Genomic DNA, 42,747 nt, shown 5'->3' on the forward strand with positions numbered 1-42,747 from the left:
AAGATCCTTTCGGGGGGGTACGTTGCTGTTGCCTCTGGAAGAGCGGTTTGATAGTTTGCCACGGGGCGTTCGTCAGATCAGAGCTGCAGGGCATGGTTCAGGCAGTCTTGGGGCGGTTAGCACCCAACAAGACGCTGGCGATTGAGCGTGTCTTTAGGCGGTTCGGAAAGGAAACCTCAAGTGGAAAAAAAGAAGCGCATCGTTCCAATACTCAGAGTAATCCTGCCCATCGCGGCACTCATCAGTGCCCTTGTAATTCCCCCCCTGGACCTGGTGCCGCCCTTGATAGCGCCCTTGCCGGACACGGTTCAGGAGCAGGTCGAAAGCGCTATTGGTTATGGGCTGGATGGCATCGTCGTGTATGTCGATCAAGCGGGAAAGCCACCGGCATTTTATGCTGCCGGCTGGAAGAATAAATGGACCCGCGAGCCGGCCGATCCCCACGCATTGTTCAGAATTGGCAGTATCAGCAAGCTGTACATCGCTGCCGCCGTCGCCAAATTGGTTCATCAGGGGCGGTTATTCCTGGATGCAACCCTCGCCGAGTATCTGCCGGAGCTTTCCGGAAGGATCGAATATGCGGATCAGATTACCCTGAAAATGATGGTGCAGCACCGCAGCGGCATTCCGAATTTCACGGATGATGAAGCGTGGGATTGGTTCACTTCGCATACAGACATCGACCAGGCCCTGGCCTTGGTCCTGGATGAACCGGCAGATTTTAAACCTGGCGCACGGACCCGGTATTCCAACACGAACTATCTGTTGATCGGTCGCATCCTGGACAAAGTGCTGGGATACAGCCATCATCAATATATCCGGGAAGAAATACTGGCTCCGCTAGGTCTGACGAATACCTATAGTTTGCTCAGCGAGGTAGATGACGAAGATGTGGTCAGCGGCTACTGGTATGGATATGACGATGATCTAAAGCAACTTGACTTTACAATTCCCGGGGGATCGATGATCGCTACTGCGGAGGATGTGGGGATTTTTTTGCGCGCCCTGAATGATGGCTCGCTGTTCAATGAAGAAGAGCGGGCGATTTACTCCTCAATTTACGAGTATGAACATACCGGCTGGCTGCCTGGATACTATAGCATTGCACGCTATCACAAGGACATTGATGCTGTGGTCGTTCAGTTTGTGAATACGACCGGCGGAGAAACCTGGGGGTTAGCAAATGTGGTTGGCGGAAAGGCCACGGGGATATCGAATATAATTTATAATCGTATTATTCGAATTTTGCACAAACAATGAATTGAGTTAAAAATGCCACCTGATGCTCCGGGTGATTTGAGGCTCTTGATAGGGCCGACCGACAGGGCATTTACTTCATCCGGCGGCCGGGATAAGGTCCGCCGCTGGCCCGGTCATTTTCTTGTGGGACTTCTGCTACTTGCCACTGCCACCGTCATGGCCGCCACCGCGATCCGGAATTCCGGCCGGTATTCCAGGCCGAGCGGCGTTCCCCTTGCGGTCCGAATAAGCTTATACATTTCGCGGTTTTTCCGGACACGGCCCTTCCGGGCGGCCCATGGCTTGTTGGTCGCATCGGCTGTATGGGGAGGACTACAGGTTTGTGGTCACAGAGTAAGAGCGAAGAACGTTGCCCGGTTCAAAGTTGACCGAAACGTTGATGAAAATCATGCTTTATGTAGTCCTGGGATTCATTGTCGTCGTGGCGGCTGCAGTCCTCTATGGAGAGATGCATTGGAAATCCGGCACGAAGAAGTTGCGAGACCGCTTAGAAGCGGGCAGATGTGCCGTCACGCATAAGGTTTTCGACCAGAGCGAACTCGAAGGCTTGCCCGCTCCTGTTCGGCGCTATTTTCTTGCCGTCCTGGAAGATGGTCAGCCGGTTGTGACAGCCGTCAGCATGGAGCACACCGGAACCTTCAATATGAGTGAGTCGGCGGAGCAGTGGAAATCCTTCACCTCCAACCAGCGTGTGATTCTCCGTCGCCCCGGTTTTGACTGGGACGGCCGCATCGCGATAATGCCCGGCGTACATGTCCGGGTGCATGATGCCTACGTCGCAGGCGAAGGCATCCTCCATGCCGCTGTGCTCGGGGTGGCGCCGGTGGCCGATTCCCGTGGTTCGGGAGAGATTGCGCGCGGAGAGTTGATGCGGTTCCTAGCCGAAGCGGCCTGGTACCCGACAGCCCTTCTGCCGGGTCAGGGCATCCGCTGGGAGGCCGTGGACGACCAGTCCGCCCGCGCAACGCTGAAGGACGGCGACCTCTCCGTCACGCTACTGTTTCGCTTTGGCAGAGACGGGCTGATCGACACCGTGCACGCCGAGGCGCGCGGCCGGATGGTGAGCGGCACGGTGGCGCCCACGCCCTGGCAAGGCCGGTTCTGGAATTACGCGGCTCGAGAGGGTATGCGCGTCCCCCTGGATGGAGAGGTTGCCTGGCTCCTACCGGAGGGGCCAATGCCCTATTGGCGTGGGCACATCACCGAACTCCGCTATGAGTTCGCTCGATGAGAGCAGCCAGTCAAACCAGACACTGCCTGACAACCAGTTGCACCCGACTGCCTGTAGCGTCCGCTCGTACTTCGCTGCCGCTTTCGGCAGCAGGTTGAGCGCGGCCTTTGTAGGGTAAGACACATTTTGGGGTCTGCGATCATGCGATTCAACATAACGATGCTTGTTTTCACTCATTTTGTCATGCCCACCGCTTTTCTCGTGAACTTTGCCCAAAGCCGAACAGAAAGTCAATTAGAATTGCTCCTCTCCACCCTGGTTGTGGTTTCGTACGTAGTGTTTATGTTCATCGTTGGACGATGGGACTGGTTCGGGTACAGGTTGCGGTATATATTATTAATTGTTCTTTGCATCGTGGTTTTCACGACGTGGCACCATGCGATTGAACAACAATGGTGGCGTGGGATCGGAAAGGGTCACTGGGTGGAAAATATCACCCGGCTGGGGCTCTTTCTGACATTTGCCGTTCTGATCGGCAAGGCGGTTCGCGGCTTTCGGTCGCCGGCCAACGCCATCGATGTTTCGTTCCCGTTGCACAATGGTACGTATTACGTCGCGCATGGTGGCAATGACGCGACCATCAACTACCACCACAACCACACGGCCCAACGGTTCGCATTGGATATTGTCAAATTGAACAGATTCGGCACGCGCGCGTCTGGCATCTATCCGAAATTGCTCGCCCGGTATTCTATCTTCAATGATCCGGTTTTAAGCCCGGTCGAGGGGATTGTAGTACGGTCCGTTGACGGATTGCCCGACTTCACGCCTCCCGAAAAGGACACCAGAGCGCGAGCGGGAAATCATGTTGTGATTCAACCCGTTGGCACGGACGTTTACATCTTGCTGGCACACCTGAAGAGGAACAGTGTTCTGGTGCGCGAGGGCGACCCTGTCGAACCGGGACAACCTCTTGGTCGAATTGGCAATTCCGGCAATACCACAGAGCCACACCTGCACATTCATTGTGCAACGATTGACGGCGATGATTTTACCGGTGGGGGCACGGGAATACCGCTACGGTTTGGCGGACGATTCCTTACACGAAATAGTATTGTGCGCACAAGGGTGGATTAAACGCGACCTAAGGATGCCTGCGTGCTCCCTTCAGAGGTCTTAGTCGCCCTTCGCCGCTTAGCTCAACCGTTAGACGGCTTTCCAACCTCTTTTCCTTCCCTCTCACAGGCCTATGATTCTTCGCCGCGTCATTGAGAATGTCCGCGAGCAGAGCTGGACCGCCATCGCGATCGACTTCGTGATCGTGGTCGTGGGTGTATTTCTCGGGATCCAGGTGTCGAACTGGAACACCGCGCAGGCGGAGAAGGCCCGCGAGCGCCTGCTGCTGGGCGAGCTCCGCGCCGAACTCGTCGAGTCCGTGCGCCAGTTGACCATCAAGCAGAACGCGTACGATCAGGTCGGCCGATCCGGTGCGGATGCCCTCGCCTTCCTGGAGGCGGGCGAGAGATGCCGCGAGGATTGTTGGGGCACGGTCGTCGATTTTTTCCATGCCTCGCAGTGGCAGCAGGTCCCCGTCAGCCGCTCGACATACGACGAGATGCGCCGCAACGGCTGGCCGCGCAACCGCGCCATCGTCGATGCCATCGAGGACTACCTCCGCCAGGCCGACCAGTTGGTGGCTCCTCTGGAGCGTCCGCCCGCATACCGCTCCCTCGTCCGGGGACTGGTTCCGTTGGCCGCCCAAACGGCGTACTGGACCCATTGCTTCGAGTTGACCGACGGCGAGGAACTCTACCTCGACGACTGCCCTGCGGGCGTCGCCCCGCAGATGGCCGCAGCCGCGGTGGAGGCCATCGTGGCGCATCCCGAGATCCATGCTGCACTGACGGAGTGGGCGGGGTTTGCGCGTGCGCTCAGTGTCAGCATCACCCCCCTGATCGGCGCGGCCGAGCATGCGATCGCGCTGATCGATGCCGAACTTCAAGGCTGACCTTAATTCGTTTTTGCGTCATGCGGGCCTATGCACCTGCGAAATCGGCTCGGACCAGGAGCCGCCTAACCTCCGCGGCAGCCGACCGCGGGCGTGTCGGCCTTGCTTGGGTCGGGCGTTTGTGTTTCATTGCCTTGCGTAAACATTGTGCTGCTCGCCCATTGCGGCCGATCGCCCCTCTGTTATGGGCCTTTGCCACGTCGCCCCTCTGAGAGGCTTTATCTTAGAATCCGGAGAAGCGGATTGCGTACGTCCACGACCGTTCTTGTCGGTGCATGCCGTTGCTTTGCAGATGCGATGGGCCGATTCCGGACACGAACGAAGTGACTGACGAAGTAAAAGGGTCGTGTAAGAGCGTACAAGCCACACAACGGACAAAGACGACGCGCCGACTTCGTCGCTACACTTGTGCCTTATTGCTCCTTGCTTGTCTCGCCGCCAATCTCCAGGCTCAGCCGGTGGTGCGGCGCGGCGAGATGACCGTGGCCTTCGACGCCTCGCAGGCGCGCTTCGAAGACCTCGCCACGGGGCATTCGTCAGGTCAGAGCTGCAGGGCATGGGTCAGGCAGTCTTGGGGCGGTTAGCACCCGGCAAGACGCCGGGGAGCGCTTCGTGTTTTTCTAACACATTAGAATTCCCCCACCGCTTCTGAGCCTTGCGCCGCCGAGCTTGCACGTGCGTGAACGCCGGAAGGCCGCTTACTCCGCCGAGGGATGCATGCGCATGTAGTCTACGGCGAGATGCGAGAGGGCGCGGACGCCCGTGACGAGCGCGCGCTCGTCCACCTTGAAGAGCGGCGAATGGTTCGGGGCGTACTCGGAGAGGGGCGCGCCGGGGGCGCGGATGCCGAGGAAGAAGAACAGCCCCGGGACCTCGCGGGCATAGTACGAGAAGTCCTCGGCTCCCATCTGACGCGGCGCTTCGAGCACGTTCGCGTCGCCGGCCACGCGGCGGAGGGTGGCGTCCATCTCTCGGGCGAGGTCGGGATCGTTGTACGTGACGGGATAGCCGATGCGGATGTTGACCTCGGCGGTCGCGCCCGCGCTCTCGGCGATCTTTTCGGCGGTGCGCCGGATGCGGCGGTGGAGGTCCTTTTGCATCTCCGTGTCGAAGGCGCGGATGGTGCCGGTCATCTCCACCTCGTCCGGGATGATGTTGCCGCGCACGCCGCCGTGGATGCTCCCGACGGTGACGATGGCCGGGGCGACGGTGACGTCGAGTTGCCGGCTCGGGATGGTCTGAAGCGCCGTCACGATCTGCGCGGCGGTGACGATGGGGTCGATGCCGCCCCACGGATACGCGCCGTGCGTCTGCCGCCCCTTCACCTTGATGTGCAGCCCGTCCGAACTCGCCATCTCCCCGCCGGGGCGGTAGGCGATCTGCCCGGCTTCCCAGGCGGGCACCACGTGGAGGCCGAAGGCCACCTCCGGGCGCGGGTCGTCGAAGGCGCCTTCCTTGAGCATCAGCGCCGCGCCGCCCTCCTCACCGGCGGGGGCGCCCTCTTCGGCGGGCTGAAAGAGGAACACCACCGTGCCGGGCAGGTCGTCTTTCACGTCGGCGAGCACCTGCGCCACCCCCATGAGGATGGCCGTGTGGTTGTCGTGCCCGCACGCGTGCATCACCCCGACTTCCTGCCCGTTGTACTCGGTGCGCACCGTCGAGGCGAAGGGCACGTCCACGCGTTCGGTGACGGGCAGCGCGTCCATGTCTGCCCGGAGCGCGACCACCGGCCCCGGCTTGCCGCCCCGGAGCACGCCCACGACGCCGGTGTGGGCCACCTCGGTGCGCACCTCCAGACCCAGGCTCCGCAGGTGCTCGGCCACGAGCGCGGCGGTGCGATACTCGCGGTTCGAGAGCTCCGGATGCGCGTGGATGTCGCGACGCCACGCGATCACCTGCGCCTCGACGGCCTTCGCCTTCCGGTCGAGGGCCTGCGTGAGCGGATCCGGCGTCTGCGCCCGCGCCGGCGGGGCGGCAAAAACGTACGCGACGAGCAACAACGTGAAAGCGGAGAAAAGCGGGGCAGGTTTCATGGCGAGAACAGGGGTTTGAAAAGACTTCCGGAGGGAGAACGTGATCATCCCGCCTGCGATCATCCCGCCTGCGGCGGAAGACCGTGCGCGGGTTTGTCCGTGCCGGGTAAGATAAAACAAAAGACGCTGCCTTTGCCCGCGTCCGCGACTTCGGCCCGGATGCGCCCGGCGTGCCCCTCCACGATCCGCTTCAGCGCCCTTCCGATGTCCCGCCCCGACGCCTCAAACGCTTCAACCGCTCTGCCCGAGGACCTCCGGGCGCCTCGAACCGCGTTTCCGCATCGTGAGCGCAGCCTCGCGGGTTCGGCGCTCGTTACGGGCGGTGCGGGGTCGCCGGGGTATCGAAAGCCGGGTGCGCCGGGGCCGGGAGGTACGTTTGGGCACGGACGGCCGCCGGATCCGCCGGGAGACGACCCTGAAGCAGAAGCGGGAACGAGCCGAGCGGACGGCTACGTGGAGCGTCCCATGACGTTGCGATGAGGCCTGCCCGGGCCGTCGTTTGAGCGGCTCATTCCTCGACGGCGAGCCGACGGATGATGTGATAGCCGAAGGGCGTCTCCACGGGCTCCTTCGTGATCTCTCCGACCGCGAGGGAGTCGATGGCCTCGTCGAAGGCGGGGACCATCTGTCCCTTGAACCACTTGCCGAGGTTGCCGCCGTTGGGGCCGCTCGGGCCGTCGGAGTACTGTGCGGCGAAGATGGCAAACTGATCCGGCTTCTCCTGAAGCTGCGCGATGAGTTCTTTCGCGCGGGCGTACGCTTCTTCCTTCGTCCGGGTGACCTCGGGCGCGGCGCGCATGGCTCCCTGATAGGCGATCAGGATGTGCGCCCCGGCGCGCTGTTCGAGCTTGATCCGCCGCACGAAGGCATAGCCGATGCCGTCGAAGGCCACCGGGCCGCCGACCTCACCGTAGTCGAGCTTTTTGAGCGTCTCCAGCAGTCCCGGAGGCGCGGGGTCGCCTTCCTTCACGCCGCCGAGGAAGATCGGGCCGTCGCCGAAGTCGTTGTACTTTGCGGCATACTCGTCGAAGTTTTCCGCCGTGACCTCTGCCTTGAGGGTCTGTGCGAGCGAGTCGGCCTCGGCTTGTTCGCGCGTCACGGTCGGCGGCACGCGAGGCGAACCCTTGTATCCGATGAGAAAAGCTTCCGCCCCATAGAAGGGCGCCTTCATGGGGTCGCGGCGGATGACGTGATAGCCGAAGGGGGTCTCCACCGGCGTCTCGGTGATCGCGCCCACTTCGAGGCTGTCCACGGCCTGATCGAAGGCCGGCGCCATCTGCCCCTTCGACCACGTGCCGAGGCTTCCGCCCTGCGGCCCCGACGGGCCGTCGGACTCCGTGCGCGCGAGTTCTTCAAACTGCGAGGGATCTTGTTTGAGCCGCGCGATCAGCTCCTCGGCTTTCGCGCGCGCCTCCTCCTTCGTCCGCGTCACGTCGGGGTTGGCGCGCATGGCCCCGGCGTAGGCCACCAGGATGTGCGAGCCGGCATAATCGCCGTCGGCGGTGAAAAGTTGTCCGGGCGCCCCTTCTTCCGAAGCGGTTTCATTATTGCCACTGCAACCGGCGAAGAGGAACAGGCCGGCAACGATCCAAGAAACGATTCTCATCCGAAATGATGTCTGGGGAGCATCTCCCATGAAACAGGTGTGAATCTCCCGAACGAAGCGCCGTCGGACGCGGTTTCTCAAAAGCCGATCCCGACACGATCTTCACAAAGCCGCGCCGTTTACAACACGACCGAATCCTTGAACTCGGGGATGTCGATGTTGTGGTATCCGTGCCGTTCGAGGGCGGTTTTGAAGGCGTTCTGCCGCTCCGGCGCGCCGTGGACGAGGAAGATGCGCCGGAGCCGGTCGCGGTCGAGCATGCCGATGAAGTGAAGCAATCCCGGTTCGTCGGCGTGGGCGGAGAGGCTGTTCATCACCACCACCTCGGCCCGGAGGACGTGCTCCTCGCCGAAGATGCGAACCACCGGCTGCCGGTCGACGATGCGTTTGCACAACGTGTTTTCGGCGCAATAGCCGACGATCATCACCGTGTTCCGGCGGTCTCCGATGTTGTTTTTCAGGTGATGGAGGATGCGCCCGGCCTCGCACATGCCCGAGGCCGAGATGATCACCATGGGCACCCGTTGCCCGTTGAGCGCCTTCGACTGCTCGACGTCGCGGATGTACGTCAGGCGGGAGAAGCCGAAGGGGTTCGGATCGGAGAGCAGGTATTCCCTGAGCTTGCGGTTGTAACACTCGGGGTGGGCCAGATACACGCTCGTGGCATTGACGGCAAGGGGGCTGTCCACGTAGACGGGGATGGCGGGCAGGCGGTGCTCGTTCCAGAGCTGATCGAGGGCGTAGACGATCTCCTGCGTGCGTCCGACGGCGAAGGCGGGGATGATCACCTTGCCCCCGCGCCGGCTCGTGCGCCCGATGACCTCCGCCAGGCGCTGCTTCGTCTTCCCGGCGGCCTCGTGCACCTTTCCGCCGTAGGTCGACTCGGAGATGAGGTAGTCGCAGTCGTCCATCTTTTGCGGATCGCGGAGGATGGGCCGCCCCGGGTTGCCCACGTCGCCGGTGAAGCCGAGCCGGAGGGTCTTGCCCCGCTCCTTGATGGTGAGCACCATCGTCGCCGAGCCGAGGATGTGCCCGGCGTCCCGGTACACCACGCGCACCCCCTCGACCGGCGAGAAGGGCAGCCCGTACGAGACGCCGACGAACTGATCGAGCACGCCCTCGGCGTCGTCCACCGTATAGAGCGGCTCGACGGGCGGCTTGCCCCGCTTCCGGTGAATCTTGTTGACGTAGGCGACGTCCTTCTCCTGGATGTATGCGCTGTCGAGCAGCATCAGGCCGCACAGGCTGACGGTGGCGTGTGTGGCGAAGATGCGCCCGCGAAAGCCCTCTTTCCAGAGCTTCGGAAGCAGGCCCGAATGGTCGATGTGGGCGTGCGAGAGCAGCACGGCGTCGATCTCCCTGGGATCGAACGGGAAGTGGCGGTTGAGGTGATCGGCCTCGGCGCGCCGCCCCTGATAGAGGCCGCAGTCGAGCAGGAGCTTCTTTCCGTTTTCGAGTTCGAGGAGGTGCTTCGAGCCGGTCACCGTGCGGGCGGCTCCGCAAAAGGTCAGTCTCATCTGGCGCGCGGGCGTCGTTTCGGAACATGCGAAGCCCGAACTTCGCCACTGCGCCCGTCAAATACAACGGGGAAGACCGGCGCGCTGTCGCCTTCGGACGGGCCGGATCACGTTCCGGGCGACTCCGCGGGGTTGAACGGCTTTTCGGGGGGCGGACGCGCCTGCGCTCATGTCGTCCGGGGGGAAAGACCGTGCGCGGGTTTGCCTTCTCGGGGTAAGAGGAAAAAAAAGGCGCTGCCCTTGCCCGCGCCTTCGGATTCGACCCAGATGCGCCCGCCGTGCACCTCCACGATCCGCTTCACGAGCGCCAGTCCGATGCCCGTGCCTTCCTGATGCCTGGACAACCGCTCGAAGAGACCGAAGATCTTTTCATGATATTGCAGGTCGATGCCGATGCCGTTGTCGCGCACGCAGGAGATCACCTCCGCGCCTTTCTGCCAGGCTTCGATCTCGATGCGCGGCTCGGGCTGATCCCCCATGAACTTGATCGCATTCTCCACGAGATTCTGATACACCTCGCGCAGCCGCACGCGGTCGCCCTGGACGACGGGCATGTCCGGCGCGATGCGCACGTCGACGCCGGCCTCCTCGATCCGCCCCGCGAGCAGTTCGACGGCTTCGCCGGCCACGTCCGTCAGGGGGACGGGCTCCGGCTCGCTGGCGATGCGCCCGATGCGCGAGAGTTCGAGCAGTTCGCTGAGCAGTCGCTGCATGGTGAGCGCTGCGTCCCGGATGCGCTTGATGTCCTTGCGCGCCCGCTCGACGCGTCCTTCGGCGACGTCCTGTTCGAGCAGACCGATGAAGCCCTGAATGGTGAAGAGCGGGCTCTTGAGGTCATGCGACACGGTGTATGTGAAGCGTTCGAGCTCGGCGTTCTTCGCCTCGAGCTCGGCGATGAGGCGTTCCTGCATCGCCACGGCCTCCCGCCGCTCGTGAACCATGGCGGCGACGATGAGCGTCGAGAGCGTGGTCACGGCCAGGAATGCCTGAATGGCCAGCACCTGTTCGCGCACCGACTGCCCGGCGACGACGAAGGGGCTCCGGCCCAGGTTTGCATTCAAGACCACCATGAAGGCCGTCACCAGCAGCGCCGCCGTCACCACGCGGAGGTCGAAGCGAAGCACGGCCCACAGGAGGATCGGGTAAACAATGTACGGGAAGTCGAGCATCGAGGCCGCGGGAGCCGGTTCGGACCCGAAGACGAGTTGTCCCACGACGACCAGGGCGGCGAAGAGGGCCACCCCTTCCATCACACGCGCGGGAACGGCCCGGTGAAAGCCTCGCTGAACGGCGCTCGCCCACGACAGAATCACCGGCACCATGATCAGCACGCCGAGGGCATCCGCCAGCCACCAGGCCTGAAGGATGAACGAGAAAGGGAACCGAAACCCCTGCACCGAAAGCACCGTCGCGCCGACGAGCGCGCCGAGTCCCGTGCCGATGAGCATCCCGAAGACCGTCAACGCGAGCACGTCCCGGACCGAGCGCAGCGCGGGCGGCGACCCGAGGTATTGACGCAGCAACCACGCGCCCACCGTCCCTTCCAGGCTGTTCCCTATGCCGAACATCAGTCCCTGCCAGACGCTGTGCCCCAGCACCACGGCCTCGCTGACCACGTTGGCGATGATCGCCAGAAACAGCAGACCCGCCCATTGGCGAGGCGAGGTCAGCAGCAAAGCCGCCATGAGCAGACCACTGCCGGGCCAGAACGTCGAGATCCCTTCGGGCGGAAAGTCGAGCGCATCTCCCAGCAGCAGCGCTCCGAGATAGACGATTCCAAAGAGAAAAACCCAGACGGTGTCGGGTAATCCGGTTGCGCCGTGGCGCAATGTGAAAGGCTCTTTCATGAATGGCAGGGGACCCGGGGAGACCGCCTTATGATACTTCATACGCGAGGCGACCGCAACCGCCGGAAGGGCGTAGGCGCCCTGTCTTCCTGACTATTCCGGGAGACGAATCACGAGCTCGTCCGGAAGGTCGTTTCGCTGCGGGCTCGGGTTGATGAGTGCGCCGGGCAACGGCAGGTCGAAAGCCGTAACGAAAGGCGCGATGGCGGAGAACCAGAACTCCTGTTGAAACTCGAAAAAGTCCTCGTCGAAGCCCTGCCGTGCTCCCCGGTGTCCGAGGATGTCGAGGTAGAAAATGCGCGGCCATCCGGGGAACCGCTCCTGTGCTTCCTTGAGGAGCGCGAAGGCGGCACGCGCCGCCTGCACGAAGTCTTCCTCCGGCTGCACAACGTGATACAGCGACACGGTGTTGTCGAAGTTCATCGCGATGCCGGGCGCATCGGGCTTGTTGTAGGCGGGAATGAGAGGCGGTTCCATGTTCACGGTCCTTTAGGGGGGCGTCAGGGTTCGTTGCGGCGGGCGAAGGCGAGCACGAGGCGCAAGTGGGTCAGGAGGGCGGGGATGAGTTCGAGGCGGGCGAGGCGAGCGGCGGGCATCTCCGGCAGGCGCGGCGGACTGATGCGGCCCATCCACAGGCCCATCTTGTCGGTCAGGGCATACTCGCCGGGGAAGCGTCCGGGGGGCAGGTGGGTGGTATAGAACGCGAGTTTGCGCCGCAGACGCTCCCGCACGAGATCGTCCGCATCGAGGAGCGCGGCGTCTTTTTCCGTGAGCATCGCCCCGCCGGCCAGGTAGTCACGATAGACGAAGGGCAACTCGAGCAACGTCGCGGCGACGACCTGCGCTTCCGGCTTGTCCCGCAGGCCCACCTCCGCCGCGCGGGCCGTCGCCGTGGCGACGAGGCACAACGTCTCCTCCGCCGTCAGCTCCGGGTCCGCCCCTTCCATGCCGGCGAGCGCCCGCCCGGCCAGCTCCTGCGTGACCGTCAGCGCGCCCAGCACGGCAAAAGCGACGAACCGCGCCGCGCGCTCGGATTGCGGGGTCTGCTCCGTCTCTGCCATCGACGCTTCCATGTGTGATTCCCATTCAGACGGCGATGATACCGGCGAACCGGAGCCGGGTTGCCGCGCGCCCTTTTCTTTCCGTGAAAACTGCAATAACCATGGATCCGCCGGAAGGAGGCAGGCCGACCCCGGAAATTCCCCGCGCGGGATTACGGATCGGGCGGAGTCGTCGATACCTCGGGAAACGGCTCGTTTTTCACGGTAGTGCCCGGTTCGATGAAAACCACCTCTCGCCCTTCCCGACCGCGTCCTCCTGCTCCGAGGACCACGCCCGCGCGCGCCCTCCCGGCGTCGCGACGCACGTACGACCGGGAGAGCCTCGTAGCCTTTCTCGACGCTCTGGAAGCCGAACGGGTGGACCTCCACGAGGGCTTCCCCGAGGCCATCGCCTCGATCCTCCGGGTCGCACAGGCCCTTCACCACGTCGCTCGGACGCTCCACCTCGACGCGGTGACGGAAGCCGTGGAGGCCCTCGAAAAAGCCGCCTCCGATTCGCCCGACGCCTTCAAGGCGCGGCTCGACGACCTCCTCGGCGTCCTCAGCCGCTCCATTGCGGAGGCGACCGGCCCGAAGGCGCGCATCCTCGTCATCGACCCGGACCCGGACACGGCGGCCATGCTCGAGGTGATCCTCTCGACGCCGAACCGCGAGGTGTTTCTGGCGGGCTCGGCCCGGGAAGCCGAACGGCTGCTGGCCCGGGAAGCCTTTGCGCTCATCATCCTCGAACTCGTCCTGCCGGACATGGACGGGCGCAACCTGCTCGTCCGCCTCCGCGCCCACGCCGTCACGGCGCTCACGCCCGTCATCGTGGTCTCCTCCTTCGCGCAGGCGCAGGTGAAGACGGAGTGTTATGCGCTCGGCGCGGACGCCTTCTTCGAGAAACCGTTCGACGCCGCCGCCTTCTCGGCGCAAGTCTCCGCGCACCTCCAGCGGCGCATCCTCCGCGATACGACCGACCCGTTGACCGGCCTCCCGGACGGCCTCGCGCTCGAAGAAGCCTTCGAACGGGCGCGCGCCTTTTACGACCTCTCCGAGACGCCCTTCTGCGTCGCCGTCCTCGACTTCGACGATTTCAAAGCCGTCAATGCCGTTTATGGCCCCCTCACCGGCGACGACGTGCTTCAGAAGGCGACGACGCTCATCGCGAAGTGCCTCCGCGCCTTCGACCTGTTCGGACGATGGGAAGGCGACCGCTTCTGTATCCTCTTCCCGAATACGACCCTCGACGAGGCCGCCGAGATCCTCGACCGCGCTTCACAGGCCGTCCGGTACGAGCCTTTCCGGGCGCACAACGGGCAGACGTTTCACGTCTCCTTCTCCGCCGGACTCGTCTCACTCAAATCCGACGACGCGCGTCTCGAAGACGTCCTCGAGCGGGCGCAGCAATGCGTGCGGCGGGCCAAGGCAAACGGCGCGCGCGGGCGGGTGATCACCGAGGCGCAGGCCGTGACGCCCGAAAAACCGCGCGTCCTCGTGGCCGAGCACGACGAGGACGTGGCGGCCATCCTCGCGTTCCGGCTCCGTCGGGACGGCTTCGAGGTCGTCCGGTTCGACGACGGGAAGCGCCTCGTCGCCTTCGCCGAGCGTCACCGCGCCGCGCTCATCATCCTCGCCGCGAAGTTGCCGGGTCTGGACGGCTTCGAGGCGCTCGAGCGTCTGCGCGCCATGCCCGCTCATGCCCGCACCCCCGTCCTCATGCTCACGAGCATGGGCCGCGAGCGCGACATCGTGCGGGGCTTCGAACTCGGCGCAGACGACTACCTGCTCAAGCCCTTTTCGCCCGTCGAACTGAGCGCGCGCGTCCGGCGCCTCGTCGAGCGACACACGCCCGATGCTCTTCCCGCCTGAACGTCCGCCGCGCCGAAGCTCCGCCATGCCGTCTCTCGACCCGACCGCCTTCTTCGACGTCTCCTTCGACGACCCCGTGTTCCGCTTCGCGCTGCTCATGCTCGAAGCGCTGATCGTGCTCGCGTTCGTCTTCACGGCGGTCGCCGTCGGGCTGCGCGTGGCCAACGATCGGAGAGAGGCCCGAAGGAAACGGCTCGACGCCCTCTGGCGGCCGCTCCTGCTCGAAGTGCTCGCCGGGGACCGGCCCGTGGCGGACCTGTGCGCGCGCGTCCCGCGCCGGAGCCGATTCTATTTCTGCGCCTTCCTCTATCGTTTTGCTCGGAAGGTGCGCGGACCGGAGCGTGAGCCGTTGCGCGCGGCGGCGCGTCCGTTCCTTCCGGAGTTGAGGGAGGGTCTGCGCAAAGCCGCTCCGGAGGCGCGGGCGCGGCGGCTGCAGATCCTCGGGCTCCTCGGCTTCCCCGATTACGTCGAAGACCTCGTCTCGGCCCTCGACGACCCCTCGCCGCTCGTGGCGATGGTCGCCTTCCGCAACCTGGCGCGGCGGGAGCACCCCGCCTTCGCGCCGCTCCTTCTGGAGAAGCTTCCGCGCTTCGAAGACTTCAGCCACGACGCACTCGCGGCGTTGCTGGCCGGGGTCGGTTTCGAGGCGGCGGTCCCGCTCCGGCGCGCCCTCGCCGACGCCGGACGTCCGGCGTGGGTGCGAGCCGTGGCGGCGAAGGCGCTCGGGCGGCTCGGCGACGTCGCGGCGGCGGACCTCGCGGAGGACCTTCTCGAGGCGTGCCGGGACTCGGCCCTGACCCTCGCTGCACTCGAATTGATCGGGCGCGTGGGGGAAGAGCGCCATCGCGCCGCCGTGGAAGCCTGCCTCCGATCGCCGCAGGAGGAGGTGCGCCTGCACGCCGTCCGGGCACTCGGCTCGCTCGGTGGCGCGGGGGTGCGGGCGGCCCTCCGGCGCGCCCTCGACGACCCCTCGCCGTGGGTGGCCCTGGCGGCGGCGGAGCGCCTCAAGCAGATCGGGGCCGCCGACCTCCTCCGCGCCCTCGCCGCCTCCACGCATCCACGCACCGCCCTCTTCCAACAGGTGCTCACCGACAACAGCCTGGCTGCCTGAAGCATGAACACCGTCTTCTGGACGTTCCTCGCGGTCTTCCACGCCGTCGTCTTCACCTACTTCGTGGTGCTCAACACGTATTACCTCGTGATGAGCATCTTTGCCTTCCGCGCCCTTCGCCGGTACACGCGCCGCCTCACCTCCATCGACGTCGACGACCTCGTCGCCACGGCGGGCGCGCCGCCCGTGACGCTGATCGTGCCCGCCTATAATGAGGCGGAGACCATCGTCGCCTCGACCCGCTCGTTCCTCACGCTCCGCTATCCCGACTACGAGATCCTCATCGTCAACGACGGTTCGAAGGACGACACGCTGGAGGTGCTCCGCGAGGCTTACGACCTCATTCCGGCCCCGCGTTTCCCGCTGGCGCACCTCGAGACGGCGCCCGTGCGAGGGGCCTATCACAGCCGAACGCATCCGAACCTGTGGGTGCTCGACAAGGAGAACGGCAAGCGCGCCGACGCCATCAACGCGGGCATCAACCACTGCCGCACGCCGCTGCTGTGCATCGTCGATGCCGACGGGCTGCTCGAGCCCGACGCGCTCATCCGCGTGGCGCGTCCGTTCCTCGAAGATGAGCACACGGTGGCTTCCGGCGGCATCATCCGCATCGTCAACGGCTGCCGCGTCGAAGACGGCCTCGTGCGCGAAGCGCGCCTGCCCCGCAACCCGATCGCGCGCTTTCAGGTGCTCGAATACCTGCGGTCGTTCCTGGCCGGGCGCGTGGGCTGGGATGCGCTGAAGATCATGTTCCTCGTCTCCGGCGCGTTCGGGCTTTTCCGGCGCTCGCTCGTCGTCGAGGTGGGCGGGTTGGCGCCGGACAGCCTCGGCGAAGACCTCGAATTGACCGTGCGGCTCCACCGTCATTGCCGCGAGCGCGGCATCCCGTACGAGATCCACTTCGTCCCGGATCCCGTGGCGTGGACCGAAGCGCCGGAGACGCTGAAGGTGCTCGGACGGCAGCGCGACCGCTGGCAGCGCGGACTCATCGACACCATGATCCGGCACGTCCGGATGCTCTTCAATCCCCGGTACGGACGCATCGGACTCGTCGCCTATCCCTACTTTTTCTTCCTCGAAATGATCGGGCCGATCATCGAGTTCACGGGCTATCTCGTCTTCCTCACCGTCCTTGCGCTCGGCATCGCCTCGCTCCCGTTCGCGCTCCTGTTCCTCTTCGTCGCCGTGATGCTCGGCAGCGTGCTCTCGATCGCGGCGGTGGGCCTCGAAGAGCTCACCTTCCGCCGGTACACCCGCACCCGCGACCTCCTCCGGCTCTTCTGGCTGGCGTTTGCCGAAAACCTGGGCTACCGGCAGATCCTGACGTACTACCGGCTGCGCGGCACGATTTCGTATTTCCGCGGCCTCGACGGCTGGGGAGACATGGAACGCAAAGGCTTCGAAGAACCGTGACGCCCATGAACCGACGCCTCGCCCTCCTTTTGTGCGCCGCCCTCGCGGCCCCCGTCGCCGCCGCGCCGCGCGCCTCCGCCGACTCGACCGGCACGCCGCCGCGCGCGTGGGCTTTCTCGACCTTCGTCCAGTACGAATCGCTGAGTGAGGGACGCCCGGCCTGGCAAAGCCTGCACGCCTATGCCCGGCGGCGCTTCACGCGGGGCGCGCTCGTCGTCGAGGCGTTGAGCGCCCGCCGCTTCGACGCCCGGGACGAGGCGCTCGTCGCCGACGGATGGCTCGACCTGTGGCCCGGCGGCTATGCGAACGCGCGTCTGCAACTGGCTCCGACGCCTCGCTTCCTCCCGGCCGTCGAGGGGTACGCCGAGGTCTATCAGGGCGTGGGGCGATGGGAACTCGCGGCAAGCTTTCGGCAGCGCGCCTTCGCCGAAGAGCACGTCCGCACGTTCGGCTTCGCCGCCGCACTTTACGTGGGGGACTGGTACCTCCGCGCACGCGCCGCATGGACGCCGAGCCGGGGACGGGTCGGATGGGCGCAGACCGTCTCGGCTCGGCGGTACGGGGCGTCCCCGGAGACGTTCGTCGAGGTGCGGGGGGGGCGGGGACGCAGCGTGGAGGTCGTCGACGCGGGGCCCGTGCTCGTGTTCACGCAGACCTGGTTCGTCGCCGTCCGGGCGCAACGGTTCTTCGGCCCCACCTTCGGCCTCTCCGTCGCCGCCGCCTACAGCGACGACGACTTCTTCACCCGCCGCACCTTCGCGCTTGGCCTTCTGTCCCGGTGGTGAACCGGTCGGCGTCGCGCAGGGGCCGCGTCATAGCGGCGCGATGGACAGGAGGCGCACCGGCGCGCCCCACTGATAGATCGTCATCACGTCTTCCGGGCGCGCCTCGAACCGAACGCGCAGCCCGTCTTTTTGAAAGGCTTCTTCGAGATTGATCGGGAGATATTTCGCACCGTCGTCGGCGACGATGCCGAAAAAGCCGCCTTCGAGGTCGATGTGCTGGATGGTTCCGGTCATGGTCACCGTCTGCTTCGTTTCGTCCGGTTCCTCGTCTGGGATCGCGCCTCCGCACGCTGTCACGATCAGGAGCGCGGCCGAGGCGAGCCACGGGCCGAGGCGGCGGGTGCGTCCCGGACGTGCAGACGTCAAAGAGGGCCGTCGGGTTGCGCGAGGCGCGGCAGGCAGCCGCGTATGGGCCGGACGAGGCATGGGTCAGGTGCTCTTCGGGGCATCCTCGCCGCCGATGGACTCGCGCATGTGCGTATCCGCCTGAATGTTGCGGAGGTTGTAATAATCCATCACGCCGAGGTTGCCCTTCCGGAAGGCTTCGGCGATGGCTTTCGGCACCTCGGCCTCGGCGGCCACCACCTTGGCCCGCTGCTCCTCGACGGAGGCGCGCATCTCCTGCTCACGCGCGACGGCGGTGGCGCGGCGCTCTTCGGCCTTGGCGCGCGCGATCTTGAGGTCGGCCTCGGCCTGATCCGTCTGAAGCTTCGCGCCAATGTTTTCGCCCACGTCCACGTCGGCGATGTCGATGGAGAGGATCTCGAAGGCCGTGCCGGAGTCGAGGCCTTTCGAGAGCACGACCTTCGAGATCGAGTCCGGGTTTTCGAGCACCTCCTTGTGGGAGTTCGCCGAGCCGATGGTAGTCACGATGCCCTCGCCCACGCGCGCCAGGATGGTCTCCTCACCCGCGCCCCCGACGAGCCGCTCGATGTTCGCCCGAACGGTCACGCGGGCCAGCGCGCGCACCTGAATGCCGTCCTTCGCCATGGCCGTCACCGGCGGCGTCTCGATCACTTTCGGATTGACCGAGACCTGCACGGCCTCGAACACGTCGCGCCCGGCCAGGTCGATGGCGGCGGCCCGCTCGAAGTTCAGGTCGATGTTCGCCTTGTCCGCCGAGATGAGGGCGCGTATGACGTTCTCGACGTGCCCCCCGGCCAGATAGTGCGCCTCCAGTTCCGGCGTGCCTACATAGATTCCCGCTTTGTGCGCCGTGATCAGGGGACGGACGATCAGGTGCGGCGGCACTTTCCGCAGCCGCATCCCCACGAGGTCGCGCAAAAGCTTAAGCCGCACCCCCGAGAAGTACGCCGTAACCCAAAGACCCAGGGGGACGAAATACATGAAAATCATCAGGCCGAGCACGATCAGGACGATCACGAGCAGCCCGGTGGCGCCGATCAAGGTTTCCATGGATTTGGCCGTATGTGTGCGTATTCAAAAGTGGGCGGCTCATTGAGCGCTGCCCTTGCGATAGTTTCCGCTCTGCCCGCCCGTCTTGGCCAGCAGGTGAATGTCCGTGATGAGGATGGCCTTCGAGACCGACTTGCACATATCATAGATGGTCAGCGCCGCCACGGAGACGGCGGTCAGCGCTTCCATCTCCACACCCGTCGGCCCGACGCTTTTCGTATAGGCCCGCACGTCCACGGCGAGCGCGGTTTCGTTCAGCGAAAGCTCCACGTCCACGCCGCGCAACAGCACGTCGTGGCACAGGGGAATGAGCTTGCTCGTCTGCTTGGCGCCCATGATTCCGGCGATCTGCGCCAGCGTCAGCACGTCGCCTTTGCGGATCTTGTTCTCGGCCACCAGACGAAAGGCTTCTTCGCCCAGAATCACGCGCCCGACGGCTACCGCCGTGCGCACCGTGGATTGCTTGTCCGCCACGTCCACCATCTGCACGCCGCCCTGCGGATCGACGTGCGTCAGCGCCGGTACATCACTCATGGTTGAAAAAGGGATTGAGGGTTCGACATCACAGCCATCTCTCGGGGGGAACGTCTGAAGATAGGCGCATGTTGCGCGAAGGGCAAGCCGCCGCCGACGTTCGTGCGCCCGAACGTCGGTGCGCGAAGGAGGGGCCGGCGTTCCGGACGAAGTGCTTATCCGCCGATCAGGATCATGGGGCGGTTTTTGGACTGCGCCAGCTCGTGCATGCCCGCGTGTGCGGCCTTCTTCCGGAGCACGGCGGCGCGGATGATCTCGCCGAGCGCCTCGTCCGACGCGCCGGCGCGGAGGGCGTCGCGGAGGCTGACCTCGGCGCGTCCGAACAGGCACACTTTCAGATGCCCGTCGGCGGTCAGACGCAGCCGGTTGCACGAGGCGCAGAAGTCCTCGCTCATGGACGTGATGAAGCCGACCCGCCCGCGAAAACCGGGCACGCGGTATGTTTTCGACGTGTCGTTCGGCCCGTCGGCCAGGCGCTCCAGCTTCGGAAAACGCGCCTCGATCCGCTCGATCATCTCGCGATAGGGCATGAAGCGCCCGTCGTTCCACCCGTTGCCGTCGAAGGGCATGTATTCGATGAAGCGCACTTCGAGGGGCCGGCGCTCGGTCATCGCCGCGAAGTCTGCCAGCTCATCGTCGTTGAAGCCGCGCATGACCACGCAGTTGATCTTCACCGGATCATAGCCCGCCGCCTCCGCCGCGTCGATGGCGCGCAGGACGACGTCGAAGCCGTCTCGCCTCGTGATGAACGCGAACCGTTCCGGGCGGAGCGTGTCGAGGCTGATGTTGAGGAGGGTGACCCCGGCGGCGCGGAGACGCGGGAGCTTCTTCGAAAGGAGCAGGCCGTTCGTCGTGAGCGCGAGGGTCTTCAGCCCGGGCAGCGCGCCGAGCCCCTCCACGAGGTCCTCGACGCCCTTGCGCACGAGCGGCTCGCCGCCGGTCAGCCGGATCTTCTCGACGCCCGCCTCGACGAACAGCCGCGCCAGGTGGAGGATCTCTTCGAACGTGAGGATCTCGTCGCGCGGGCGAAGCGGCACGCCCTCCTCCGGCATACAGTACCGGCAGCGCAGATTGCACCGCTCCGTCAGCGCGATGCGGAGGTACGTGTGGCGGCGGCCAAAGGTATCGGTGAGCAGATCCGGCATGACGTCCTTTTAAGAGCAAGCGGCGCGGTTGTTCTGTCCCGAACGGGAAGTTTGCGCCAAAACGCGACGGTCACTCTCGGGCGTAGATCTTCTTTCCCCCGAGATACGTCGCCACGACCTCCGTTTCGAGGATCTCGGGGGCGGGGACGGTCATGATGTCTTTCGAGAGGATGACGAAGTCGGCCCGTTTGCCGGGTTCGAGCGAGCCGAGCGAGGCTTCCTGAAACGCGGCGTACGCGGCGTCGCGGGTGAAGGCGCGGAGCGTCTCCTCGCGCGTGAGGCGCTGTTCGGGCTGCCATCCGCCCTCGGGCCACCCCTCGGCGTCCTGACGCGTGACGGCGGCATAGAAGCCGAGCAGCGGATCGACGCGCTCGACCGGGAAGTCGGAGCCAAAGGCAAGCACGGCGCCCTGATCGAGGAAGGTGCGCCACGCATACGCGCCCCGGACGCGCTCCGGTCCGAGGCGATCCTCGGCCCAGTACATGTCGCTCGTGGCGTGCGTCGGCTGCATGGAAGCGATGACGCCGAGCGTGACGAAGCGCGGGAAGTCCTCCGGCGCGACGACCTGCGCGTGCTCGATGCGGTGGCGTTCGTCCGGCGCGACGCCCGCCGCCTCATAGCCGTCGAGCGTGACGCGGTTGCCCCGGTCGCCGATGGCATGCGTGTTCACCTGATAGCCGCACGCGAGCGCGGCGCGCACGTCTTCGGTGAACGCCTCGGGCGTGTGCATGAGCAACCCCCGATTGCCGGGATCGTCCGAATAGTCTTCGAGGAGCGCCGCGCCCCGGCTGCCGAGTGCGCCGTCCATGTAAAACTTGACCGCGCGCACCGTGAGCTTGCCGCCGTAGTCGAGGAGGGGATCGTTGCAGAAGGCGTCGAACGTTTCGCCGCGTCCGCCGACCATGGCGTAGACGCGGAGGTCGAAGCGGTCCTCGTCGATGGCGCGCCGGTAGCGTTCGACGGTGGCGCGGTCGACGCCGGCTTCGTGGACGCTCGTCAGTCCGAAGCGCTTCGTCTCGTCGATGGCGCGGCGGAGGGCCTCGTCGAGCTGTTCGTCCGTCAGCGGCGGCACGTGCCGCCCCACGATGCCCATCGCGGCATCGACGAAGACGCCGGTGGGTTCGCCGCGCGCGTCCCGGCGGATGGAGCCGCCTTCGGGGTCGGGCATCTCGCGCAGCCGCTCCAGCCCCACCGCCCGGAGCGCCGCCGTGTTCGCCCACGCCGCGTGCCCGTCGATGCGTCGGAGCCACACCGGACGCTCGGGGAACACGTCGTCGAGGTCGTACCGCGTGGGAAAGTCTTTCTCCGGCCAGTCGTTCTGATCCCACCCGCGCCCGGTCAGCCATGCGTCTTCCGGCAGCGTTTCTTCGAACGCCTTGAGCCGCTCGATCACCTCCTCCTTCGACGTCGTGCCCACCAGGTCGGCCTGCATCATGCTCACGCCGAGGCCCATCAGGTGCGCGTGCGCGTCGATCAGGCCGGGCACGACCGCGCGTCCCTCCGCGTCGAGGCGCCCGGCGTCGGGATGCGCCGCCAGCACCTCCTCCTCCGCACCCACCATCACGATGCGCCCGTCCTTCACCGCCATGGCCTCCGCCGTGGGCTGCGCCGGGTTGGCCGTATAGATGCGGGCGTTGTGAAGGACGAGGGTGTTTTCCTCCTTCGGCGCGGAATCACACGCCGAAAGCGCCGCGACCATCACGAGACTCATCAGGATCGCGGGACAGACAGACAGATTCATGGGGTTGCTCTCGAAAAGTGGGGGGAAGGGGGAATATACGGCGCGGGGCGGTTCGGCGGCGGGTCAATCCTTCGGCTCCTCGGCCCGCTTCTCCACCCACAGCGTCACCGGCCCTTCGTTGACGAGATGCACGTTCATCATCGCGCCGAAGACGCCGGTGGGCACGGGCTTGCCGAGGTGGTCGGCGAGGAGGCGGGTGAAAAGCTCGTAGAGCGGCTCCGCCTTTTCGGGCAGCGCCGAGGCGACGAACGAGGGCCGGTTGCCCTTGCGCGCGTCGCCGTAGAGGGTGAATTGAGAGACGACGAGCGCCTCGCCGCCGACCTCGCGCACGGAGCGATTCATGCGGCCCTCGTCGTCGGGAAAGATGCGGAGGCCGGCGCACTTTTTGGCGAGCCACGCCGCTTCTTTCTCCGTATCCGTGCGGTGCACCCCGAGGAGGATCAGCAGCCCTCGCCCGATGCGGCCGACGACCGCGCCGTCCACTTCCACAAATGCTTCGCTGACGCGCTGAACCAGAGCCACCATCTCGCGCTCCTGTCGTTTTCGTTAAGGGGGGAACCGTTCACTCCTCGCCGAGACGGGCGCGAAGATACGCGGCCAGCTCTCGAAGCGCCCGCCCCCGATGGCTGACGGCGTTCTTCTCCGTCGGGCTGAGTTCGGCAAAGGTGCGTGTTTCGCCCTCGGGCACGAAGAGCGCGTCGTAGCCGAAGCCGCCCGCGCCGCGCGCTTCTTCGAGGATGCGTCCCGGGCATACCCCTTCGAAAAAGCGCACCGCGCCGTCTTCGGCGAAGGCGACCACGGTCCGAAAACGCGCCGAGCGGTCGGAAGCGCCGGACAGTTCGCGGAGGAGCTTCGCGCGGTTGGCGGCGTCGTCGGCGTCGGGGCCGGCGAAGCGCGCCGAGTGGACGCCGGGCCGCCCGTCGAGGGCCGTCACTTCGAGGCCGGTGTCGTCGGCGAGGGCGGGCAGACCGGTGTGCCGGTGGAGCGCGAGCGCCTTCTTCCGGGCGTTGCCCTCCAGCGTCGGCGCGTCCTCGATCACCTCCGGCGCGTCTTCGAACGCCGCCGCCGTGCGCAGCGTCACCGGCAATCCCGCCAGCAAGGCCCGCAACTCGCGCACCTTGCCGGGGTTGCGCGTGGCCAGCACGATTTCCTGCAATTCTTTCATGGACTTGCGGTGAGCTTCGGTTCGACGTCGGAGCCATAAAAAACGGCTCTGCCGTAACAATTCCGCACGCGCCGCCGTAGTCGTCCGTGAATTTTAAACATAAACCTTTTCATTAGCCCTGAGGGAGGGTCGCTATGAAAAAGCTCACTCGCGCGCCATCGGGCGCGGCGCTATTCCTGTTCCTTTTCGCTGCTTTCGTGCTCGTTTCAACACCATCCGCCCAGGCGCAAAACGCCTTCGACAATCGGAGCGAAACGTGGTGGAACAACCTCGAAAAGCAAGTTGCGCAGTCGCTCGATTCCCCCATCGAACAGATCCGGGACGAGTCGCTCCAGAACGTCATCTTCTTCTCGACGAACTACGGCGATCGCGTCGATTTTACGTATGCCGTGGACAAAATCTATGATATTTACGAGCATGCGCCGCTCGAAGCGCGCCGTACGCTGGCGCTCGTGGCGCTCCATGCCATCGGCAACGAGTACGCCATGCAGCGCCTGAGCAGAGCCGTTGAGACGGAATCCTCCATGCGCATTCAGAAACTGGCTCAGGCCGTTCTCGCCGACTTTTACGGGAAGCGCACCATCTAAGCGTCAGGCCCGCTGTTTTTCTCATCCGGAGCGGTCCCTTCTGGCGGGCGCACCGTCGTCCCCCGGGCTGCTCCGGTTGAGGAAGACCGGGAAACCTTCACGAAGGCACATTGTTTTTCGCAATGTGCCTTATTATATTATAAGGCTGTTTCAATAACCCAGTAGCACACAGGAGGGATTCGTCTTGCCGGTAGGAATCAAAGTTCGGGACAACGAGTCGATCGACCGCGCTCTGCGACGTTTCAAGCGCGCCGTCAACCGCAGCCGCGTGCTGCGCATTTACCGCGCGAACATGGCCTACACGAAGCCGTCGGAAGAGCGGCGTCTGGCCCGTGAGAAAGCGGCTCGCAACTCTCGGAAACGCTCGCGATACTAAAGCACGTTCCGGATCTCCGGAAGCTTCGGAACGCGCGACCTGCTCCGGCAGGTGTGCGCACATAGATTTGCGTTTCTCGCAAAGGCGATCTCTGCCCGGAGGTCGCCTTTTTGTGTGATCCCGCTCCACGAGCGGAGCGCGCTCCGGCGGCATGCGACGCGGCGACCTCTCACGAACCATGAGGCGCCGAAAAATAGGTCCTACATAACCGCATACTTGCGCATTCATTTCATAGATATTATAATTTGGGCGACGCTCGTTTGTGGTTTGCGAGACGCGGGATAGGGCTATTGAAGGGGGAAAGCCGACAACTAATCCCTGAGTGGCAGGAAGATTCAGATTCTTTTTGCGAGAATCGTTGTTTGGGGCGTTCTCATAGATTACGTATGGTCGTCGTCAATAGTTCGGAAGAGCCTCGTTTGTGAAATCGTGTGCGCGTCGTGTGTTTGCCGCGCGTATATTTATTCTGATTGCTCCTTTCTACGCGCTTGACTCGCAGCGCTTCCTCTGTTCTAGGGATCGAATCCATCATCCCGGGCAGACAGGGTTCTCGGCCCCATGATTTTTTTGGTACACCTGTATGAATTACTCTTTTTTCCCTCCCGGTCTCTTCCGGATCTCGACGCGTGCCTTCCGTTCCTCTGTTCGGATGCTTTGTCTCGTCCTTTCCCTTGCTGCTCTTCATCCCGCGGCAGCGCAGTTCACCGACGTTTCTTCGACGGCGGGCATTACCCTGGTGCATAGTCATACGGCCAATGCTCCCGACTACAGCATCGGAACGGGCGCGGCCTGGTTCGATTACGACAACGACGGCGACCTCGATTTGTACGTGACGATGCGGCAGGGCGCCAACGTGCTCTATGAAAACGATGGCCGCGGCGGCTTCGTCGACGTGGCCCCTGCCGTCGGGGCGGAGGACGCCGCGCACGACGGCGCGGGGGTCGCCGTGGCCGACTTCGACAACGACGGCGACCTCGACCTCTTCCTGGCCAACTCGCTCGAAGACGTCCTGCTCCGCAACGAACTCATCGAGTCCGGAACCGCCGTGTTCACGGACATCACCGTCGGCTCCGGCATCGTGGGCGATGAACGGGGCTCCTCGGCTTCCTGGGGCGATTATGACGGCGACGGCTTCCTCGACCTCTACGTCGCGCATCACGAGCCGATGAGCGTCAGTGTCGGAAATACCCAGGACCACCTCTACCACAACAACGGCGACGGAACCTTCACCAACGTCTCCTATCTGCTCGCCGGCGACGCCGACGGCAGCGGCGCCGACGACACGAAAGGCTACGGCTTCATCGCGGCGTGGACCGACTATGACGACGACGGCGACCTCGATCTCTACCTGATGAACGACTGTCCCTTCTATCCGGAAGGCAACAAACTCTGGCGAAACGACGGCGGCCTCGACCCCGAAAATTGGCTTTTCACCGAGGTCAGCGCCGACCTCGGAGCCGACCAGTGCGCAAACGCCATGGGTATCGCCGTGGGAGACTACAACCGCGACGGACGCTGGGACTATTATTTCACCAACATCGGGAGCGCCTATCTCCTTCGAAACGACGGCGGCTTCCTCACCGACGCGACTGCCGAGGCGGGCGTCTTCGAAGATCTCGAACCCGGCACCGGGAAGGTCCGCATCACGTGGGGCGCGATCTTCTTTGATTATGACCTCGATACATGGCAAGACCTGGTCGTAGCCGCCGGCGTCATCTCCAAGAGCAGCGAGACCGATCCCCAGCCGAACATTCTCTATCACAACGACGGCAACGGGGTGACGTTCACGAACGTCTCTGTCGGCAGCGGCATCGAGGACGAGCGACGAAGCCGCACCATCGTGATGGGCGATTATGATGGCGACGGCGACCCGGACCTGTTTTACGTCAACTATGGAGAGCCCGTCGTCCTCGTGCGCAATGATATCGACAACGGCAACCACTGGCTCATCCTCGATCTGGAGGGTGTGGCCGGCAACCGGGACGGCGTGGGGGCCCGCATCCGCGTGCGCACGCCCGACGGCGTAGATCAGTACTGGGAGATGCGGAGCGGCTCCAGCCTCGGCGGCGGCGACGACCTGGCCGCCTATTTCGGCCTGGGCGCAAATGCCTCCGTGGACGAGATCGAGATCCGATGGCCCTCCGGCATCGTGCAGACGCTCACCGGCGTGGCCGCCGACCAGCGCATGACCGTCGTCGAGAGCGGGCTCCGCGTGGTCATGATTCCACAGGCCGTGCCCCTCGAAATACCGGCGGAGGGCGGCTCCTTCACCTATACCCTCGTGCTCGAAAACCACACCGACATGACGCAGACCTTCGATGCGTGGGTAAACCTGACCGGTCCCGGCGGCGTCAACATTACGCGCGGCCCCGTGCCCGTCACGCTCGATCCCGGCGCGACGACGAGCAAGGATCTTTCTCAGACTGTGCCCGCAAGCGCTGCGGCGGGCGCCTACACGATGACCGGCTATGCCGGCGCTTTCCCCATTGCCGAGCAGTCCGACGCCTTCTCCTTCACGAAGGCGGAAGCGGCGGCCGCGACCCAACCCCCAGGCGCGTGGACGTCAACCTTCGAGGCCGCCTTCGGCAAAACGGCGGGCGCGCGCCTTCCGGCGCCCTCTACGATGACCCTCGAGCCCAATTTCCCCAACCCCTTCAACCCGGTCACGCGGATCCCGTTCAGCTTGCCCGAAGCCATGCGCGTTCGCCTGAGGGTCTACGACGCGCTCGGGCGCGCGGTGGCGGTCCTCGTCGATGAGGAGCGTGCGGCGGGTCGTCATGCCGTCGTATGGGATGCCGCCGGGCGCCCCACCGGCTCGTACTTCTTCCGCCTTGAAGCCGGAGGAAACACGTTTGTGCGGGCGGCGCTGTTGATGAAGTGAACGCGGGGTCAGCTTTCCTGCCGCCCGATCCGCATGTGGAGTTCGATCTCTTCGCCTTCGCGGATCACCCCGAAGCGCACGCGGTCGCCGGGGCGAAAATCATAGAGGCGCGCCACGAAGTCCGTCTGATTGTCCACCGCTTCGCCCTCGACCGAGACGATGACGTCGTACGGCTGGAAGCCTGCCTTTTCCGCAGGAGAGCCGGGATCGACGTCGTCCACGATCACGCCGTGCGCTACCGGCAGCGAGAGCGCGCGGGCAATGCGCGGGTTGACGTTCACGCCCACGAGGCCGGTATAGTATGACCGGTCCACGAAGCCTTTCTCTTTCAATTCTTCCACCACGCGCCGCACCTTGCCCGCCGGCACGGCGAAGCCGATTCCTACGGATCCGCCCGTCTGGCTATAGATGGCCGTGTTGACGCCGATGACCTCGCCGAGCGCATTGACGAGCGGTCCGCCCGAGTTGCCCCGGTTGATGGCCGCGTCGGTCTGGATCATGTCCCGATAGAGGCGGCCTTCCTGCGGCTGGAGGTCCCGCCCGACGGCGCTGACGACGCCGACGGTGACCGTCGGGTCGGCGGCTTCGAAGAGGCCGAAAGGATTGCCGAGGGCGATGACCCATTCGCCCACGAGCGGGCGCTCTCCCTCGGCGAAGCTGAGGTACGGCAGGGGGGTCTCCGGCTCGACCTTGAGCAGCGCGATGTCGGTGGCCGGGTCCGAGCCGATGAGCCGGGCCTCCCGCACGTCTCCGTCGGGGAAGGCGACGGAGATCTGTGTGGCGTGGCCGGCCACGTGATCGTTCGTGACGATGTAGCCGTCGGCGGAGATGACGAAGCCGGAGCCGAGGCTCTGCACCTGCCGCTGCATCACGCGCGAGCGGCGGCGTCCGAAAAAGAACTCATAGAAGGGGTCGGCGAAGGGGTCGGCCACGCGCACCCGCTCTACGGCCGTCACGTTGACGCTGACGACCGCCGGGGCGACCACCTCGACGGCCCGCGTGATGGCCGTCCGCCGGGAGCGCTCGAGCGTGTCGCCGGGCGCCTCCGCCTCCGGCGCGACCGTCACCCGCTGCGGCGGGGGCGCCTCCGCCTGCTGCGACCGGGCCCGCGGCTCACATCCGAAGAGAACGCTCGATAAAGCCAGAAGAAGGAAGAGACGGTTCATAAGCGCAGAGGTTTGGTATCGGGCCGGAGGCTGCCGCGCTCCCTCGACCTGCGCCCGTCATACGGGAGCGGCCGACAGGGGTTTCTGCACCCGGCATCGCCTCCATGCGCCTCCGCCTCGCGCGCCGCCGATTTCGTGGCGACGCCCGCTAAAGGACGTGTTCGCTCCGTCGATACTTGCGATACCTGCCGTCCCACTCTCTGTATTGACCGATTGATCCCATCATGAAACGACTGTTCTTGTTGACGCTGCCTCTGATCGCGCTGAGCCTCTACGGCGTCGGTTGCGATGCCTTCAAGCCCGACGAAACGGCCCCCACCGGCGGCGTCGTGACGCTCATCGGACAAGTGCTCAACGACCAGACCAACAACCCGGTCCCCGGCGCCTTCGTGACCGTCAAGCCCCAGAACTTGCTCGTCGAGGCGGACGAAGAGGGACGGTATCGCATCGACGTGGAAATCGACAGCACGATGGACGTGCAGGTTTTTGCCGAGAAGGAGGGCTTCGCCGAGCAGTCCGTCACCGTGCTGGCGCTGGCCGGACGAGAAGTGGACGTGCCCACGCTCCGCATCGTGCAACTCCTCGAAGACGAGCCCATCTCGGGACTTGCTTCGAACATTCTTCTGCTCCAGCAATCCGCCTCGAGCATCGGCGTCAAGGAGAGCGGTTCGCAGGAGGTGGCGAAAATCACGTTCCAGGTGGCCGACTCTCTCGGGCGGCCCGTCATCCTCGACAATACGACGCTCGTGCATTTCTCGCTCGGCGTTCAACCGGGCGGAGGCGAGTTCATTTTTCCGGAAAATGCCCCGACGGACAACAACGGTCTGGCGACGGTCAACCTTTCGAGCGGCACCAAGGCGGGCATCGTGCAGATCGTCGCTGAGGCGAACGTGGACGGGCGCACGATCCGCTCGCTCCCGGTGGCGGTGGCCATCCACGGCGGGTTGCCCGATCAGGACCACTTCAGCATCGGTCCCGCCCGCTTCAACTTCCCCGGCCTGAACACCTTCGGCCTGACCAACACCATCAGCGTGATCGTCGGCGACAAGTACAGCAATCCCGTCAAGCCCGGCACCTCGGTCTCGTTCTCCACCACCCACGGCATCATCGAAGGCGCTGCACAGACCGACGACACCGGGCGCGGGAGCGTCGCTCTGATCTCCGCCAATCCGGTTCCCCCCGACGGCATTGCGCTCATCACGGCGGTGACGGCGGACGAGAACCAGCAGGACGTCATCGGGCAGACGCCGGTCATCTTCTCCGGCGTGCCGGTGATTACGGTCTCTCCGGCCGAGGCAAAACTCGACCAGACCTATACCCTCACCGTTGCCGATCAGAACGGCAACCCGCTCGCGGAAGGCACCGTCATCAGCGTCAAGGCCGAAGGCACCAAGGTGAAAGCCGTCGGCAACACGAGCGTCATCCTCGACGACTCGGCGTTCCTTGGCGGCAATGCGTATGAGAACGTCTTGCGAGGCCCCGGCATCACCGAGTTCACCTTCGTCGTCGTTCCCGACCTCACGCTCGACGAGGAAGGTTCGCCTGAAGTCGAGTCGGTCACGATCAAGATCTCCGGTCCCAACGGAACGCTCGAGATCGTCCTGACCTCCGCCGGCGAAGCCTCGGCGCGGACCGAAGGCGCGACCATCGAGCGCCTCGGCCATGGCGTCATCCGGGCGCGCGCGACCGACTATTAGGCCCTTCGCACATTTTTGCGCCGGAAAGAGCCGGTTCGACCTCGGGGTCGGGCCGGCTCTTTTCCTGGGCCATGGCTTCCTCCGGTTGGGTCCGGGGCGCCTGCCGCGCGTCGGAACGACGGGGAACCCGGAGACCGGGTGTGCGTGAGTCTGCGCTTCCGTATCTTCGGCTTTCTTCCCGGTTTTCTCGTCTCCGCATGCCTTTTCGGATCCTTTTTGCCTTCGTGCTCGCGCTGTCTGTGGCGGGGTTTGCCCGGGCGCAGAACGGCCGCGTCCCTTCCGCTCCGGTGCCGGAGATGACGGACGGCGGCGCGGTGCGGATGCCGGCGTGGCGCCGGCGCGCGCTTCTGCGCAAAGACAGCCTGTGGGCCGAGGCGCTGCGCATCCATTTCAACGCCCTCGTGATGGACGGCCACGTGGACACGCCGTCGCTCATGCTCCGGGGCTATGACTTCGGCAAGCGGCATCGGAGCTTCGAGGGGCACGTGGATCTGCCGCGTATGTTCGAGGGCGGGCTGGACGCGCCTTTCTTCTCGATCTACGTGCCGGCGGCGCTCGGCGAGGGGAAGCGCGCCACGGACCGCGCCCGCGCGCTCATCGCCGAGGTCAAGCGGCAGGCGGCAGCCCATGCCGACAGCGTGGCGATGGCCTATTCGGCGGCGGACGTGCGGCGCATCACGCGCAGCGGAAGGAAAGCCCTGCTCCTCGGTCTCGAAGGCGGGCACGCGCTCGCCGGATCGACGGACGTGCTCCGCGAACTCTACGAGGCCGGCATCCGGTACGTCACGCTCACCCACGTGAACACGAACGGGTGGGCCGACGCCTCGCAGACGCCGTCAAGATGGGACGGGCTCAACGACCTCGGGCGGCGGATGGTCCGCGCCATGAATCGCCTGGGCGTCCTCGTCGACCTCTCCCACGCCTCCGACGCCGCGTTTTACGATGCCCTGGCCGTCTCCGAAGCGCCGGTCATTCTCTCGCACTCCTCGACGCGGGCGCTCACCGACGTGGTGCGCAACGTGGACGACGACATGCTCCGGGCGCTGGCCGCCCACGGCGGTGTGGTCATGATCAACTTTTACGAGCCGATGGTCAACCGGAGCCTCACGCCCGACGTGATGGACGAGGTCTACCGGCGGCTCGGCGGGCGGACGGGGGATCTCCGGCGGCTCTGGGCCACCGTCTTTGCCGTGCGGCAGGAGCGCGGCCTCCCGCCTGCCGGCCTCGACGACGTCCTCGCCCACATCGACCATGCCGTGCGTGTGGCCGGCATCGACCACGTCGCGCTCGGCTCCGACTTCGACGGCGCCCGTATGCCTGCCGGTCTCGACGACGTGACGCGCCTGCCGTGGATCACCTATGCCCTGCTCCGGCGAGGATATTCGGAGGAAGAGGTTTACAAGCTTCTTGGCGGAAACACGCTGCGCGCGCTCGAGGCGGCCGAACGTGTGGCAAAATTACCCCCCTGAGCCTCCTTGTTTTTTTTGATGAAAATAATTGTGATTAATTAATTTATGGTGTGTATTAAGGATTCTTTATCCACCATTTCTTCGCCCATATCCCTTTTATGAGGCTGTAAATTGCCCTTGCAAATTCACTCAAAAAATTAAACCTTTGCGCCAGGAGAGGGCTCCGACGTCTCCCCGGGATTCCTCTCGGCGCATGTCCCCTTAATCAGCATTCGGCGGCCCTGCCAGGCCTGACTGTCGATTAAAGCTACCACGCTTACACCCGTGCCGGTGTGGTGCCCGGGTGTTTGTTACCTTAACGTTAACTCATGTTAAGCCATTCGCGGAGGACTTCATGAAGCATTCTGTCACCAAGCGACTATTCGGCTTCGTCCTGGCGGCCTTCCTGACCGGAAGCGCCTTTGCTCAGGGCGTAACTACGGCGTCGATGCGCGGCGTCGTGACCGACCCCAACGGCGCCACCCTGCCCGGCGCCAACGTCGTGGCGGTTCACCTGCCCTCGGGTTCCGAGTACGGCACGGCCACCAACGTCGACGGCGCCTACAACCTGCGCAACATGCGCGTGGGCGGTCCTTATCGCGTGACCGTCACGTTCGTCGGTTTCGAGGACTACGTTCGGGAAGGCATCATGCTGAGCCTGGGCGAGACCTATCGGCTCGACGTCACCCTCCAGGAGAACGCCGTTGAACTGGCGGAGATCGAAGTCGTCGCCGGCGGCATTTTCGATTCCGAACGCACGGGCGTGGCCACCACCATCGACGAGACCAAGCTGGAGATCATGCCGACCATTGGTCGGGACCTGGCCGACTTCACGCGTCTGACGCCTCAGGCCTACGTCGAGAATGACGACGATGACGGGCCGGCCATCTCCATTGCCGGACAGAACAACCGCTTCAACTCGATCTTCATCGACGGCGCGGTCAACAACGACGTCTTCGGCCTTTCGGCCCAGGGCACCAACGGCGGGCAGACCGGCTCGACGCCGATCTCCATCGACGCCATCGAGGAGTTCCAGATCGCCATCTCGCCCTTCGACGTGACGCAGAGCGGCTTCACCGGCGGCGCGATCAACGCCATCACGCGCAGCGGCACGAACAACTTCGAAGGCTCGGTTTACTACTTCCTTCGCAACCAGAACCTCGTGGGCAAGACGCCGCCGGCGCTTCTCGGCCCGGGCGATCCCCGCGAGAAGCTGCCCGAGTTCAGCAACAACCGCTACGGCTTCCGCTTCGGCGGCCCGATCATCAAGAACAAGCTGTTCTTCTTCACCAACGTCGAGATCCTGCGTTCCGAGACCCCGGCGCCTTTCGACGTCTCCTATGTGGGAGACTCGGGCGGTCGGCTGGGCGATCTGCGGCAGGCCCTGATCGACATCGCAGGCTATGACCCCGGCGACTTCGGCGACAAGGCCTCCAAGCTCGACGACGACAAGATCCTCGTCAAGCTCGACTGGAACATCAGCCGCAACCACAAGCTGAGCGCGCGGCACAGCTACGCGAAGGCCGACAACATCGACGCTTTCCAGAGCAACACGAACAACATCAACTTCTCCAATAACTCGGAGGTCTTCCCGAACCGCACGAACTCGAGCGCCCTCGAACTCAACAGCACCTTCGGGAACAACTATGCCAACAAGCTGATCCTCGGCTATACGCGCGTCCGGGACGACCGGGGCTTTGCCGGCGATCCGTTCCCGACGGTCGACATCAACGACGGCAGCGGAGAGATCCACTTCGGTTCGGAGCCGTTCTCGACGGCGAACATCCTGAACCAGGATATCTTCACCATCACGAACAACTTCAACATCTTCAAGGGCAACCACACGATCACGATCGGGACGCACAACGAGTTCTATTCGATCGACAACCTGTTCATCCCGCGCAATTTCGGGACGTACGAGTACGACAGCTTCGACGACTTCATGCAGTCGCTCTGTGCCTCGGGCGGCGGCAGTTCGTCGGCGTGCGCGCCGTACGGCCCGAACCCGCAGCCGGTGGCTCCGCGCATCTACCAGCGCGGCTACTCGCTCGTCGACGGCATCGCCGGAGACGGCACGAAGGCCATCGGCGCGTTCGACGCCTTCCAGCTCGGCTTTTATGCCCAGGACGAGTACCAGGTCAACGAGCGGCTCCGCGTGACGGGCGGCCTGCGCGTGGACGTGCCGAAGGTCACCACCACGCCGCGCCACGCGCCGGACGTCTTCGACACGACGATCCCGGCCGTCTCGGCGAAGTACGACCTGAAGGGCGCCCGCCCCGGCAAAACCCCGGCGGCGGCGCTCTACCTCTCACCGCGCGTTGGGTTCAACTATGACCTGACGGGGGAACGCTTCGCGCAGGTGCGCGGCGGCGTGGGGGTCTTCACCGGGCGTGTCCCGTTTGTCTGGCCCGGTAGCATGTTCCTCAACAACGGCACCAACTCGGGCTTCGTCTTCCGCTTCGGCGGGCGCTTCCCCGACGGCTCGCCGATCCCGTTCGTGCCGGACATTCAGCAGCAGTTCACCGGCGCCGACTTCGGGCAGAGCGACATCCCGAGCGGGCGGCTGGAGATCTTTGAGAAAGACTTCCGCTACCCCCGCGTCTTCCGGACCAGCTTCGGCCTCGATTATGAACTGCCCCACGGCGTGATCGCCACGCTCGAAGCGCAGTACACGAAGACCATCAGCGGCGTCAGCGTGCGCAACGTCAACCTCAACCCCGACGCCGTCACATTGACCGACGGCCCCGGCGCGCGGCCGGTCTACTTCGGCGACAACATCGAGCTCGACCCGCGCTACAGCGCCATCCACGTGGTAGGCAATACCAGCAAGGGCTACACCTACGACGTTACGGTGCACCTGCGCAAGCAGTTTGACGACCTCTTCGCCAAGGGCGACGCCCTGCTGCTCGACGCCTCGTACACCTACGGCGACGCCTACGTGGTCAACGACGGCACCTCGTCGCAGATCAACACGCTCTGGCGCAGCATGGAGGTGGCCGATTATCTGCCGAACAACCTGCGGCAGACGCGCTCGGACTTCTCCATCGGGCATCGCATCCTTGCCTCGGTGGTCTTCAAGAAGCATTTCCTGAACAACCTCGCCACGACGATCTCGCTCTTCTACACGGGCGAGAGTGGACGGCCGTTCAACTACACCATCGACAACAGCGACGCGCTCATCGGAGCGCCGGGCTTCCGCGACTTCGGCCTGTTCTACGTGCCGAACAGCGCCAGCGAACTGACCGGCCTCAGCCCCGAAGATGCCGCCGCACTCGACCGCTTCATCGAGAGCAGCGACTACCTCAAGAGCCGTCGCGGCAAGTTCGCCGAGCGCAACGGCAGCCGCCTGCCCTTCGAGAACATTCTCGACCTCAAGCTCGCGCAGGAAGTGTTCGGCAACATCGCCGGGCGCAAACAGAAGTTTGAGATCACCCTCGACATCTTCAACTTCACCAACCTGCTCAACAGCGACTGGGGCCGGCGGTACAACAAGTTCACGAGCAGCAGCAACGGCGGCTTCGAACTGGTGGAGTTCCGCGGCTTCCGCGACCCGGACAAGGGCGACCTGACGCCGACCTACCGGCTCGAGTTCGACCCCGAACGTACGCCGACCGAAGAGAAGTTCTTTGACACGCTCGTCAAGGACTTCGGCACGTTCAGCTCGCGCTGGTTCATGCAGCTCGGCTTCCGGTACACGTTCTGACGCGGAGCCGCCTTGCTTCGAAAAAGCCTCGCTCCGGTTCGCCGGGGCGAGGCTTTTTCATGCGTCTCGGCGCGCGCGCGTCGCACCCTCGAGCAACCGGTCCACGGCGGCGACGGCCGTGCGCAGGCGCGCTTCGAGCGGGCCGGCGACCGTCACCACCGGCACGCCGCGTCGCGCCAGCTCCGCCTCGAACCGTCGTTGCAAAAGCTCGCGCACCTCGGGGCTCTCACGCTGGCCGGGGTCCGGCGTCCACGGGATGTCGGCGGCGGCGAGCAGATAGAGGTCGCCGTGGCGCGCATACGAAGCCTCGACGATCCAGGCAGGGCAATGGCCGAAATAATGCGCGTTGTAGACGCACGAGGAAACGAGATCGGTGTCGAGGAAGAGCACGCGGCGCGCCTTCGGCAGAAGCGCCGCCTCCGCCGCGAGGTGACCGCGCGCGATGGCCTCCACGTCCGACGCCTCGGGCAGCCGTCCCTTCGCCTCGACGAACAGGCGCACGTACTCCGGCGCCCAGACCGTCCCGTAATGCTCGGCCAGCCGCTGCGCCAGGGTCGTCTTGCCCGTGGATTCCGCCCCGGTGAGCACCACCCGTTTCACATCGTTTTTCTCCATGCGAAATACCCCATCGTGGCCAGCACCAGGTAGGCGGCAAAAAGCAACGTGGTCAGATACAAGCCCTTGTACAGATAAACACCCACGTACAGCGCATCGACGGCGATCCAGACGAGCCAGTTCTCGAGGATCTTCTTCGAGGTGAGCCACTGCCCGACGAGGCTCCCCACCGTCGTCGCCGAGTCCCAGTAAGGCAGGCTGGCGTCCGTATGGTGCGACAGCGCATAGCCCATCGCCGCCGTGCCCGCGACGGCGACGAGCGCCAGCGTGAGGCTCTGCCGCCGGGTGACGTGAATCACCCGGGCCTGCGCGTGTGCCTCGCCGCCGTGAAGCCAGTAATACCACCCATAGATCGAGAGCGCTACGTAGATCACCTGAAGGCCCGCATCCGCGTAGAGCCGCACCTCGTAGAAGACGACCAGGTACGCCAGCACGCTCACGAGGCCCACGGGCCAGCACCAGATGTTCTGCCGGATGTTCAGCACCACGTAGAGCACGCCGGTCACGAAGCCGACGAGCTCGAGGAGGTTGAACCCGCGATAGAACAATTCCTGAAAAACGTCCACGGCGCCCCCCGAATGATCCTGCGTAACGACGACCGTTCAAATTACCACCGAACGGTCATGGGATGCCGTTCGTTTCGACAAAAACCCGGCGAAACCGCGCGGTCCGGTCCGCTGATGCCGCCTGCAGGCTTTTGTCCGTATATTGAGAAATCGGAAACGCTTCCGATACCAGACACCGCATCTTTCCCGAAGCCTGGAGGCCAACCTTTGAAAACACCGTATGGAAACATTGTCGGCTGGGGCAAATACGCGCCCGAGCGCATCGTGACGAACGACGACCTTGCGCAGCGGGTCGATACGAGCGACGAATGGATCCGCGCCCGCTCCGGCATCCGCGAGCGCCGGATGGTCGGTGAGGACGAGCACACCTCGACGATGGCCGTCGGGGCGAGCCGGGAAGCCCTCGAAAAAGCCGGGCTTGCCGCCGCCGACCTCGACCTGATCATCGTGGCCACCTCCAGCCCGGACTACCTCACCCCGCCCGTTTCGAGTCAGGTGCAGGACCTCCTCGGCGCGTCGTGCGGGGCGTTTCAGGTGGTCGTCGGATGCACGGGCTTCGTCTACGCGCTGGCCATCGCACAGCAGTTCATCGCCACGGGCGCGTGCCGGACGATCCTCGTCGTCGGCGCGGAGCTGACGAGCCGGTGGATCGACTGGGAGGACCGCGCCACGTGCGTGCTCTTCGGCGACGGCGCGGGAGCGGTCGTCCTCCAGGCCACCGACGAGCCTTCGGGCGTGCTCGCCTTCGTCCTCGGCTCCGACGGCTCCGGGGCCGAGCACCTCATCGTCCCCGGCGGCGGTGTGGCCCACCCGCCTTCACACGAGACCGTCGACGCCCGCCTCAACTACGTTCGCATGAACGGGCGCGAGGTGTTCAAGTTCGCCACGCGGAAGATGCCCGAAACGCTCGAAGCGGTGCTCGGCAAGGCCGGGCTGACGGTGGACGAGCTGGACCTGCTGATCCCCCATCAGGCCAACCTCCGGATCATCGAATATGCCGCCGGGCAACTCGGCATCCCGATGGAGAAGGTGGTCGTCAACGTGGACCGGTACGGCAACACGTCGGCGGCCTCGATTCCGCTGGCGCTCTGCGAGGCGCTCGACGAGGGCCGCGCCCGCCCCGGCGACACGCTGGCGCTCGTGGCCTTCGGCGCGGGGCTGACGTGGGCCTCGGCCGTCGTTCGCCTCGGCCTGCACACCCCGGCCCTCCGGGCGTCGGCGACCGAGGCGGAAGCCGTCTCGTGAGACAGAACGCGGGCTGACGCAGGGTTTGGGGTGAGGGCCGACCGGCCGGTCGCCCCTGCGCGGGGTATGGGAAACTCACGCCAAACGATTCCCGCGTCCCGGGCGTCCGGCGTCTGATCTCCGGCGGCGCGGCATCCCGGCGTCCCGACGATCTTTTTTCCGGCGCGATAGTTAGCGATGCTCAGCATATGCACCGGAACGGCGAAACGATGACAACCACGGCGACGGACAGTGTCTTGCTCTCATGGGTGGATCTGCGAACGGATCCGTATGCGCGGGGCCGCGACGGCGAGCGCGAGGTCGGCCCCACGCTGACGCTCCTCTTCGATCCCGAGTCCCCCTATCGCGGGCGCGTCTCGAACGTCGTCCTCTTTTACCGGAAGCCCACCCACGACCCGAAGCGGCACGAGGACTTCGCCGCCGCCGACGCGACGCGGAAAGAGATCGAGCGGCTCGGCGCAAAGCAGCGCGTCCGCGTCGAACTCGTGCCGTGGCACGGCGAAGATCCGACCGACCATCGAAACATTTTTGACTTCCTCAGCCCCCGCGTGGCCGAACTCGGGGAGCGTTTCGCCGGGCAGCCGCTCGTCGTCCACATCAGCCCCGGCACCCCGGCGATGCAGACGGTGTGGGTGCTCATGGCCGAGATGGGGCTCATCCGCCCGCCGTTCACGGCGGTGAAGAGTCTCCGGCGCGCGCACCGGGCGGGTCGCCCCGCCGTCGTTCCCGTCAGTCTCGACATCCCGACCTTCTACAAGGCCTTTCACAAGGCGCGGCCCCGGCACGTGGCCTCGGTCGAGGACGTGGTGCTCTTCGATCCCCGCCGCTTCGTCTCCGAAAAGCTCAAGCGGCTCTATGCCGACGCGCGCCGCTTCGCGCAGCTCAACGTGCCCATCCTCATCCTCGGCGAACGCGGCACGGGCAAGACCACCCTCGCCTCGTGGATCCGGAGCAACAGCCCCTTCCGCGAACCGAAGAAAGACGCCTCGTGGCCGTCGGTGCCGTGCAGTCAGTACAGCCCCGAGACGATGCGCGCCGAGCTTTTCGGATATGTCAAAGGCGCGTTCACCGACGCCAAGCAGGACACCGAAGGCCTCCTCCACGCCGCCCACGGCGACACCCTCTTTCTCGACGAGATCGGCGACATCTCGCGCGACCTCCAGCGCATGCTCATCCGCGCCCTCGAGGAGAAACGCTTCTCCCGCGTCGGTGCGACGACGCCCGAGACGAGCGCCTTCCGCCTCCTCACGGCGACGAACATGCCGTGGGACGACCTCCGGGAGCGCCTCGACGCCGACTTCCTCGACCGCATCAGCGTGCTCCGCCTGGAGATGCCTCCGCTCCGGGAGATGCGCGAGGATCTGCCGTGGCTCTGGCGGCACATCTTTCAGGAGGCGCTCAAGAGGGCCGGCATGCCTCCGGCGCGCCTCCGGCTCACCCCGGCGGATCACGAGCGGGTGGTGCGGCGCCTCCGCGAGCATCCGCTCCCCGGCAACCTCCGCGACCTCTTCCGCACGGCCTATCATCTCCTGGCCGCGTGCATCGACGAGCCGGACCCGCACACCGGCGACGACCGCGTCGGCTATGCGCTCAAACAGGCGCTCTCGGCCCGCGCCGCTCCGACGAACCGCCTCGCCGAAGCCGTCGCCGGAGCCTTCGCCCACGGCGAGCCCCTCGATGCCCTCGTGCCCGACGGAGAGGCCGTCTCCACGCGCGACGTCGAGCGGGCGTTCCGCCGGTACCTCGCCGAGGAGTTCCGACGCATCGCCCGCCTGCGCGGCGTCAAGCCGCAGGACCTGTGCGACGTGACCGATCGCACGCTTCAAAAATGGGTCAAAGGCGAGTCCTGAGCGACCGGTCGTTGGAGCGAGGGACGCGCCCTTCCGGCGTCCTCGGGAAAAGACACGCGCTTCGCATCGGGCGAACGATTCTTCTTTTCGAACAAAGCCCGGAAGCCCGAAGGCGACGCTGACGCCGCGAAAGGGACGATGGTGCGGCGGAGGCGGGTTTCGGTATGCGCTTTGACCCGTCAGCCGGGCGAACGACGCCCCGCACCCGACGCCGACGCTCATGAACCGGATCGCTTCGACTTTCGCTCTTCGCCCGTGGCCGCTCGCCGGCCTCCTCGCCTTGTTCGCGCTTGCCGCCTGCTCGTCTACCCGTCCGGCGGGTCCGCGCTCGTGGAGCGGCGCGGCGGAGCGGCCCGCCCACACCGGCGAGACGCGCGCCCACGCGCGTTCGAACGCTTCGGCGGAGACGCCGGACGACGCGCCTCCGGAAGAGGCGCCGGGGCCGGACGTGATGATGCTCCGAGCCGGGATCTATGACGCGATGTCGCGGGTGAGCCTCGCGCAGGCTGCCGGCGACACCGAGGGCATCGAGGCCGCGCTCGACGAAGCCATGAACGGCATCCGTCGACTCGCCGCCACCCCCGCCGCCCTCGACGACGCCGAGATGCGCGAACTCTACCGCTCCGTCGTCACCGCGTACGAGCAGTATTACGGCGTCCCGGACACGCTTCAGACCGAGTACGGCGCCATCTTCGCCTTTCGCGACGCCATGTTCTCGGCCATGAACGAACTCGACGAACCACTCCTCGAAGACGTCATGCTCCCGGACGTGCAGCCCGTGGCGATGACCATCCCGCTGCACCGGAACCGCCTCGTCGAACAGAGCATCCGATATTTGCTCAAGGAGCCCGACAAACACCTCCACCACTGGCTCAGCCGTTCGGCGACCTACTTTCCCATGATCGAACGGATCCTCCGTGAAGAGGGCGTGCCCGACGAACTGAAATACCTCGCGATGATCGAGAGCGGGCTCAATCCGCGGGCGCGGAGCCGGGCGAGCGCCGTCGGGATGTGGCAGTTCATGTCGGCCACGGGGCGGGCCTATGGGCTGAAGGTGGACCACTGGGTGGACGAGCGCCGCGACCCGGAGAAGGCGACGCGGGCGGCGGCCCGGCACCTCCGCGATCTGTACGAGGCGTTCGGCAACTGGCATTACGTGCTCGCCGCATACAACAGCGGCGCGGGGCGCGTGCGGCGGGCGATGCGGCGGGCAGGCGTCTCCTCGGCGAAGGAGACGGAGGTATGGAAGATCTATCCGTACCTCCCGCGCGAGACGCGCAATTATATCCCGATGTACATGGCGACGGTGATGGTAGCCTCGGATCCCGCCGCCTTCGGCGTGAAGGACGTGCGCCCCGGCCCGCGATACACGTATGACGTGGGCGCCGTCGAGGGCATGATCGATCTCCGCGCGGTGGCCGAGATGGCGGGGACGGACGTCGAGACGATCCGAGCGCTCAATCCCGAGCTCCGGCAGTGGACGACGCCGCCGGCGAACGCGCCGTACCGCCTCCGCCTGCCCAGGGGCACGCACGAGCGCTTTGCCGAGGCCTATGCCGCGCTCCCCGACGAACGCAAACGGAGCGTCGCCACGTACACCGTCCGCCGCGGCGACACGCTCGGCAAGGTCGCCCGGCGCTACGGCACGACGGTGGCGGCGCTCAAAGACGTGAACGGGCTCCGGAGTTCGACCATCCGGACGGGGCAAACCCTGCACGTGCCGGTCCCGTACGAGACGTATGCCGGCGCGACCGACGCCCCGCCCGAGACGCCGCCCGCCCGGAGCTCCGCCGCGACGCCCGTGGTGGAGGCCTCGATGGCGGCGCCGACGCCCGCCGCGACCCCGCCCGCCGGCACGCGCGTCCGATACCGCGTCCGCCGCGGCGACAACCTGACGGAGATCGCCCGGAAATACGGCGTCACGGTGGCCGACCTCCGACGGTGGAACGACCTCGCGGGCAGCCGCATCAACGCCGGAGAGACCCTGACGATCTTTCCCGGCGGCGACGCCTCCCCGGCTCCGACGGCGACCTCGCACAAGGTCCGCCGCGGCGAGAACCTGACGAAGATCGCGAAGAAGTACGGCGTCACGGTGGCCGACCTCCGGCAGTGGAACGACCTCCGGGGCGACCACCTCCGCGTCGGGCAGCGGCTGACGGTGAAGGCGTCCTCTGCGTCGTCGGGGAAGGGGCGATGGATCTCGTACGCCGTCAGGCGCGGGGACAACCTGACGAAGGTCGCGAAGAAGTACGGCGCGACGACGGCGGAGCTGCGGAAGTGGAATGCCCTTCGCACGGACGTCCTCCGCGTCGGGCAACGGCTGGCCATCTTCCTCCGATGAGGCCCGCGTCGCCCGAGGCGGATCACCCACACGAACCTCTCTCCGATCATGATCGAGAAACAACGTCCCACCGCGCGAAACATCCTCGACGCCGTCGTGCAGGCCATGTATGAGGCGCAGGAGCCGCTCGACGAGGGGCTCGTCCTCGTGCCTCCGGTCTTCGACGTGCTCTTGCATCCGGCGGCGTATCAGGACCTGAAATCGCTCGTGCCCCGGATCAAGAAGCAGGCAAAGCAGCGTCTCGACGCCGAACTCGAACGCCTCAACCGTCGGGGTGCGGAGGAGGGGTTCTTCCGGCGCGCGGCGCATCAGGTGCTCCGCTGGTTCTCCGCCGAACGATACCTTCAGCGCACGTACGGCGGCGCGGCCACGTATGAGCGGGCGGGAGAGGCGTGGTCCATCGACATCGGCGTGACCGCCGAGCCGGACGCAGGCCTCGACTACCTCGCCGTCGAGACCGACTTCGCGGCGCACGCGCAGACGGCGTTCAAGGGTCGCCCGACGGTGAACATCCGCCGCCGCACGGTGGTGCTTCCGGACGGGCGCTTCGAGACGGTGCTCACCACGGACCGCCCCGCGCCCCCGCTCGTGCCCGGCGCGCATCGCCT

General features: G+C 65.4%; 34 protein-coding genes. 18 read left to right on the forward strand and 16 right to left on the reverse strand.

The window, feature by feature from the left end; translation table 11 throughout:
• The first annotated feature begins 180 nt into the window (after window positions 1–180).
• The 4 genes from AC1HIY_RS04735 to AC1HIY_RS04750 all read left to right on the forward strand — a co-directional run bounded on the left by AC1HIY_RS04735 (window position 181) and on the right by AC1HIY_RS04750 (window position 4,439).
• Window positions 181–1,260, forward strand: coding sequence for a serine hydrolase domain-containing protein (locus AC1HIY_RS04735; RefSeq protein ID WP_479575561.1), 1,080 nt, complete (start codon window positions 181–183; stop codon window positions 1,258–1,260).
• A 379-nt stretch (window positions 1,261–1,639) separates the two neighbouring features.
• Window positions 1,640–2,491: a DUF6920 family protein gene (locus tag AC1HIY_RS04740; protein ID WP_479575562.1), complete on the forward strand. Its 852-nt coding sequence runs from the start codon at window positions 1,640–1,642 to the stop codon at window positions 2,489–2,491.
• 159 nt (window positions 2,492–2,650) lie between these two features.
• Window positions 2,651–3,568: a M23 family metallopeptidase gene (locus AC1HIY_RS04745; RefSeq protein ID WP_479575563.1), complete on the forward strand. Its 918-nt coding sequence runs from the start codon at window positions 2,651–2,653 to the stop codon at window positions 3,566–3,568.
• 112 nt (window positions 3,569–3,680) lie between these two features.
• Window positions 3,681–4,439, forward strand: coding sequence for a hypothetical protein (locus AC1HIY_RS04750; protein ID WP_479575564.1), 759 nt, complete (start codon window positions 3,681–3,683; stop codon window positions 4,437–4,439).
• 698 nt (window positions 4,440–5,137) lie between these two features.
• Here the strand turns inward: AC1HIY_RS04750 and AC1HIY_RS04755 are convergent.
• The 6 genes from AC1HIY_RS04755 to AC1HIY_RS04780 all read right to left on the reverse strand — a co-directional run bounded on the left by AC1HIY_RS04755 (window position 5,138) and on the right by AC1HIY_RS04780 (window position 12,515).
• Entirely contained in the window at window positions 5,138–6,472 is a 1,335-nt protein-coding gene (locus AC1HIY_RS04755) for an amidohydrolase (protein WP_479575565.1), read from the reverse strand.
• Between the two features lie 508 nt (window positions 6,473–6,980).
• Window positions 6,981–8,078 carry a peptidylprolyl isomerase gene (locus AC1HIY_RS04760; protein ID WP_479575566.1) on the reverse strand — a complete coding sequence of 366 codons (1,098 nt, stop codon included), beginning with the start codon at window positions 8,076–8,078 and terminating at the stop codon, window positions 6,981–6,983.
• Between the two features lie 119 nt (window positions 8,079–8,197).
• Window positions 8,198–9,595: an MBL fold metallo-hydrolase RNA specificity domain-containing protein gene (locus AC1HIY_RS04765; RefSeq protein WP_479575567.1), complete on the reverse strand. Its 1,398-nt coding sequence runs from the start codon at window positions 9,593–9,595 to the stop codon at window positions 8,198–8,200.
• Window positions 9,596–9,762: 167 nt separating this feature from the next.
• Window positions 9,763–11,442 (reverse strand): sensor histidine kinase, encoded by a 1,680-nt coding sequence (locus AC1HIY_RS04770; RefSeq protein ID WP_479575568.1) that lies wholly within the window; start codon window positions 11,440–11,442, stop codon window positions 9,763–9,765.
• 93 nt (window positions 11,443–11,535) lie between these two features.
• A complete protein-coding gene (locus AC1HIY_RS04775) occupies window positions 11,536–11,919 on the reverse strand; it encodes a hypothetical protein (protein WP_479575569.1) in 384 nt (127 codons plus the stop codon).
• A gap of 23 nt (window positions 11,920–11,942) precedes the next feature.
• The gene (locus AC1HIY_RS04780) at window positions 11,943–12,515 is read right to left on the reverse strand and encodes a hypothetical protein (protein WP_479575570.1); all 573 of its coding nucleotides are present in this window, start codon (window positions 12,513–12,515) and stop codon (window positions 11,943–11,945) included.
• Between the two features lie 207 nt (window positions 12,516–12,722).
• Between AC1HIY_RS04780 and AC1HIY_RS04785 the strand changes: the two genes are divergently transcribed.
• Genes AC1HIY_RS04785 through AC1HIY_RS04800 form a run of 4 tightly spaced genes read left to right on the forward strand, consistent with a single transcriptional unit; the run spans window position 12,723 to window position 17,663 of the window.
• The gene (locus AC1HIY_RS04785) at window positions 12,723–14,354 is read left to right on the forward strand and encodes a response regulator (protein WP_479575571.1); all 1,632 of its coding nucleotides are present in this window, start codon (window positions 12,723–12,725) and stop codon (window positions 14,352–14,354) included.
• 25 nt (window positions 14,355–14,379) lie between these two features.
• Entirely contained in the window at window positions 14,380–15,465 is a 1,086-nt protein-coding gene (locus tag AC1HIY_RS04790; protein ID WP_479575572.1) for a HEAT repeat domain-containing protein, read from the forward strand.
• 3 nt (window positions 15,466–15,468) lie between these two features.
• On the forward strand, window positions 15,469–16,878 hold the full coding sequence (locus tag AC1HIY_RS04795) for a glycosyltransferase family 2 protein (RefSeq protein ID WP_479575573.1): 1,410 nt from the start codon (window positions 15,469–15,471) through the stop codon (window positions 16,876–16,878).
• 5 nt (window positions 16,879–16,883) lie between these two features.
• Window positions 16,884–17,663, forward strand: coding sequence for a YaiO family outer membrane beta-barrel protein (locus AC1HIY_RS04800; RefSeq protein ID WP_479575574.1), 780 nt, complete (start codon window positions 16,884–16,886; stop codon window positions 17,661–17,663).
• Between the two features lie 27 nt (window positions 17,664–17,690).
• Here AC1HIY_RS04800 and AC1HIY_RS04805 read toward each other — a convergent pair whose 3' ends face one another.
• The 7 genes from AC1HIY_RS04805 to rdgB form a co-directional block, all read right to left on the reverse strand.
• On the reverse strand, window positions 17,691–18,029 hold the full coding sequence (locus AC1HIY_RS04805; RefSeq protein WP_479575575.1) for a hypothetical protein: 339 nt from the start codon (window positions 18,027–18,029) through the stop codon (window positions 17,691–17,693).
• A 63-nt stretch (window positions 18,030–18,092) separates the two neighbouring features.
• Window positions 18,093–19,079 carry a flotillin-like protein FloA gene (gene floA, locus AC1HIY_RS04810; protein WP_479575576.1) on the reverse strand — a complete coding sequence of 329 codons (987 nt, stop codon included), beginning with the start codon at window positions 19,077–19,079 and terminating at the stop codon, window positions 18,093–18,095.
• 39 nt (window positions 19,080–19,118) lie between these two features.
• On the reverse strand, window positions 19,119–19,613 hold the full coding sequence (gene moaC / locus AC1HIY_RS04815) for a cyclic pyranopterin monophosphate synthase MoaC (protein WP_479575577.1): 495 nt from the start codon (window positions 19,611–19,613) through the stop codon (window positions 19,119–19,121).
• A 155-nt stretch (window positions 19,614–19,768) separates the two neighbouring features.
• The gene (gene moaA, locus AC1HIY_RS04820; RefSeq protein ID WP_479575578.1) at window positions 19,769–20,758 is read right to left on the reverse strand and encodes a GTP 3',8-cyclase MoaA; all 990 of its coding nucleotides are present in this window, start codon (window positions 20,756–20,758) and stop codon (window positions 19,769–19,771) included.
• Window positions 20,759–20,828: 70 nt separating this feature from the next.
• On the reverse strand, window positions 20,829–22,499 hold the full coding sequence (locus AC1HIY_RS04825) for an amidohydrolase (protein WP_479575579.1): 1,671 nt from the start codon (window positions 22,497–22,499) through the stop codon (window positions 20,829–20,831).
• Window positions 22,500–22,562: 63 nt separating this feature from the next.
• On the reverse strand, window positions 22,563–23,024 hold the full coding sequence (dtd, locus tag AC1HIY_RS04830) for a D-aminoacyl-tRNA deacylase (protein WP_479575580.1): 462 nt from the start codon (window positions 23,022–23,024) through the stop codon (window positions 22,563–22,565).
• Between the two features lie 37 nt (window positions 23,025–23,061).
• Window positions 23,062–23,664 (reverse strand): RdgB/HAM1 family non-canonical purine NTP pyrophosphatase, encoded by a 603-nt coding sequence (gene rdgB, locus AC1HIY_RS04835; protein WP_479575581.1) that lies wholly within the window; start codon window positions 23,662–23,664, stop codon window positions 23,062–23,064.
• Window positions 23,665–23,798: 134 nt separating this feature from the next.
• Between rdgB and AC1HIY_RS04840 the strand changes: the two genes are divergently transcribed.
• From AC1HIY_RS04840 to AC1HIY_RS04850, 3 genes are all read left to right on the forward strand, one after another.
• On the forward strand, window positions 23,799–24,251 hold the full coding sequence (locus AC1HIY_RS04840) for a hypothetical protein (protein ID WP_479575582.1): 453 nt from the start codon (window positions 23,799–23,801) through the stop codon (window positions 24,249–24,251).
• A gap of 184 nt (window positions 24,252–24,435) precedes the next feature.
• Window positions 24,436–24,627: a 30S ribosomal protein S21 gene (gene rpsU, locus AC1HIY_RS04845; RefSeq protein ID WP_456425985.1), complete on the forward strand. Its 192-nt coding sequence runs from the start codon at window positions 24,436–24,438 to the stop codon at window positions 24,625–24,627.
• 649 nt (window positions 24,628–25,276) lie between these two features.
• The gene (locus AC1HIY_RS04850) at window positions 25,277–27,508 is read left to right on the forward strand and encodes an FG-GAP-like repeat-containing protein (RefSeq protein WP_479575583.1); all 2,232 of its coding nucleotides are present in this window, start codon (window positions 25,277–25,279) and stop codon (window positions 27,506–27,508) included.
• Window positions 27,509–27,516: 8 nt separating this feature from the next.
• On the opposite strand, the gene AC1HIY_RS04855 is transcribed toward AC1HIY_RS04850, so the two are convergent.
• Window positions 27,517–28,674, reverse strand: coding sequence for a S1C family serine protease (locus tag AC1HIY_RS04855; protein WP_479575584.1), 1,158 nt, complete (start codon window positions 28,672–28,674; stop codon window positions 27,517–27,519).
• 224 nt (window positions 28,675–28,898) lie between these two features.
• Here AC1HIY_RS04855 and AC1HIY_RS04860 point away from each other — a divergent pair, with 224 nt between their 5' ends.
• The 3 genes from AC1HIY_RS04860 (at window position 28,899) to AC1HIY_RS04870 (ending at window position 35,522) form a co-directional block, all read left to right on the forward strand.
• Window positions 28,899–30,371 carry an Ig-like domain-containing protein gene (locus AC1HIY_RS04860; protein ID WP_479575585.1) on the forward strand — a complete coding sequence of 491 codons (1,473 nt, stop codon included), beginning with the start codon at window positions 28,899–28,901 and terminating at the stop codon, window positions 30,369–30,371.
• A 197-nt stretch (window positions 30,372–30,568) separates the two neighbouring features.
• On the forward strand, window positions 30,569–31,840 hold the full coding sequence (locus AC1HIY_RS04865; RefSeq protein WP_479575586.1) for a dipeptidase: 1,272 nt from the start codon (window positions 30,569–30,571) through the stop codon (window positions 31,838–31,840).
• 334 nt (window positions 31,841–32,174) lie between these two features.
• Window positions 32,175–35,522, forward strand: a complete 3,348-nt coding sequence (locus AC1HIY_RS04870) for a TonB-dependent receptor (RefSeq protein ID WP_479575587.1) — start codon at window positions 32,175–32,177, stop codon at window positions 35,520–35,522.
• Between the two features lie 57 nt (window positions 35,523–35,579).
• On the opposite strand, the gene AC1HIY_RS04875 is transcribed toward AC1HIY_RS04870, so the two are convergent.
• Both AC1HIY_RS04875 and pnuC read right to left on the reverse strand, forming a co-directional pair.
• On the reverse strand, window positions 35,580–36,137 hold the full coding sequence (locus tag AC1HIY_RS04875; RefSeq protein WP_479575588.1) for an AAA family ATPase: 558 nt from the start codon (window positions 36,135–36,137) through the stop codon (window positions 35,580–35,582).
• Window positions 36,119–36,703 carry a nicotinamide riboside transporter PnuC gene (pnuC, locus tag AC1HIY_RS04880; protein WP_479575589.1) on the reverse strand — a complete coding sequence of 195 codons (585 nt, stop codon included), beginning with the start codon at window positions 36,701–36,703 and terminating at the stop codon, window positions 36,119–36,121. The genes AC1HIY_RS04875 and pnuC overlap by 19 nt, the downstream gene beginning before the upstream one ends.
• A 207-nt stretch (window positions 36,704–36,910) precedes the next feature.
• Between pnuC and AC1HIY_RS04885 the strand changes: the two genes are divergently transcribed.
• The 4 genes from AC1HIY_RS04885 to AC1HIY_RS04900 form a co-directional block, all read left to right on the forward strand.
• Window positions 36,911–37,948, forward strand: a complete 1,038-nt coding sequence (locus AC1HIY_RS04885) for a beta-ketoacyl-ACP synthase III (protein WP_479575590.1) — start codon at window positions 36,911–36,913, stop codon at window positions 37,946–37,948.
• Window positions 37,949–38,157: 209 nt separating this feature from the next.
• On the forward strand, window positions 38,158–39,798 hold the full coding sequence (locus AC1HIY_RS04890; RefSeq protein ID WP_479575591.1) for a sigma-54-dependent transcriptional regulator: 1,641 nt from the start codon (window positions 38,158–38,160) through the stop codon (window positions 39,796–39,798).
• A 220-nt stretch (window positions 39,799–40,018) separates the two neighbouring features.
• Window positions 40,019–42,139 (forward strand): LysM peptidoglycan-binding domain-containing protein, encoded by a 2,121-nt coding sequence (locus AC1HIY_RS04895; RefSeq protein ID WP_479575592.1) that lies wholly within the window; start codon window positions 40,019–40,021, stop codon window positions 42,137–42,139.
• Window positions 42,140–42,187: 48 nt separating this feature from the next.
• On the forward strand, window positions 42,188–42,747 hold a 560-nt coding region (locus AC1HIY_RS04900), incomplete at its 3' end, for a hypothetical protein (protein ID WP_479575593.1).

This window comes from Rhodocaloribacter sp. (assembly GCF_056451265.1).

Bases quoted from the DNA above. Each gene is read 5' to 3' on its own strand.
- moaC (WP_479575577.1), bottom strand. From the start codon at position 19,613: ATGAGTGATGTACCGGCGCTGACGCACGTCGATCCGCAGGGCGGCGTG.
- AC1HIY_RS04770 (WP_479575568.1), bottom strand. From the start codon at position 11,442: ATGAAAGAGCCTTTCACATTGCGCCACGGCGCAACCGGATTACCCGAC.
- AC1HIY_RS04745 (WP_479575563.1), top strand. From the start codon at position 2,651: ATGCTTGTTTTCACTCATTTTGTCATGCCCACCGCTTTTCTCGTGAAC.
- dtd (WP_479575580.1), bottom strand. From the start codon at position 23,024: ATGGTGGCTCTGGTTCAGCGCGTCAGCGAAGCATTTGTGGAAGTGGAC.
- AC1HIY_RS04740 (WP_479575562.1), top strand. From the start codon at position 1,640: ATGAAAATCATGCTTTATGTAGTCCTGGGATTCATTGTCGTCGTGGCG.
- AC1HIY_RS04785 (WP_479575571.1), top strand. From the start codon at position 12,723: ATGAAAACCACCTCTCGCCCTTCCCGACCGCGTCCTCCTGCTCCGAGG.
- AC1HIY_RS04855 (WP_479575584.1), bottom strand. From the start codon at position 28,674: ATGAACCGTCTCTTCCTTCTTCTGGCTTTATCGAGCGTTCTCTTCGGA.
- AC1HIY_RS04790 (WP_479575572.1), top strand. From the start codon at position 14,380: ATGCCGTCTCTCGACCCGACCGCCTTCTTCGACGTCTCCTTCGACGAC.
- AC1HIY_RS04775 (WP_479575569.1), bottom strand. From the start codon at position 11,919: ATGGAACCGCCTCTCATTCCCGCCTACAACAAGCCCGATGCGCCCGGC.
- AC1HIY_RS04875 (WP_479575588.1), bottom strand. From the start codon at position 36,137: ATGGAGAAAAACGATGTGAAACGGGTGGTGCTCACCGGGGCGGAATCC.
- AC1HIY_RS04870 (WP_479575587.1), top strand. From the start codon at position 32,175: ATGAAGCATTCTGTCACCAAGCGACTATTCGGCTTCGTCCTGGCGGCC.
- AC1HIY_RS04865 (WP_479575586.1), top strand. From the start codon at position 30,569: ATGCCTTTTCGGATCCTTTTTGCCTTCGTGCTCGCGCTGTCTGTGGCG.
- AC1HIY_RS04825 (WP_479575579.1), bottom strand. From the start codon at position 22,499: ATGAATCTGTCTGTCTGTCCCGCGATCCTGATGAGTCTCGTGATGGTC.
- AC1HIY_RS04895 (WP_479575592.1), top strand. From the start codon at position 40,019: ATGAACCGGATCGCTTCGACTTTCGCTCTTCGCCCGTGGCCGCTCGCC.
- rdgB (WP_479575581.1), bottom strand. From the start codon at position 23,664: ATGAAAGAATTGCAGGAAATCGTGCTGGCCACGCGCAACCCCGGCAAG.
- floA (WP_479575576.1), bottom strand. From the start codon at position 19,079: ATGGAAACCTTGATCGGCGCCACCGGGCTGCTCGTGATCGTCCTGATC.
- AC1HIY_RS04850 (WP_479575583.1), top strand. From the start codon at position 25,277: ATGCTTTGTCTCGTCCTTTCCCTTGCTGCTCTTCATCCCGCGGCAGCG.
- AC1HIY_RS04755 (WP_479575565.1), bottom strand. From the start codon at position 6,472: ATGAAACCTGCCCCGCTTTTCTCCGCTTTCACGTTGTTGCTCGTCGCG.
- AC1HIY_RS04860 (WP_479575585.1), top strand. From the start codon at position 28,899: ATGAAACGACTGTTCTTGTTGACGCTGCCTCTGATCGCGCTGAGCCTC.
- AC1HIY_RS04765 (WP_479575567.1), bottom strand. From the start codon at position 9,595: ATGAGACTGACCTTTTGCGGAGCCGCCCGCACGGTGACCGGCTCGAAG.
- AC1HIY_RS04795 (WP_479575573.1), top strand. From the start codon at position 15,469: ATGAACACCGTCTTCTGGACGTTCCTCGCGGTCTTCCACGCCGTCGTC.
- moaA (WP_479575578.1), bottom strand. From the start codon at position 20,758: ATGCCGGATCTGCTCACCGATACCTTTGGCCGCCGCCACACGTACCTC.
- AC1HIY_RS04800 (WP_479575574.1), top strand. From the start codon at position 16,884: ATGAACCGACGCCTCGCCCTCCTTTTGTGCGCCGCCCTCGCGGCCCCC.
- AC1HIY_RS04760 (WP_479575566.1), bottom strand. From the start codon at position 8,078: ATGAGAATCGTTTCTTGGATCGTTGCCGGCCTGTTCCTCTTCGCCGGT.
- AC1HIY_RS04750 (WP_479575564.1), top strand. From the start codon at position 3,681: ATGATTCTTCGCCGCGTCATTGAGAATGTCCGCGAGCAGAGCTGGACC.
- AC1HIY_RS04840 (WP_479575582.1), top strand. From the start codon at position 23,799: ATGAAAAAGCTCACTCGCGCGCCATCGGGCGCGGCGCTATTCCTGTTC.
- AC1HIY_RS04890 (WP_479575591.1), top strand. From the start codon at position 38,158: ATGACAACCACGGCGACGGACAGTGTCTTGCTCTCATGGGTGGATCTG.
- AC1HIY_RS04780 (WP_479575570.1), bottom strand. From the start codon at position 12,515: ATGGAAGCGTCGATGGCAGAGACGGAGCAGACCCCGCAATCCGAGCGC.